The 48922-nt window shown below is 64.4% G+C and carries 56 protein-coding genes, 1 tRNA gene and 1 pseudogene (2 of these 58 only partly in view); 25 read left to right on the top strand and 33 right to left on the bottom strand.

Annotation, left to right across the window (positions count from 1 at the left end; genetic code table 11):
• Positions 1 to 96 precede the first annotated feature (96 nt).
• Complete coding sequence (locus CH305_RS11880) at positions 97 to 1467, bottom strand: MFS transporter (protein ID WP_032380039.1); 1371 nt, start codon at positions 1465 to 1467, stop codon at positions 97 to 99.
• Between the two features lie 244 nt (positions 1468 to 1711).
• Between CH305_RS11880 and CH305_RS11875 the strand changes: the two genes are divergently transcribed.
• Both CH305_RS11875 and CH305_RS11870 read left to right on the top strand, forming a co-directional pair.
• On the top strand, positions 1712 to 2206 hold the full coding sequence (locus tag CH305_RS11875) for a phage holin family protein (RefSeq protein WP_094703804.1): 495 nt from the start codon (positions 1712 to 1714) through the stop codon (positions 2204 to 2206).
• Between the two features lie 24 nt (positions 2207 to 2230).
• Entirely contained in the window at positions 2231 to 3163 is a 933-nt protein-coding gene (locus CH305_RS11870) for an alpha/beta fold hydrolase (RefSeq protein WP_094703803.1), read from the top strand.
• 9 nt (positions 3164 to 3172) lie between these two features.
• Here CH305_RS11870 and marP read toward each other — a convergent pair whose 3' ends face one another.
• From marP to nth, 4 genes are read right to left on the bottom strand one after another with little or no spacing between them, the layout of a single operon-like run.
• Entirely contained in the window at positions 3173 to 4363 is a 1191-nt protein-coding gene (marP, locus tag CH305_RS11865) for an acid resistance serine protease MarP (RefSeq protein WP_032380036.1), read from the bottom strand.
• The gene (locus tag CH305_RS11860) at positions 4360 to 5046 is read right to left on the bottom strand and encodes a CoA pyrophosphatase (RefSeq protein ID WP_094703811.1); all 687 of its coding nucleotides are present in this window, start codon (positions 5044 to 5046) and stop codon (positions 4360 to 4362) included. The genes marP and CH305_RS11860 overlap by 4 nt, the downstream gene beginning before the upstream one ends.
• 23 nt (positions 5047 to 5069) lie before the next feature.
• Positions 5070 to 5678, bottom strand: coding sequence for a TlpA disulfide reductase family protein (locus CH305_RS11855; RefSeq protein WP_052077874.1), 609 nt, complete (start codon positions 5676 to 5678; stop codon positions 5070 to 5072).
• 50 nt (positions 5679 to 5728) lie between these two features.
• On the bottom strand, positions 5729 to 6415 hold the full coding sequence (gene nth / locus CH305_RS11850) for an endonuclease III (RefSeq protein WP_256983701.1): 687 nt from the start codon (positions 6413 to 6415) through the stop codon (positions 5729 to 5731).
• 173 nt (positions 6416 to 6588) lie between these two features.
• Between nth and CH305_RS11845 the strand changes: the two genes are divergently transcribed.
• Together CH305_RS11845 and CH305_RS11840 are read left to right on the top strand one after the other, a co-directional pair.
• Positions 6589 to 6858: a hypothetical protein gene (locus CH305_RS11845; protein ID WP_032404586.1), complete on the top strand. Its 270-nt coding sequence runs from the start codon at positions 6589 to 6591 to the stop codon at positions 6856 to 6858.
• 268 nt (positions 6859 to 7126) lie between these two features.
• On the top strand, positions 7127 to 7801 hold the full coding sequence (locus CH305_RS11840) for a Crp/Fnr family transcriptional regulator (protein WP_027494494.1): 675 nt from the start codon (positions 7127 to 7129) through the stop codon (positions 7799 to 7801).
• A gap of 32 nt (positions 7802 to 7833) precedes the next feature.
• On the opposite strand, the gene CH305_RS11835 is transcribed toward CH305_RS11840, so the two are convergent.
• Positions 7834 to 8628: an MBL fold metallo-hydrolase gene (locus CH305_RS11835; RefSeq protein WP_094703801.1), complete on the bottom strand. Its 795-nt coding sequence runs from the start codon at positions 8626 to 8628 to the stop codon at positions 7834 to 7836.
• A gap of 90 nt (positions 8629 to 8718) precedes the next feature.
• On the opposite strand from CH305_RS11835, the gene CH305_RS11830 reads away from it, so the two are divergent.
• Both CH305_RS11830 and CH305_RS11825 read left to right on the top strand, forming a co-directional pair.
• On the top strand, positions 8719 to 9579 hold the full coding sequence (locus CH305_RS11830) for a Gfo/Idh/MocA family protein (RefSeq protein ID WP_032404584.1): 861 nt from the start codon (positions 8719 to 8721) through the stop codon (positions 9577 to 9579).
• Between the two features lie 4 nt (positions 9580 to 9583).
• Positions 9584 to 10978 (top strand): wax ester/triacylglycerol synthase domain-containing protein, encoded by a 1395-nt coding sequence (locus CH305_RS11825; protein WP_094703800.1) that lies wholly within the window; start codon positions 9584 to 9586, stop codon positions 10976 to 10978.
• Here the strand turns inward: CH305_RS11825 and CH305_RS11820 are convergent.
• Together CH305_RS11820 and CH305_RS11815 are read right to left on the bottom strand one after the other, a co-directional pair.
• Positions 10959 to 11417: a RidA family protein gene (locus tag CH305_RS11820; RefSeq protein ID WP_094703799.1), complete on the bottom strand. Its 459-nt coding sequence runs from the start codon at positions 11415 to 11417 to the stop codon at positions 10959 to 10961. The two genes, CH305_RS11825 and CH305_RS11820, sit on opposite strands and share 20 nt — an antisense overlap.
• 6 nt (positions 11418 to 11423) lie before the next feature.
• Entirely contained in the window at positions 11424 to 11591 is a 168-nt protein-coding gene (locus CH305_RS11815; protein WP_094609297.1) for a DUF4177 domain-containing protein, read from the bottom strand.
• Positions 11592 to 11697: 106 nt separating this feature from the next.
• On the opposite strand from CH305_RS11815, the gene CH305_RS11810 reads away from it, so the two are divergent.
• Both CH305_RS11810 and CH305_RS11805 read left to right on the top strand, forming a co-directional pair.
• The gene (locus CH305_RS11810; protein WP_032380028.1) at positions 11698 to 12705 is read left to right on the top strand and encodes an ArsA-related P-loop ATPase; all 1008 of its coding nucleotides are present in this window, start codon (positions 11698 to 11700) and stop codon (positions 12703 to 12705) included.
• Complete coding sequence (locus CH305_RS11805) at positions 12702 to 13832, top strand: ArsA-related P-loop ATPase (protein ID WP_094609296.1); 1131 nt, start codon at positions 12702 to 12704, stop codon at positions 13830 to 13832. Before CH305_RS11810 ends, CH305_RS11805 begins: the two co-directional genes overlap by 4 nt.
• Positions 13833 to 13878: 46 nt before the next feature.
• On the opposite strand, the gene CH305_RS11800 is transcribed toward CH305_RS11805, so the two are convergent.
• Complete coding sequence (locus tag CH305_RS11800; RefSeq protein ID WP_008712729.1) at positions 13879 to 14202, bottom strand: WhiB family transcriptional regulator; 324 nt, start codon at positions 14200 to 14202, stop codon at positions 13879 to 13881.
• Between the two features lie 295 nt (positions 14203 to 14497).
• Between CH305_RS11800 and CH305_RS11795 the strand changes: the two genes are divergently transcribed.
• Positions 14498 to 16846, top strand: a complete 2349-nt coding sequence (locus tag CH305_RS11795) for a penicillin-binding protein (protein WP_032380683.1) — start codon at positions 14498 to 14500, stop codon at positions 16844 to 16846.
• 66 nt (positions 16847 to 16912) lie between these two features.
• Here CH305_RS11795 and CH305_RS11790 read toward each other — a convergent pair whose 3' ends face one another.
• Positions 16913 to 17377: a GatB/YqeY domain-containing protein gene (locus tag CH305_RS11790; RefSeq protein WP_032380026.1), complete on the bottom strand. Its 465-nt coding sequence runs from the start codon at positions 17375 to 17377 to the stop codon at positions 16913 to 16915.
• A gap of 185 nt (positions 17378 to 17562) precedes the next feature.
• On the opposite strand from CH305_RS11790, the gene CH305_RS11785 reads away from it, so the two are divergent.
• The 11 genes from CH305_RS11785 (at position 17563) to CH305_RS11735 (ending at position 25967) form a co-directional block, all read left to right on the top strand.
• Complete coding sequence (locus tag CH305_RS11785; RefSeq protein WP_032380682.1) at positions 17563 to 18501, top strand: metallophosphoesterase; 939 nt, start codon at positions 17563 to 17565, stop codon at positions 18499 to 18501.
• 17 nt (positions 18502 to 18518) lie between these two features.
• Positions 18519 to 18592, top strand: a tRNA-Pro gene (locus CH305_RS11780).
• A 115-nt stretch (positions 18593 to 18707) separates the two neighbouring features.
• Positions 18708 to 19133 (top strand): SRPBCC family protein, encoded by a 426-nt coding sequence (locus CH305_RS11775; RefSeq protein WP_032404581.1) that lies wholly within the window; start codon positions 18708 to 18710, stop codon positions 19131 to 19133.
• A gap of 150 nt (positions 19134 to 19283) precedes the next feature.
• Positions 19284 to 20426, top strand: coding sequence for a sensor histidine kinase (locus tag CH305_RS11770; RefSeq protein ID WP_094703798.1), 1143 nt, complete (start codon positions 19284 to 19286; stop codon positions 20424 to 20426).
• Entirely contained in the window at positions 20423 to 21097 is a 675-nt protein-coding gene (locus CH305_RS11765; RefSeq protein WP_032404579.1) for a response regulator transcription factor, read from the top strand. The genes CH305_RS11770 and CH305_RS11765 overlap by 4 nt, the downstream gene beginning before the upstream one ends.
• An 82-nt stretch (positions 21098 to 21179) precedes the next feature.
• Positions 21180 to 22082 carry an ABC transporter ATP-binding protein gene (locus CH305_RS11760; protein WP_094609294.1) on the top strand — a complete coding sequence of 301 codons (903 nt, stop codon included), beginning with the start codon at positions 21180 to 21182 and terminating at the stop codon, positions 22080 to 22082.
• Entirely contained in the window at positions 22079 to 22825 is a 747-nt protein-coding gene (locus CH305_RS11755) for an ABC transporter permease (RefSeq protein ID WP_094703797.1), read from the top strand. The genes CH305_RS11760 and CH305_RS11755 overlap by 4 nt, the downstream gene beginning before the upstream one ends.
• Complete coding sequence (locus CH305_RS11750; protein WP_094703796.1) at positions 22822 to 23577, top strand: ABC transporter permease; 756 nt, start codon at positions 22822 to 22824, stop codon at positions 23575 to 23577. The genes CH305_RS11755 and CH305_RS11750 overlap by 4 nt, the downstream gene beginning before the upstream one ends.
• A 25-nt stretch (positions 23578 to 23602) precedes the next feature.
• On the top strand, positions 23603 to 23971 hold the full coding sequence (locus CH305_RS11745) for a hypothetical protein (protein ID WP_037149972.1): 369 nt from the start codon (positions 23603 to 23605) through the stop codon (positions 23969 to 23971).
• Between the two features lie 75 nt (positions 23972 to 24046).
• A complete protein-coding gene (locus CH305_RS11740; protein ID WP_052077813.1) occupies positions 24047 to 25267 on the top strand; it encodes a sensor histidine kinase in 1221 nt (406 codons plus the stop codon).
• Positions 25268 to 25301: 34 nt separating this feature from the next.
• Positions 25302 to 25967 (top strand): response regulator transcription factor, encoded by a 666-nt coding sequence (locus CH305_RS11735; protein WP_032380018.1) that lies wholly within the window; start codon positions 25302 to 25304, stop codon positions 25965 to 25967.
• A gap of 10 nt (positions 25968 to 25977) precedes the next feature.
• Here CH305_RS11735 and CH305_RS11730 read toward each other — a convergent pair whose 3' ends face one another.
• The 21 genes and pseudogenes from CH305_RS11730 to CH305_RS29445 form a co-directional block, all read right to left on the bottom strand.
• The gene (locus CH305_RS11730) at positions 25978 to 26805 is read right to left on the bottom strand and encodes an ABC transporter permease (protein ID WP_032380017.1); all 828 of its coding nucleotides are present in this window, start codon (positions 26803 to 26805) and stop codon (positions 25978 to 25980) included.
• On the bottom strand, positions 26795 to 27790 hold the full coding sequence (locus CH305_RS11725; protein ID WP_241257124.1) for an ABC transporter ATP-binding protein: 996 nt from the start codon (positions 27788 to 27790) through the stop codon (positions 26795 to 26797). Before CH305_RS11725 ends, CH305_RS11730 begins: the two co-directional genes overlap by 11 nt.
• A gap of 109 nt (positions 27791 to 27899) precedes the next feature.
• Positions 27900 to 28022, bottom strand: a complete 123-nt coding sequence (locus tag CH305_RS29460) for a hypothetical protein (RefSeq protein WP_254925625.1) — start codon at positions 28020 to 28022, stop codon at positions 27900 to 27902.
• Between the two features lie 59 nt (positions 28023 to 28081).
• A complete protein-coding gene (locus tag CH305_RS29455; protein WP_254925626.1) occupies positions 28082 to 28204 on the bottom strand; it encodes a hypothetical protein in 123 nt (40 codons plus the stop codon).
• Between the two features lie 57 nt (positions 28205 to 28261).
• A complete protein-coding gene (locus CH305_RS28740) occupies positions 28262 to 28381 on the bottom strand; it encodes a lasso RiPP family leader peptide-containing protein (protein ID WP_121872028.1) in 120 nt (39 codons plus the stop codon).
• A 49-nt stretch (positions 28382 to 28430) separates the two neighbouring features.
• Positions 28431 to 28550 carry a keywimysin-related RiPP gene (locus tag CH305_RS28735; RefSeq protein WP_141216059.1) on the bottom strand — a complete coding sequence of 40 codons (120 nt, stop codon included), beginning with the start codon at positions 28548 to 28550 and terminating at the stop codon, positions 28431 to 28433.
• Positions 28551 to 28696: 146 nt separating this feature from the next.
• Positions 28697 to 29134: a lasso peptide biosynthesis B2 protein gene (locus CH305_RS11720; RefSeq protein ID WP_032404574.1), complete on the bottom strand. Its 438-nt coding sequence runs from the start codon at positions 29132 to 29134 to the stop codon at positions 28697 to 28699.
• Positions 29131 to 29424 carry a lasso peptide biosynthesis PqqD family chaperone gene (locus CH305_RS11715; RefSeq protein WP_080730710.1) on the bottom strand — a complete coding sequence of 98 codons (294 nt, stop codon included), beginning with the start codon at positions 29422 to 29424 and terminating at the stop codon, positions 29131 to 29133. Before CH305_RS11715 ends, CH305_RS11720 begins: the two co-directional genes overlap by 4 nt.
• Before the next feature lie 37 nt (positions 29425 to 29461).
• Complete coding sequence (locus tag CH305_RS11710; protein WP_094703795.1) at positions 29462 to 31306, bottom strand: asparagine synthase-related protein; 1845 nt, start codon at positions 31304 to 31306, stop codon at positions 29462 to 29464.
• 197 nt (positions 31307 to 31503) lie between these two features.
• The gene (locus CH305_RS11705) at positions 31504 to 32475 is read right to left on the bottom strand and encodes an LLM class F420-dependent oxidoreductase (protein ID WP_094703794.1); all 972 of its coding nucleotides are present in this window, start codon (positions 32473 to 32475) and stop codon (positions 31504 to 31506) included.
• Positions 32476 to 32484: 9 nt separating this feature from the next.
• Positions 32485 to 33285 carry an SDR family NAD(P)-dependent oxidoreductase gene (locus tag CH305_RS11700; protein ID WP_037149977.1) on the bottom strand — a complete coding sequence of 267 codons (801 nt, stop codon included), beginning with the start codon at positions 33283 to 33285 and terminating at the stop codon, positions 32485 to 32487.
• Positions 33286 to 33314: 29 nt separating this feature from the next.
• Positions 33315 to 35114: a glycoside hydrolase family 15 protein gene (locus tag CH305_RS11695; RefSeq protein ID WP_094703793.1), complete on the bottom strand. Its 1800-nt coding sequence runs from the start codon at positions 35112 to 35114 to the stop codon at positions 33315 to 33317.
• Positions 35111 to 35803: an HAD family hydrolase gene (locus CH305_RS11690; RefSeq protein WP_037149984.1), complete on the bottom strand. Its 693-nt coding sequence runs from the start codon at positions 35801 to 35803 to the stop codon at positions 35111 to 35113. The genes CH305_RS11695 and CH305_RS11690 overlap by 4 nt, the downstream gene beginning before the upstream one ends.
• Positions 35804 to 35885: 82 nt before the next feature.
• The gene (locus CH305_RS11685) at positions 35886 to 36359 is read right to left on the bottom strand and encodes a Dps family protein (protein ID WP_032380678.1); all 474 of its coding nucleotides are present in this window, start codon (positions 36357 to 36359) and stop codon (positions 35886 to 35888) included.
• A gap of 144 nt (positions 36360 to 36503) precedes the next feature.
• Positions 36504 to 38033: a catalase gene (locus tag CH305_RS11680; protein ID WP_218828583.1), complete on the bottom strand. Its 1530-nt coding sequence runs from the start codon at positions 38031 to 38033 to the stop codon at positions 36504 to 36506.
• 186 nt (positions 38034 to 38219) lie between these two features.
• Positions 38220 to 38855 carry an acetoacetate decarboxylase family protein gene (locus CH305_RS11675; protein WP_032404568.1) on the bottom strand — a complete coding sequence of 212 codons (636 nt, stop codon included), beginning with the start codon at positions 38853 to 38855 and terminating at the stop codon, positions 38220 to 38222.
• Positions 38855 to 40546, bottom strand: coding sequence for a GMC oxidoreductase (locus CH305_RS11670; RefSeq protein WP_094609286.1), 1692 nt, complete (start codon positions 40544 to 40546; stop codon positions 38855 to 38857). Before CH305_RS11670 ends, CH305_RS11675 begins: the two co-directional genes overlap by 1 nt.
• Positions 40543 to 42060 carry an NAD(P)/FAD-dependent oxidoreductase gene (locus CH305_RS11665; RefSeq protein ID WP_094703792.1) on the bottom strand — a complete coding sequence of 506 codons (1518 nt, stop codon included), beginning with the start codon at positions 42058 to 42060 and terminating at the stop codon, positions 40543 to 40545. The genes CH305_RS11670 and CH305_RS11665 overlap by 4 nt, the downstream gene beginning before the upstream one ends.
• A complete protein-coding gene (locus tag CH305_RS11660; protein ID WP_094703791.1) occupies positions 42057 to 42662 on the bottom strand; it encodes a TetR/AcrR family transcriptional regulator in 606 nt (201 codons plus the stop codon). Before CH305_RS11660 ends, CH305_RS11665 begins: the two co-directional genes overlap by 4 nt.
• 55 nt (positions 42663 to 42717) lie before the next feature.
• Entirely contained in the window at positions 42718 to 43935 is a 1218-nt protein-coding gene (locus CH305_RS29745) for a neutral zinc metallopeptidase (protein ID WP_373454555.1), read from the bottom strand.
• Between the two features lie 45 nt (positions 43936 to 43980).
• A pseudogene (locus tag CH305_RS29445) lies at positions 43981 to 44169 on the bottom strand (hypothetical protein); the annotation flags it as partial.
• Positions 44170 to 44232: 63 nt separating this feature from the next.
• On the opposite strand from CH305_RS29445, the gene CH305_RS11650 reads away from it, so the two are divergent.
• A complete protein-coding gene (locus CH305_RS11650) occupies positions 44233 to 44958 on the top strand; it encodes an LpqN/LpqT family lipoprotein (protein WP_032380005.1) in 726 nt (241 codons plus the stop codon).
• 62 nt (positions 44959 to 45020) lie between these two features.
• Positions 45021 to 45332 carry a hypothetical protein gene (locus CH305_RS11645; protein ID WP_052077812.1) on the top strand — a complete coding sequence of 104 codons (312 nt, stop codon included), beginning with the start codon at positions 45021 to 45023 and terminating at the stop codon, positions 45330 to 45332.
• Between the two features lie 42 nt (positions 45333 to 45374).
• Here the strand turns inward: CH305_RS11645 and CH305_RS11640 are convergent, their stop codons facing one another.
• Positions 45375 to 46547, bottom strand: coding sequence for an epoxide hydrolase family protein (locus tag CH305_RS11640; protein ID WP_094703789.1), 1173 nt, complete (start codon positions 46545 to 46547; stop codon positions 45375 to 45377).
• A gap of 79 nt (positions 46548 to 46626) precedes the next feature.
• Between CH305_RS11640 and CH305_RS11635 the strand changes: the two genes are divergently transcribed.
• The 3 genes from CH305_RS11635 to CH305_RS11620 all read left to right on the top strand — a co-directional run.
• Entirely contained in the window at positions 46627 to 47208 is a 582-nt protein-coding gene (locus CH305_RS11635; protein ID WP_094703788.1) for an ABATE domain-containing protein, read from the top strand.
• Positions 47205 to 47483 (top strand): hypothetical protein, encoded by a 279-nt coding sequence (locus CH305_RS11630; protein ID WP_094703787.1) that lies wholly within the window; start codon positions 47205 to 47207, stop codon positions 47481 to 47483. Before CH305_RS11635 ends, CH305_RS11630 begins: the two co-directional genes overlap by 4 nt.
• A gap of 546 nt (positions 47484 to 48029) precedes the next feature.
• Positions 48030 to 48922, top strand: partial view of a polysaccharide deacetylase family protein gene (locus tag CH305_RS11620; protein ID WP_094703786.1) — the 5' portion only. 16 nt of this gene lie beyond the right edge of the window; only the first 893 of its 909 coding nucleotides appear in the window; the start codon lies at positions 48030 to 48032; its stop codon lies off the right edge, out of view.
• Positions 48887 to 48922, bottom strand: the 3' end of a protein-coding gene (locus CH305_RS11615; RefSeq protein ID WP_373454554.1) for a family 16 glycosylhydrolase. The gene runs 777 nt beyond the window's last position; 36 of the gene's 813 nt are visible here — the last part of the coding sequence; the start codon falls outside the window, past its right edge; it ends in the stop codon at positions 48887 to 48889. The genes CH305_RS11620 and CH305_RS11615 overlap by 52 nt on opposite strands.

Raw genomic sequence — 48922 nt, 5'->3', positions numbered from 1 at the left:
GGCCTCCCACATCTGTGGCTCTACCGGCCAGGACCCACTCCTGTCGGCAACCCACGCTTACATGCGGAGAGGCCCCAGCCAAGACCTCCATACCGTCTACACGCTGTCGAGCGACTGGTCTCGTGTTTCCTTCATGATGATCAGCGAGATCAGTGTCAGTGCCGCAGCGATGGCCAGGTAGACGCCGACCCAGCCGACGCCGTAGCTGCTCACCAGCCAGGTGGCGATGAACGGGGCCACTGCGGCACCGAGGATCGACGCGGTGTTGTACGAGATTCCCGAACCCGTGTAGCGCACGTTGGTCGGAAACAGCTCGGGCAGAACGGCACTCATGGGTCCGAACGTCAAGCCCATCAGTCCGAGGCCGACGCACATGAACACCAGCATCTTGCCTGCCGACGCGGACGACGGGTCGGCGAACCAGTGGAACGACAGACCGAACAGCACGATCGCGGCGGTGATGACGATGAGCGTCGGACGTCGGCCGTACTTGTCGGCGAGCAGCCCGGCGACCGGGATCAGGGCCGCGAAGAACAGCACCGCGATGAGCTGGAGCTCCAGGAAGTCCGTGTACGGGATGGCCAGCTTGGGACCGTTGACGTCGGCCACCTTGCCCGTTCCGTAGCTGACCACCCACGTGGTCATGATGTAGAACAGCGTGTAGGTGGCGAGCATGACGAAGGTACCGATGATCAGCTGACGCCAGCTGGTCTTGAACACCTGAGCCAACGGGGTCTTGACCTTCTGGCCGCGCTCGACGGCCAGCTTGAACACCGGCGTCTCCTCGAGCTTGAGTCGGACGTACAGGCCGATGATCACCATGATCGCGCTGAGCAGGAACGGGATACGCCAGCCCCACGTGAGGAACGCGTGGTCGGTGCCGGAGTTCGCGGAGTCGTAGCCGGTCGCGATGACGATGAGCAAGAAGATGCCGTTGGCGAAGAAGAAGCCGATCGGCGCGCCCAGCTGCGGGTACATCGCCGCCCAGGCCCGCTTGCCCGGCTTGGCGGTTTCGGTGGCCAGCAACGCCGCACCGCTCCACTCACCGCCGAGGCCGACGCCCTGGGTGAAGCGCATGATCGCCAGCAGAGCCGGTGCCCACAGACCCACCGCGGCGTACGTCGGCAGGAGTCCGATCGCGAATGTCGCGACACCCATCGTCAGCAGGGACCCGACGAGGGTCGCCTTGCGTCCGATGCGATCGCCGAAGTGGCCGAACAGAATCGAGCCGATGGGTCGCGCCACGAACGCCAAACCGAACGTCGCGAACGACGCGAGCAGCGCGGTCGTGTCGTTGCCCGCGGGGAAGAACAGGCGGGGGAAGACGAGCACGGCGGCGGTGGCATAGATGTAGAAGTCGAAGAACTCGATCGACGTGCCGACCATCGAGGCGATCACGATGCGCGACCGAGGCACCTGAGGTGCGGGAATTGCGCCGTCGTCAGTGACGGCGTGTGGTGAACTCACGAATTGCTCCTGAAGAGGGAAGTTCCCTGGAAATTACCTGATGAACACCTGAGAATTTCACGCCCCCGGTCTGTTCGTTGCCGATTGGTGCAACATTTCCGTGTTTGTCTCGACGGGCGGGGAGGTAACCATCGGCGGGCCGAGCATCGCTCGGCTGCCGCGTAGCGGTTAACCTGCTACCTAGGCACTACTGTCGATACGATCTTCCGCAACACCGAGCAGAGCGATTACAAGGGGTCGAGAGTTGAGCGTCAGCAATGACAAGGGATACGGAAACGGCGTCCCGAATACGATTTCGTCGATACCTCTGACCGATGTCGATGCCCGCACCCCTGGTAGCGCCAGCATCGGAAATCTCGTCAAGGACGCCACCACTCAGGTCTCGACGCTCGTGCGCGCCGAAGTCGCTCTCGCCAAAGCCGAGGTCACCGGCGAGGTCAAGAAGGGTCTGCAGGGCAGCGTCTTCTTCATCATCGCGTTGACGGTGTTGCTGTTCAGCTCGTTCTTCTTCTTCTTCTTCGCCGCGGAGCTGCTCGACGTGTGGCTCTACCGCTGGGCGGCCTTCCTCATCGTGTTCGCCGTCATGGTGTTGGCCGCGGCGCTGTTCGGTTTCCTGGGCTATCGCAGAGTCAAGAAGCTGCGCAAGCCCGAGAAGACCATCGACTCGCTCAAGCAGGCGTCGACGGTACTGCCGAACCAGCACGAGTCCATCCCCGGAGTTCCCGGCTACAAGAAGTAGTCGACGCCCGGCGAGTCGAGCAGTATGAATCAACCCGATCCGTCCACGGTCCGCTACCCGGGACAGTGGATCCATCGCGATATCCATGCCAACGGAATCCGGTTCCACATCGTCGAAGTCGGCGAACACGAACCGAACGCGCCGCTGGTGGTCCTACTGCACGGCTTCGCCGATTTCTGGTACTCGTGGCGACACCAACTCGACGCACTCGCTCGGTCCGGTGTGCGCGCCGTCGCCGTCGACCTGCGCGGGTACGGCGACTCCGACAAACCCCCACGCGGATACGACGGGTGGACCCTCGCCGGCGACATCGTCGGCCTGATTCGAGCCCTCGGCTACCCGAACGCCACGTTCGTCGGCCACGCCGACGGCGGACTGGTCTGCTGGGCCAGCTCGGCTCTGCATCCACGTCTGGTGCGCTCGATGGTGCTGATCAACGCCCCACACCCCATCTCCCTGCGCCGCTCCGTGTTGAAGGATTCTGCACAACGCGCGGCTCTGCTGCCGCACTTCGTTCGCTACCAGGTTCCGCTGCGGCCCGAGAGGCTGCTCACGCGTCGAGGCGGCGGCGCGGTGGAAGAGCTGATGCGTAGTCGAGCCGGGTCCGCCTGGAAGAGCACCGAGGATTTTGCGGACACCGCAGCCAAGATGAGCTCTGCCATCCGCATTCCCGGTGCCGCACATTGTGCGCTCGAATATCAGCGCTGGGCGTTCCGCAGCCAGTTCCGTTCCGACGGCCGCCGCTTCATGGATGCCGTCGACGTGCGCACCTCGATTCCCGTCGCGCAGATCATCGGCGACCTCGACCCGTACGTGCTGCCCACCACCCTCGATCGGGATCGGCACTGGGCCCCGGGCCTGACGCGTCGAACAGTGCGGGACGTGGGGCACTACGTGCACCAGGAAGCACCGGACGTGGTGTCCGAGGAGATCCTGCGCATCGTGCGCGACGGCTAGACGACAGGGTCAGACGATGCAGTCGCCGGTACCCACGCTGACCGGCGCATCGAAGCTCCTCGCCAGCTCGTCCGCGATCTCCGACGCGGTCAGCACGAATCCGGTGTCGGGGTCGTCGACAGCGGCACCGAACACGACACCGAGAACCTCACCGGACGAGTTGACCAGCGGTCCACCGGAATTGCCCTGCCGCACCGATCCGCGCACCGTGTAGACCTCGCGTTGGACGGTTCCGGTGCGGTAGATGTCGGGGCCGCTGAGGTTGATGATCTCGCGGATCCGGGCCGGGCTCGCCGTGTAGGGACCGCCGCCGGGGTAACCGAGCACGATGGCGTCGGATCCGGATTCGGCCGGCGTCGGCGCGAAGTTCAGCACCGGTGCCTGCAGCTCCGAAACACGAAGCACGGCAACGTCTTCTTCGGGGTCGAACAGTACGACGTCGGCGTCGAGTGGGCCGTTGGGAGAATCGACGGTCACCTCGGACGTGCCGGCCACGACGTGCGCGTTGGTCATCACCAGGTCGGAGCCGACGACGAAGCCGGAGCCCTCCAGTGCTTTCTGGCAGCTCGGCGCGATGCCGTTGATCTTGATGACGCTCGACTGCAGCGCCACCGGAATCGGACCCGCGGCGATGCCGGAATCCGGAGCTGCGACGTCGGCAACCGGCGTGCGACCGAACGGTCCGATGACGTCCGGCAATCCGGAGGTATCGAGCAGCGCCGAGAATTCCTTGGGCACCTGACGCAACCAGTCGGGTGCCACCTCGTCGACCTTGCCCAGGACCGTCGAGCCGCGAACCGCACTGGCGACCTCGGGCTGCGACGACGACGTCAGCGGAATGGCGAGCAACCACGCGGCAGCGAGAACGGCCGCGGCCTGCAGACCGGCCCCGATGGTGCTGTCGACGGATCTGGCTGCGCGCGAATGTATTCCGCTGCGCAACGCGCGCCCCAGAACCATGCCGGCCACCTCACCGACGATCACCAACACCACGATCAACGCGATGCCGACGAAGACCCGCATTCGCGAACCGTCGACGTGCTCGAGCACGTGCGGTGCCACCAGAATGCCGGCAACGGCCCCGAGCACGACGCCGAGAAACGCCAGCGCCGACGCCACCGCACCCTGCCGCCATCCCGATGTTGCTGCCAACAGTGCGATGGCGACCACCGCGATATCGACCCACCCTGAACCCGTCACCGATCGAGCCTCGCTCCTACCGCAGTCAAGCTGGCCTCCAGATCGCGTATGTCCCCCGTGTCCCACTCGGACTCCCAGCCCGACACAGCGAGCAGGCCCGCCAGAATACCGCCCGTGAATCCCCACACCAGCATTCCCTGTACCGAAAAGGCCGGGCCCTGGTAGCCGGCGGGATGGCGCACCTGGAATCTGTTGTCCGGATCGAGCAACTCTCGCAACGGAACTCGCACCACCCGCTCGGTTTCGCCCGCGTCGACCACCCGAACCGGACTCGGGGCCTGCCAGTACGAAAGCACCGGAACCACATCGAAGCGCGACGGGGGCACGTAGATCCCGGGCATCGTCGCCAGCGGGACGACGCCGGCGGGGTCGAGACCGGTTTCCTCCTGCGCCTCCCGCAGCGCCGTACCGATGGGACCGTCGTCGCCGGGATCGGTGGCACCACCGGGGAAGGCGATCTGTCCACTGTGGTCACGCAGCGTCGACGCGCGCTGGGTCAGCAGTACGTCGGCGTCGGCGGGTAGCCCGCCGGGAGTTGTCGGATCAGCGGCGGCCGGCCCGCCGAACAGCACCAACACCGCCGCGGAACGAGTTCGGTCGGCCGGCTGCGCGTGCCGCTGCAGCACCGGGTTGATGCCGGTGGTGTCGGTCAGTCCGTTCGCGCTGCCGGCGACGTCGAGCATGCGCCCGAGCCACTCGGGTGCGCTCACGACGCGACTCCGAGGTTCTCGCGCACCGCGTCGGCGATGTCGTCGACGCCTGTGAAGGGTTGAGGTAGCACCTTGGCGACAGTGCCATCCGCAGATATCAAAACGGATACGGGCAGGACGTTCGGTGCTCCCACCGCGGCCGCGACGCGGCCGGCACCGTCCTGAACTCCGGGCAGAGTGACCCCGTAATCGGTGAGCCGAGTGAGGCCGTTCGCCTCGTTGGCGTCGTTGTGCACCGTGAGGACAGTGATGGCATCACCCGCCCGCTCCGCGTATTGCTGCAGGTACGGCAGTTCCTCCGCGCAGGGTCCGCACCAGTAGGCCCAGATGTTCAGCAACGCGGGGCGGCCGGCCAGGGCTTGGCCCAGGTCGACGTACGAGCCGTCGCCGATGCATTCGAGTGTGATGCCCGTCAACGGGCCCGTTGACGTGCCGGACGGCGTCGGGCATGCGGCAAGACCGGCGTTCTGTCGCAACGGTGCGAGAGCTTCGGGTGTGTCGGCGGCGCGGCGTTCGGCCGTCGACGGTCCTGCCTGACCGAGGCCGGGGCCGTCCGAGCGCTGCGCGCCGGGAGATTCACTGCGGGGCCACAGCGCGTAGACCATCCCGACGACGAGAATGAGCGCAACCAGAGACCAGCGAAGAGCGGCCTTGTTCACGACACGATTCCGGCAAGGGCGAGAAGATGTTCGGTTTCGGGACCCTTCACCAGGGCTGCAGCGGCGGCCGGATCGGTCGGACCGAGGCCGAACGACGGGCAGTCCTTGGCGAGGACGCACACTCCGCACGCCGGAGTACGGGAGTGGCAGACGCGTCGACCGTGGAAGATGACGCGATGCGAGAGCACGGTCCACTCTTTGCGCTCTATCAGTGCACCGACCGCGTGCTCGACCTTGACCGGGTCCTCTTCCTCCGTCCACTGCCAGCGCCGCACCAGCCGACCGAAGTGGGTGTCGACCGTGATGCCGGGTACGTCGAACGCGTTGCCGAGAACGACGTTGGCCGTCTTGCGGCCGATACCCGGAAGGGTGACGAGGTCTTTCAGCGTCGCCGGCACGTCGCCGTCGAAGTTCTCCAGCAGCTTCTGGCCGAGACCGATCAACGAGTTGGCCTTGTTCCGATAGAACCCCGTGGTGCGGATGAACTCCTCGAGTTCGGTGCGGTCCGCTTCGGCGTAGTCGCGGGCTGTGCGGTATCTCACGAACAGTGCCGGGGTGACCATGTTGACGCGCTTGTCGGTGCACTGTGCGGACAGGATGGTCGCCACGGCCAGTTCGAGGGGCGTCGTGAAGTCGAGTTCGCAGTACACGTGCGGAAAGGCGACCCCGAGCGTCCGATTCATTCGCCGAGCTCGACGCACGAGCCCGAGGTGCGTCTCCTCGCGTTTGCGCACGTCGGGGCGTTTCGGAGCTGTCGAATCCACTCCACAACTGTACGGACAAGAATGCGTAACGAACTACGCGACCGCACCGAGCTGTGTTTGTATCGAGACCTTTTCGGTGTTAACTGGCCGGTATGCAAGGACTCGCCGTGGTGCTCTTTCCGGTACTACTCATGCTCTTCGCACTCGCGATGGAGCGCGTCGAGTTCCGGCTCAGCAAGCTCGGCGTCCGAGAGCACGAAGTAGAGGAATTTCTCGATCAGGCGAGCAAGTCCGAGGTCGCCACACTGGCCAACGAAGGCTTCCCGCACGCGCTGGCTCGCTTCAACACCCGCAAGCGTCGGCAGGCCCCACCGCGGACCATCGACACGCGCGACGGCATGGTCGACCAGCGCGCCAGCTGAGCAACCATTTTGTCCGATAGGCCGCGATTTCGATGAATTTTCGGTGAACGGGAACACACACTCAATAGCTCTGGCAACCTGTGGTGGCGTCGATCACTCGGTTTCGACCGAGTCGAAGTAGACTCCCCTGAGGTAATTGTTGTGTTTGAACATTGCACCGGCTTCGACGCCTGAACTGCCCACGCAGTTCGGTGGGTGGCACGACTGTGTACAAACGCCTTCGGTGGTGCGGGTTTGCCGCATCGTCGACATCCCTAAAGGAGCGCAAGTGGACGACGTCCTGGCACGGGCCGGCATCTTCCAAGGAGTCGAACCCTCTGCGGTTGCGGCCCTGACGAAGCAGCTGCAGCCTGTCGATTTCCCCCGCGGACACGTCGTGTTCAACGAGGGTGAGCCCGGAGACCGGCTCTACATCATCGTTTCCGGCAAGATCAAGCTCGGACGACGCTCTCCCGACGGCCGCGAGAACCTGCTGACGATCATGGGACCGTCGGACATGTTCGGCGAGCTCTCCATCTTCGATCCCGGCCCGCGTACGTCCTCGGCCACCACGGTCACCGAGGTGCGCGCGGTCAGCATGGACCGCGCCGCGCTCAAGGACTGGATCGACCAGCGCCCCGAGATCGCCGAGCAGTTGCTGCGCGTGCTGGCTCGCCGGTTGCGTCGCACCAACAACAACCTGGCCGACCTCATCTTCACCGACGTCCCCGGACGTGTCGCGAAGGCACTGCTGCAGCTCGCGCAGCGCTTCGGCACACAGGAAGCGGGATCGCTTCGCGTGACCCACGACCTGACGCAGGAAGAGATCGCTCAGCTCGTCGGTGCCTCTCGCGAGACCGTGAACAAGGCACTCGCCGACTTCGCACACCGCGGATGGTTGCGCCTCGAGGGCAAGTCCGTGCTGATCTCGGACTCCGAGCGTTTGGCCCGAAGAGCTCGCTAGGCCGAGTTCCGTCGGGGAAAGCAGCTCGCTAGCTAGCTGCTTTCACGTAGGTAGGCCAGCTGCGTCTTGACCGACATCCGCGCAGCCGGCCACAGCTTCTTGTCCACGTCCGAATAGACGTGGCGTACCACCTGCATCGGTTTCGCGTTCTCGCCGATCTCGACCAGCGCCGCGCGAACCTGATCCAACCGCTGCTGACGGTGGGCGCGATACGCTCGCGCCACCTCGGCGGCGTCCGGTAGTTCGGGTCCGTGCCCGGGCAGCACCGTCTTTCCGGCACCTGCTGATTCCAGTCGGTCCAACGACTCGAGGTAATCCGCGAGGGAGCCGTCCTTCGGGTCGAGCACTGTGGTGCCGCGGCCGAGGATCGTGTCTCCCGTCAGAATTGCGTCGTCGAGCACGAAGCTCACCGAATCCGCCGTGTGCCCGGGTGTGTGCAGTACTTCGATGCGCAATCCGGCCGCCTCGATGACCTCGCCGTGGGCCAACGTCACGCCGTCCCCGTGTAGAAACTTCTCCCCCAGAGCGCGCACCGGAGCGGATGTCTTGCGGTGGAACCGCTTCACTCCGCCGGTGTGGTCGGCGTGGCGATGGGTCACGAGCGTCAGAACCACCGTGCCCGACGCGGCGACGGCGTCGAGATGGGCTCGGTCCTTCGGACCCGGATCGACGACGATGCACTCCTCGGCACCCGGTGCACGCAGGATCCAGGTGTTCGTTCCGTCGAGAGTCATCTTGCCCGGGTTGTCGGCGAGCAGAACCGACGCGGTCGGCGTCACCTGCCGAAGAAGTCCGTACGCGGGATGCTGGGGGTTCGAGTCGGCCATTGAAACACTGTAGGTCGCCGGCCCAGGCGGGGCAGGAGCGGAGCCTGCAGAAGCGACCCATGTTGCAGACGAGGACTACCGTCGACTCTCATGAAGATCGGACTCGTCGGAGCGGGCCCCTGGGCTCGCAAGACTCAAGCCCCCTCGCTGCTCGCTCACCCGGGTGTGGACTTCACCGGCGTGTGGGCACGCAGACCGGACGCCGCGGCCGAACTGGGAGCGCCGGTCTTCGACTCGTTCGATGCATTGTTGGGCGCAGTCGACGCGGTGGCGTTCGCAGTACCGCCCGCCGTGCAGGCCGGGTACGCATTGCGCGCAGTTCAGGCAGGCAAACATGTGTTGCTGGACAAGCCGATTGCGGCAACCGTGGCCGAGGCCGAGGAACTTGCCGCGGCCGTCACGGCGGCCGGAGTGCGGTCGATGGTGACCTTGACTCTCCGATTCGCTCCGGAGACAAGACAATTCCTCGACGCGACGGCCGGACGTACCTGGGCAGCAGGATCGGGAACCTGGTTCTCCGGGGCGATTCTCGGCGGGGCATACGCCAATTCGCAGTGGCGACACGACGACGGGGCGATACTCGACATCGGGCCACACGTGTTCGACCTGCTCGACGCTGCGCTGGGAACCATTGCACGCGTTGCCTATTCGCACCGCGAGGTGGCATCGGACAGTTGGACGGTGCTGCTCGAACACGAGGGCGGTGCCCGCAGCACGGTGCAATTGTCGCTGCGGACGCCGATCATGCCGTCGCTCATGCGCATCGAGCTGAGCGGTACCGACGGAGTCGAGACCCTCACCGATCGATCGACCTCGTCGACCGATTGCTTCGCCGTGTTGCTGGACGAATTTCTCGAGTCGGTCGAGTCGGGTGTCGATCACGAATGCTCGGTGCACCGAGGCCTGCATCTGCAGAAGGTGATTGATCGGGCGCGGGAGTGGGCACCCTGAATCCATGACCATGTTGGACGTCAAGGACGCGATGTTTCATTTCGCCTCGGCTCCTCACCGTTCGATGGATCAGTACACGGCGATCGTTTTCGACTCCGGAGACGCCGATCCACCGAGTTTTCACCAGGTGGCGGCGCATGTCGAACATCGCGCTCGGCTCGTTCCGAGGTTGGGGATTCGCATTTGCGAAGCACCGGGGCACTGGGAATTTCCTCGATGGATCCGTGATCCGCACCCTGTTCGCGACCATCTGGTGGATCACGACCTGTCCGATGGCCGGCACACGGTCGAGTCGTTCCTGGCAGAGCTGTCGAGCGTTCCGATCGACGCGACGGATCGGGCGTGGAAAATTCATGTCGGCCGAGGACTTTCGAAAGTCGACGGAGTTCGGGGATCGGCCACTGTCGTCGTCGTCCAGATCAGTCATGCGATGTCCGACGGATCGGTGGGCACCCACATCGCCCGCGCCCTGTTCGGTCGCGGCGAGAACACCGAGAACACGGCTCTCCCGGACCCGGTGGCGTCGCGTGCGCGCCCTCGGTACGACGCTGCGAAAGGTGCCGTGCTGCTGCCGCTCCGTTGGGCGCGGTCGCAGATCCCGATGGTGCGCGCCCAGAAGAAGTACTTGGCTGCGGTGCGAGACGGGGAGCTGGTGGTACCCGCGCCGGTCGAGGCCGCGAGATTCAATGCCCATCCCGACGAGACCAGGGCCGTGCACGTGCTGCAGTTCCCGAAGTCGCAGTGGACGGGTGGGCCGGCGACCGTGACGGTCACCGCACTCACCGCCGTCGGGGCTGCGCTGGCCGAGTACTGCGCGGCCCACGGAGAACCGGACCGAGACGACCTCCGAGCGCTCGTCCCCACCGCCCTCTCGGCGTCGGTACCGTGGCCTGCCGTCAATCGCACCCTGCCCGCGGCCGTGACTCTGCACCCGCAGCTTGCCGATGCGACCCGACGAGCGTCGGCCATCGGGGAATCACTGGCACTCCAGCGCGAACACGTGACCGATCACCGCCACCTCGATGCAACTCGATCGGCCGAGGTCTATCCAGCGGCTCTGATGCTCGGCTTCGGCCGCCACGGTCGGCGCACGGCCCCTCGCACCGGGACACCTGATCGGGTCACCACTCATACGGTCGTGACCAGCGTCAACCGCACGAGCCTCGACCTCACACTGGGCTCGGCCCGAGCGCAGTCGTGTTCGGGCGTCGCCGCGCTCGGGCCCGGCTGCAGCGTCAGCCACGCCGTCTACGGGTACGGCGATCTGGTCACCGTCTGCGTGGCGGCATGCCCGACGACCGTCCCCGACCACGCCGACTACGCGAACATGCTGCGTTCGGCGATCGACGAGACCTGCGCCGCTCTCCACGGAACGGCGACTACCGCAGTTCGACGATGAGCTCCACTTCCACCGAAGCACCGAGGGGCAATTCGGCTACACCCACAGCCGAGCGGGCATGCTTGCCTGCGTCACCGAAGATCTCACCGATGACGTTCGACGCCCCGTTGATCACCCCGGGCTGACCGGTGAACCCATGGGCGGACGCCACGAAGCCGACGGCCTTGACCACGCGTGCGATCGAGTCGATTCCGACGAGCGCATGTACCGCGGCGAGCGCGTTCAACGCACAGATGCGCGCCGCTGCGGTGGCGTCCTCCGCCGAGACGTCGGAGCCGACCTTGCCCGCGGACGTCAGATTCCCGTCCACGATGGGCAGCTGACCCGAGGTGTAGACGAGGGAACCCACCTGTACCGCCGGGACGTACGCCGCCAACGGCGGAACCACGTCCGGCAGCTCGATGCCCAGCTCGGAGAGCCGTTCGCTCCAGTCGGTCATCTGCGCTCAGGCCTTCGGACGCTTGAAGTACGCGACCAGCGTGTCGCCGCCGTTCGGTCCCGCCATGATCGTGACGAGTTCCCAGCCCTCGGAACCGTAGTTGTCGAGAATCTGCTTGGTGGCGTGAATCAGCACCGGCGCGGTGAAGTACTCCCAGATGATCTTTTCGCTCATGACTGTTGACCCTATCGTTCGGCCGAACACGAGGGGCGCGTCACTGCGAAGACGGGATTGCCGGTTCCGTCGGACGACCGGCATCGAGTCTCTATATGGTCGAGACGTGGGTACATCGAACGAAGAGGGATGGCCGGCGAAGGCAGATGCCGCGCGGCTGCATTTCGTGTCCGGTAAGGGCGGCACCGGCAAGTCGACGGTCGCCGCCGCGTTGGCGCTGGCGCTCGCCGCCGGCGGCCGACGGGTACTGCTGGTGGAGGTCGAAGGACGGCAGGGCATCGCGCAGCTGTTCGACGTGCCGCAGCTGCCACCCGTGGAGACGCGCGTCGCCTCGGCGGACGGCGGAGGCGAGGTCTACGCGCTGGCCATCGACATCGAGACCGCGTTCCTCGAATACCTCGACATGTTCTACAACCTCGGTTTCGCCGGCCGCGCGATGCGCAAGATCGGTGCCATCGAGTTCGCGACGACCATCGCACCAGGTCTGCGCGATGTCCTCCTGACCGGAAAGGTCAAGGAATGTGTGGTGCGGACCGACAAGAAGGGAAACCGCGCGTACGACGAGGTCGTAGTGGACTCGCCGCCGACCGGTCGGATCGGGAACTTCCTCGACGTCACCAAGGCCATGGCCGATCTGGCCAAGGGCGGCCCGGTGCGTTCGCAGAGTGAGGGCGTGGTTCGGTTGCTGCACTCGGCGGACACCGTCGTGCATCTCGTCACACTGCTCGAAGCCCTGCCGGTTCAGGAGACCGCCGACGCGGTACGTGAACTCGAGGCGGCAGATCTGCAGCTGGGCACGGTCATCGTCAACCGCACCGAACCGACGTTCCTGCCCGACGACTCGCTCGAAGCCATCGCCGAGGGTGACATCGACGCCGCTGCCATCCAGGACGGCCTCGCCAAAACCGGAATCACGCTCTCCGAGGCCGACTTCGCGGGTCTGCTCACCGAATCGATCGAGCACGCATCGACGCTCTCGGCTCAGGTGGAGAGCGCAACTCAACTCGACGAACTCGACGTCGCACGCATGTCGTTGCCGATGTTGGCCGACGGTGTCGATCTCGGCGGCTTGTACGAGCTCGCCGCCAAGCTGGCAGAACAGGGTGTCCGATGACTCGACCAGTAGCAACCGAGCTCGACGTCGATCGCATTCTGACCGATCCCACGTCGAGGATCGTCGTGGTCTGCGGGGCAGGCGGGGTCGGTAAGACGACGACGGCCGCCGCGATGGCGTTACGTGCCGCCGAGCAGGGCAGGCGCGTGGTGGTGTTGACGATCGATCCGGCCCGCCGCCTGGCTCAGGCTCTCGGTCTCGGCGATCTCGACAACAGCCCGCAGCCGGTGAAATTGGGTGCGGGCGCCAAGGGCGAGCTGCACGCGATGATGCTGAACATGCGGCGCACGTTCGACGAGATGGTCATCGAACATTCGACGCCGGAGAAGGCGGAGCAGGTCCTGGCCAACCCGTTCTATCAGACTGTGGCGTCGTCTTTCTCGGGCACGCAGGAGTACATGGCGATGGAGAAGCTGGGGCAGTTGTCCCTGGATTCGTCGTGGGATCTGATCGTGGTGGACACTCCCCCGTCGCGCAATGCACTGGATTTCCTCGATGCACCGCAGCGGCTCGGCTCGTTCCTCGACGGCCGGTTCATCCGGCTTCTCACCGCTCCCGGCCGTGGCATCACCCGGGTGGTCACCAGCGCGATGAGTTTGGCGATGCGCGGTGTCTCCACCGTCATCGGAAGCCAAATGCTTTCGGACGCATCGTCTTTCGTGCAATCGCTGGATTCGATGTTCGGCGGATTCCGCGAGCGTGCGACGCGCACCTACCAGTTGCTACGCGAGGACGGCACCAGCTTCCTCGTCGTTGCTGCCGCGGAGCCCGACGCATTGCGGGAGGCGGCGTTCTTCGTCGAACGCCTCTCGGCGGAGAAGATGCCGTTGGCCGGGCTAGTGGTGAACCGGACGCACCCGACTCTGTCTTCGGTGCAGGCCGATCATGCTGCCACTGCCGCAGACCTGCTCGATCGGATCGACGACCCGGGCTCGACGCTGACCGCTGCGGTTCTCCGCATTCACGCGCAACGTGCTGTGACGGCGGCGCGGGAGGTGCGGCTGCTTCGACGCTTCACCGGTGCGCACCCCCGCGTGCCGATCGTCGGTGTTCCCTCCCTGCCCTTCGAGGTCTCCGACCTTGCCGCGCTACGTGCGGTGGCCGATCAGCTGACCCGCAAGGGTTAGATCGGCCGCGCTCGGCAGGCTGTGGACCTGCCGGGCCCGGCGGGGGCTAGATAGCCGCTTGCTGCTGGCGCTGGGTCTCGAAGAATTCGGACCAGGAGTCGACCTCGGGGTGCTGCTTGAGCAGCGCCCGACGCTGGCGTTCCGTCATGCCGCCCCACACGCCGAACTCCACTCGGTTGTCGAGTGCATCCGCACCGCACTGCATCAGCACCGGGCAGTGCCGGCAGATCGTCGCGGCCTTGCGCTGCGCCGCGCCCCGGACGAAGAGCTGATCCGGGTCCGTGCCCTTGCAGCGGGCGTGCGACACCCAGGCGATGCGTGCTTCTGCTTCTTCTACATCGAGTCGCGTCGGCGCGGTTGTCGTATGCATGCGGATACCCCTTTGCGTGTCGGTCGTCCTCGCTGGACGTCCCGGAGGCTCCAAGAAAGTTTGTACCTCGCTGGCGAAGCACAAATTCTAAGAGCTGCCCCACAATCATTATCAAGTGTTACGTGAATCACACCGTGCTCATAATTTAGGTAAAGCGAGCCGCGAATGCAAGACGGCGAGGTCACATTTCTGGTACGGCCGTCCCGAGCAGGGGCGCAGCACACAGCGCATGCGGGCCTGATGCCGGTCCGAGCAGTACCCACGTACGCTGTGCTCTGTGTCAGTCGGAAAAACCGTGGCGAAGCTCGCCGGATGTTCAGCACTCGCCGGTGCGTTGCTCGCCGGCGTGATGTTCCCCATGGCCGGAGGATTCGGGTACGCCTCGAACCGAGCCGCCGATACCGTCGACAACGTGTCGGCCGAGCTGGTCGAGGGAGCAGTACCTGCCGTCTCGACGATGACGGACGTCAACGGCACACCCATCGCCTGGCTGTACGAGCAGCGCCGTTTCGAGGTACCGAGCGACAAGATCTCCAACGAGATGAAGCTCGCCATCGTCTCGATCGAGGACCGCCGCTTCGCCGAACACCGAGGTGTGGACTGGCAGGGCACGCTGCGCGCGTTCCTGACCAACACCACCAGTGGCCAGGTGGAGCAGGGCGCGTCCACCATCGATCAGCAGTACGTGAAGAACTACCAACTGCTGGTGGTGGCCAAGACCGACGCCGAGCGTCGTGCCGCGATCGAGACGACACCCGCCCGCAAGATCCGCGAGATCCGGATGGCGCTGACGCTCGACAAAGAGCTCACCAAGGACGAGATCCTCACCCGGTATCTCAACCTGGTGCCGTTCGGTAACGCGTCCTTCGGCATCCAGGACGCGGCCCAGACCTACTTCGGCATCGACGCCAGCCAGCTCAGCGCCGTCCAGGCCGCGATGCTCGCCGGAATGGTGCAGTCCAGCTCGGCCCTCAACCCGTACACCAACGAGGAGGGCGTGCTCGAGCGCCGGAACACCGTGCTCGACACGATGATTCAGAACCTGCCCGAGCGTGCTGCAGAACTGACGGCCCTCAAGTCCGAGCCGCTCGGTGTGCTGCCGGTCCCCCAGACCCTGCCCCGCGGATGCATCGCGGCAGGCGACCGCGGATTCTTCTGCGACTACGCATTGCAGTACCTCGCCCAGGCCGGAATCAGCCAGGAACAGATCGACAAGGGCGGGTACCTCATCCGCACGACGCTCGACCCCGCAGTGCAGAACTCCACCAAGGCCGCGCTGGTCGAGAACACCAGCCCGAACCTCGACGGTGTCGCCACTGTCATGAACGTCGTCGCCCCCGGGCAGGACCAGCACCGAGTTCTCGCGATGGGCAGCAGCCGTACCTACGGCCTCAACGCCGACGACGACGAGACCGTGCAGCCGCAACCGCACTCCCTCGTCGGAAACGGAGCGGGCTCGATCTTCAAGATCTTCACCACGGCCGCAGCCATGGAGCGTGGACTGGGCACCAGCGCAACGCTGCAGGTTCCCAAGCGCGTGGAGGTCAAGGGCGTCGGCGACGGCGGTGCCAGAAACTGCCCCGCTTCCACGTACTGCGTGGAGAACGCGGGCAACTACCCACCCGCGCTGTCCATCACCGACGCGCTGGCTCAGTCCCCCAACACCGCGTTCGTCAAGCTGATCGAGTCGGTAGGCGTCACGCCGACGGTCGATATGGCCGTTCGCCTCGGCCTGCGCTCGTACACCGACCCGGGTTCGTCGGGCACCGACCAGTCGATGGCCGATTTCCAGAAGAGTCAGAACCTGGGCTCGTTCACCCTCGGACCGACCTGGGTCAACCCGCTGGAACTGTCCAACGTGGCTGCCACCCTCGCCTCCGGCGGCAAATGGTGCCCGCCCACCCCGATCGATTCGATCTTCGACCGAGACGGGAAGCCCGTTCCGGTCGCGCACCAGGCCTGCGAGCAGGTCGTCGAGCCTGGCCTGGCGAACACCCTCGCCAACGCGATGAGCAAGGACGACCAGGCAGGCGGCACATCAGCGTCCGCCGCCGCATCCGCCGGCTGGAACCTGCCGATGTCCGGTAAGACCGGTACCACCGAGTCGAACCGATCCTCGGGCTTCCTCGGGTTCACCAACAACTACGCCGCCGCCGTGTACACCTACGGTGATTCGCCGACGCCCAGCGAGATCTGCTCGTTCCCGCTGCGGCCATGCGGCTCGGGCAATCTGTACGGCGGTAACGAGCCGGCGCGGACGTGGTTCGACGCCATGACCCCGATCGCCAACAACTACGGTCCCGTCGCGTTGCCACCCGTCGACCAGAAGTACGTCCGTGGTTCCGCCAACGGTCAGGTTCCCGATGTGACCGGGCAGAGCCAGTCGTCTGCGACGTCCACGCTGCAGGGTGCGGGCTTCCAGGTGACGGCGGTGACGACGGCCGACCAGGCTGCACGCGGCACCGTGGTGTCGACCTCACCGTCGGGTTCGGCCGTACCGGGGTCGAACATCACGATCTACGTCAGCGACGGCTCGGTTCGACCGGCCCCGGCTCCGGCCCCTGCGCTGCCGAACATCCAGATACCGGAACTACCGCCGGGCATCCAGATTCCGGCGATCCCCGGTCTGACGGCTCCTCGCTAGTGCCTGCGGCAGTGGTGCGGTTGTGTGCCCCAGAGGGGACATAACCGCACCACTGCGCGTAGCGCACTACAGGCGGTCTTTGACTGCCTTCGAAAGTCGCGATCCGTCGGCCTTACCCGCTGCGAGTCCCGACGCGATCTTCATGACCTGACCCATCTGCTTCATCGCCGGTCGCTCACCGAGGTCCTCGGCCACCTGCGCGATGGCGGTGTCGACGATGGTGGCCAGCTCCTCGTCGGTGAGCGGGGTGGGCAGGTATTCGTTGATGATCTGCGCCTCGGCATGCTCGTTCGCCGCAAGTTCGCCGCGGCCGTTCTGGGTGTAGATCTCGGCCGATTCGCCGCGCTTCTTCGCTTCCTTGGCAAGCACTTTCAGCACGTCGTCGTCGGTCAACTCGTGGGCCTCCTTACCGGAGACCTCCTCGGTCTGGATGGCGGCGAGAATCATGCGCAGCGTAGCCAGGCGGAGTTTGTCCTTCGCCTTCATCGCTGCGGTGAGGTCGGTACGGAGACGGGCCTTGAGTTCGGACATGGCGGAAACGCTACGCGGCGCAGTCGTCGGCTCGCACGTCCATATCCGGTTGCTGCCGTATCGTGGATGAGGTGTCCGCACAATTCAGTCCCTCGTTTCTCCGTACCTCGGCGCAACTGCGCAGCGCCTCCACGCAACTGCGCACTGCTGCAGAACAGGCTCGCGATGCAGTCCGAGCAGCTCCGCTGAAGAGTTCCGTGATCGGGACTGCAGGCGCGGCGGCGTTGGGGCTCGGATACGCCACCCTCATCGAGCGCAATGCCTTCACTCTGCGCGAGACGTCCATGGCCGTGTTGGAGCCGGGTTCGGCGACCCTGCGGGTGCTGCACATCAGCGACCTGCACATGATGCCGGGCCAGCGGATGAAGCAGAACTGGCTGCGTGAACTGGACCGGCTCGAGCCCGATCTGGTCGTCAATACCGGCGACAACCTCTCCCACCAGCGCGCCGTCCCCAGCGTCGTGCAGGCGTTGGGGCCGATGCTCGCCCGGCCGGGCCTGTTCGTGTTCGGCAGCAACGACTACTTCGCACCCAAGCCGAAGAACCCGTTCAAGTATTTCGACAAGAACCACAAGCGCACGACCGGTGAATCGCTGCCGTGGCGCGATCTGCGGGCGGCGTTCTCCGAGCGCGGCTGGCTCGACGTCACTCACGTGCGTCGTGAGCTCGAGGTCGCCGGGGTACGCATCGCGGCGGCGGGCGTCGACGATCCCCACCTGAAGCGCGATCGATACGACACCATCGCCGGTCAGCCCAATCCGCTGGCCGACCTGCGCCTGGGCATCACGCATTCGCCGGAGCCGCGGGTGTTGGACAAGTTCGCCCAGGACGGTTACGACCTCGTCCTCGCCGGTCACACGCACGGTGGGCAGCTGTGTCTGCCGTTCTATGGCGCACTGGTGACCAACTGCGAGATCGACCGTTCGCGGGTCAAAGGCCCGTCCAAGTGGGGCGCGCACACCCAGCTGCACGTCTCCGCGGGAATCGGAACCTCGCCGTACGCGCCCGCACGCTTCTGCTGCCGGCCCGAGGCCACCCTGATCACGCTGACTCCGGCCCCAAGAATGGGTCCGAAAAACGTCTCCGACGAGGGCGTTTCGCGTTCCGAGGCAGTCGTGAGTTAGACTTCTCCAGCGGTACACGGGGTGTGGCGCAGCTTGGTAGCGCGCTTCGTTCGGGACGAAGAGGTCGTGGGTTCGAATCCCGCCACCCCGACAGTTGGACCACCGAAAGGGACCCACTCGATTCGATCGAGTGGGTCCCTTTTTTTGCTCTGTCGACGCTACTGTGAGTCGACTCTGCCGACCCCGAGCGAACGGACTTCACGACCATGCCGACCCCGACCCGCGTCCACGTCACCCACCGGTTCGTTTCCCCACCCGAGGTCGTGTTCGCGGCGCTGTCCGAACACGAGAACCTCGGGCCGCTGTTCATGGCGAAGATCGACCGCGTGCGCGACGGCGATACATCGCGCAACGGAGTCGGCTCCACCCGCAGCCTCAAGCTCGGGCCGATGCCCGCGTTCGAGGAAACCACCATCGTCTCCGAGCCGAACTCTCTGATCGAGTACCGCATCACCAAGGGTGGTCCACTACGCGGCCACTGGGGCGTGCAGAGGTTCACCCCCACCACCGACGGCGGCACCGAACTCGATTACACGATCGGATTCGACGCGCCCGTCCCCGGGCTCGCCGCGATCGTCGGTAAGGCATTGACGTCGAGCATCTCGAAGAACCTGTCGCGCCTGGCTCCGTAGCCAGTTCCGCGCCCTGCCCGAACAGCACGGCCCGTCAGTGGCGGGAAAGGCAGCGAAGGGGCTCGTAAAGAGCCGCGTCGACGGAAGGTGTCGTAGTTTCCGACGGTAGCGACGTGACCCGAATGCGCCTGTCCAGTACGGTATCGGGCGATGACGGTGATCGATGATGCCCGGTCGAGCCGGCGCAATCACAGGTTTCTGGACTGCGCTGTCGCAGCTGCGGTCTTTGCCTACAACCTGCCCGTGCAGGGATTCGCGGTCCCTGACAGTGCGGTCTCTTGGATTGCATATGCCCTGCCGGTCGGACTGTGTCTGCCGTACGTCTTCCATCGCCGTCGCCCCTTGTCGATGTTCTCGGTGATTGTGGCGACCGCCTATCTGCAACTCGCGCTCGGGGTGGAGCTGCTGGTCGCAGATGTGATGCTCGTTCCCGCTCTGCACGCCGTCGCTCGGAGTCGGCCGCCGTCGAACTCGGTTCCTGCGGCCGTCGCGGTGGCGGTGTGGACGATCACGATGACGATGCCGTCGATGGAGCGGTACAGCATGTCCTTCGGTGACGTGGGGCTGCTGGTGCTGATCGTGGCGATCGCGTGGCTGACCGGAATGCTGGCGCGCGTCCGCAACGAGTACGTCCACAGCCTGCAGCTCCGCGCCGAGCAGGTGGAGCGGGACGCTGCCGCGGCTGAACGAACCCGGATCGCCCGCGAGATACACGACATCGTGTCCCACAGCCTGAGCGCGATCGTGTTGTTGTCGGAGGGTGCCGCAGGCACCGTCCGGCAGGATCCCGATGCGGCCGCCGCGGCAATGAAGACCGTTCGAGACACCGGGCGAGAAGCAATGACCGAGATGCGGTCGATGCTCACCGTTCTGCACTCCGACGATCCGGTCGACCGGGTACCTGCACCGGGTGTCGCCCAGCTCGACGGGCTCGTCGAGCGATCGCGGGCGGTGGGCATTCCGGTCGACTATCGCGTGACGGGCGAGCCCGTCGAGTTGCCGCCCGGTCTGCAGCTGGTGATCTACCGTGTGATTCAGGAGTCGTTGACCAACGTAGGCAAACACGCGGGACCGGAGGTTCGAGCCGTGCGAGTGCATCTGAACTACGGACCGGCGACGATCGAGTTGACCGTCGCGGACGACGGACGCGGAACCGATTCGTCGTCCGCGACCGGGTGGGGGCTGATGGGTATGCGGGAGCGGGTTCTCGCGCAGGGCGGCACCTTCGACGCAGGCCCGACCGCGGACGGATTCCACGTCGCGGTCTCACTACCCGCCGAGGCGGTACGGTGACGATATCGGTTGTGCTGGTGGATGATCAGAACCTCGTGCGAGCCGGACTGAAATTGGTGCTCGGCTCGCGCGCCGAGGTGCGGATAGTCGGCGAAGCTGCCGACGGACGCGAAGGCGTCGACGTGGTTCGGGCGACCAACCCCGACGTCGTTCTCATGGACGTCAGAATGCCGGTGATGGACGGCATCGAAGCAACCCGTGCAATCGTGCAAGCCACGAACTCGAAAGTACTGATACTGACCACCTTCGACCTCGACGAGTACGTGTTCGACGCCCTTCGAGCCGGTGCCGGTGGCTTTCTCGTCAAGGACGCTCCGATCGACGAGCTGATATCGGCGATTCAGCATGTGCACGAGGGAGATTCGGTGGTCGCCCCGAGCACCACGCGGCGCTTGATCGAGCATTTCACTTCCGCTCCCGCACCCCGAGCGCGGCAGGTGCGCACCTCCGCCGAACAACTCGCCGATTTGACTCCACGTGAACGTGAAGTCCTGGTCCACCTCTCGAGCGGGCTGTCCAATGCGGAGATCGCCATTGCGATCGCGGTGTCGGAAGTAACCGTGAAAGCCCACGTGGGACGCATATTGTCCAAGCTGGGGGTACGTGATCGCACCCAGGCAGTGATCGCCGCTTACGAGTCGGGACTGGTCGGTCCGGGTACCGGCGGCTGAAGGGAGGGTATACCTGGGTATACCCTCCGAAATACTCCTGCAGGCGGACGATTCTCCAGGCCGAATGCGGAACAGTCGGGGTATGGACATCGTCAGAACTCACAGCCTCGGCAAGCGCTACGACACGCATACCGTCGTCGACGACGTGAACCTTCGCATTCCTGAGGGCTGCGTCTACGGCTTTCTCGGTCCGAACGGATCGGGCAAATCGACGACCATGAAAATGCTGCTGTCCCTGATTCGACCGACCTCGGGTGAGGTGGAGATCCTGGGTAGGCCGATGAATCACGGCACCCGCCGCGAATTGCTCTCACACATCGGATCACTCATCGAATCTCCACCCGGATACGGACATCTCACGGGAGCGGAGAACCTTCGTATCGTGCAGCGCTCGCTCGGGCTGCACGCCGAACAGATCGAGCGGGCAGTAGCCACCGTCCGTCTGCAGGAACACCTCGACAAGAAGGTGAAGAACTACTCGCTGGGAATGAAACAGCGCCTCGGCATTGCGATGGCACTCGCGCGCGAGCCACAACTTCTGATCCTGGACGAGCCCACCAACGGCTTGGACCCGGCCGGAATCGAAGAGATCCGCGGCTTGCTCCGTCACCTCGCCGAACACGGTGTGACAGTGATGGTCTCGAGCCATTTGCTCGGCGAGATCGACAAGACGGCGAACATGCTCGGAATCCTGAGCCAGGGCCGCCTGATTTTCCAAGGCACCCGCGACGAGCTGTTCGCCGCCTCCACTCCGGACGTGCTCATCGACGCGATCGATCCCGGACGCGCGAGTTCGGTTCTGCAACAGAAGATCCCGGTGCAGGTCGACGACCACACGTTGAGGCTGTCCGGCATCGACGATCGAAGTACCGCACAGGTGGTGGCGGAACTCGTCGGCGCAAACGCAGGCGTCTACGGCGTTCGGCGCGACGATCAGTCGCTCGAAGACGTATTCATGAATCTGACGAAGGGTGGCCGATTGTGACGACCGTACGCAACGAATTCGCCAAACTCAGGCACCTGCACATCGGCGCGATCGCCGCATTGTTGGTCGCCGCGATCGTAGGGTTGACCTTCGTCGGCGCTCTCACCGCGGCGACGTCGAACGATTCGACCGCGGTCTCCTGGGCACTGCCACTGGCCGGTCTGTCCCTTGCCGTCCCCATCACGTCGCCACTGCTGATCGCAGTGATGGCAAGCCGCACAGTGGAAGTCGAGCACCAGTCCAACGGCTGGCTGCTGAACCAGACCAATGGAGCCGACCGCGGAGCCCTCGTGCGGGCGAAGCTCGTCTCGACGGGCCTCGTTGTCGGTGGCGCGACGGTGGCGGCCAGCGCTGCAGGTGTATTTCTGGGAACCGCCATCGGGGTGACCCAACCGATGCCTGCCGGTCTGTGGTTGGGCTACACGGCGGCAGCGGTGACGGCCAACCTGGTGATACTCGGTCTGCACCTGGTGATCTCAGCGCGAGTGGACAACCAACCGGTCGCCCTGGGAATCGGCATCGTGGGTACCGTCATCGCGATCTGCGCCTCCGGATTCCCCTCCTGGGCAGCACACCTGACGCCGTGGGGGTATTACTCCTTGACGTCGGCCGCCGACTACCGAGGCGAGCAGGTGGTGACACTGAACCCGTCCTACGCCAGCATCGTCGCCCTCGGAGTTGTCGGGGCAGTGTTGTTCTGGCTCATGACCGTTCGACTCGATCGACAGGAGGTACGAGCATGAATGCGTTTTCAGCGGAAATGATCAAGCTCAGGCGCTCGCAGGCATGGGCGGTCGTCGTTCTCCTCCCTCTGATCATCGCGGGGGTCGGAACGTTCAACACGATCGCGTCGGGCGCAGAGTTGGCAGAGGGATGGCGCACATTGTGGTTGCGCACAGTCGTGTTCTACGGCCTGTTCCCACTCGCACTCGGCGTTGCCGTACTGGCCTCGCTGGCGTGGAAATCCGAACACCGAGGAGGGAACTGGAATGCCCTGATGAGTGGGCCGGTTCCGTCGACGCGCATCGTGGTCGCCAAGACGGCCGTGGTGGCAACGCTGACCGCGGTCATGAACATCGTCATGCTGGCAGCCGTCGTCGTTCTCGGCAAGGTGGTCTTCTCGCTCGACGGCATGCTTCCTTCCGAGCTCTTCGCGACCAGTGCACTCGTCGTGGTGGGGTCGCTACCGGTGGCGGCTCTGCAATCCGGTCTGTCGATGACGATCAGGTCGTTTGCGGTGCCGATTGCCATCGCTCTCGCCGGGGCCGGTATATCGGTGTTCCTCCTCACCGCCGAGGTGACCGAGGCAATCTTCGTGTTGCCCTATGCCCTGGCAACTCGCGCAACCCAACTGGCCTCCGGAACTTTCGGTGACTCGGGTTCGCTGACCACCGGAGCCGCACTGTCGGTCCTGACGGCCACGGCACTGCTCACTGCCGTAGTCGTCGCACTGACCGGCAGGGCACTCGACCGCAAGGACATTCACGTTCAGTGATATCGCAGCGAAAGGAGAATCGACCATGACCGACAATCGAACTATCACTCGCACGGAGTACACCGAACCGGGGCGTACGCATCAGCGCCCCGACGGGCGCGGTGCCGCTTCGCTCACCGCAGCACTGCTCGCCTTCGTTCTCACACCCGTGCTGGTGATCTTTCCGTTCGCCGGCTTCGTCCCGGTCGCGCTCGCCGCAACCGGCGTCGTTCTGGGGTGGCGGGCGACGCGGCGCACTGCAACAGGGGTGGCGCGCACGGGATTCGTCCTGTCGATGATCGTGTTGTGCGTATCCGTGGCGGCGGCCGCCCTGTGGATCTTCTTCGTGGTGAATCCGTCGATCGCTCAGTACGGTGAGCTGCACGACGCGGTGAGCAACATCTTCTCCAGTTGATCCGACAACGTCTCGGCGATTCGCGGGGCCTGCTCGAAAACACTACGGACCACCTGGTCCCGTTATCATCGCCGCATGATGCTCACCACTGGATCCGAGCAACACCGCGTCCGAGCCATCGGACGCGGTGTTCTCTGCTTCGGCATCCTTTCCTATACGGGAGCGGTCTCGGTAGGCGTGTACTGGCGCGGTACGACGACAGTTCTCTTGATGGCCATTGCACTGGGCCTGTGTCTGCCATGGTTGTTCGCGCATCGCTATCCGCTGCGGTCCTTCGCCGTGATGTCGGCTGCCGGCACCGTCCAGTTGATCGAAGGTTTCGGCCCGATCCCGGCGAATCTCATGTTGCTGGCCGGGGTGTACGCGGTGGCAGCACACGCCCCACGCCGTGCGGCACTGCTGTGTGCGGCAGCCGTCGTGGCGGGCGCGGTGATTGCCGCGATCCGGTGGGGTGAGACGTTCGCGGCATCTGCAGTGCCACTCTCGGCCATCGGGACGACGACCGTCGCGGTATGGCTGTGGGGCACCCATACCGCCCTACGTCGTGTGCACGACGAAACTCTGCGTACCCGTGCCGACCAACTCGAACGCGAGCAGGACCATTTGGCGCAGATAGCCGCAGCAGAAGAACGTGCCCGCATCGCGCGCGACCTTCATGACGTGATCTCACACAGTCTGGCCGGCATCCTCACCATGTCCGAGGGAACGTTGCGGTCATCCCCCGAACTGGCGGAAGAACACAAGAATTCGCTCCGCATGATCAACACCCATTGTCGTGATTCGCTTTCCGAGTTCCGAAAGTTGCTCAAGCTGCTCCGAGACGAACCAGCGGACATGACGCGCACCTCGCCCGTCGTGTCGAATCTCGAGTTCCTGGTCGAATCGGCCGCGTCCGATACCGTCGCCACGGATTTGACTGTGGAGGGCCGTCATTGCGAGCTGCCACCGACGGTGCAGGAAGCCGTTTACAGAATCGTGCAGGAGTCGTTGACCAACGTTCGCAAACATGCCGGTACCTCGGTGACCAAGGTGACTGCATCGGTCGACGTCACCGCGGAGAACGTGAAAGTCGAAGTCAGTGACGACGGTGACGGGTCGGCTGCCGAAGTGGGTGCCGCAGAGTGCACTACGGACGGCTTCGGGCTACTCGGTATGCGCGAGCGCGTCGATTCCCTGCGCGGAACACTGTTCGCCGGGTCGCCGCCCGACGGCGGATTCGTCGTTCGGGCCACGATTCCTCTCAGCTCCGACGATCGCAGCTCGAACAACCGGTATGTTCGCACCAGAAACAACTGATCGCCATCAGCTGACTCGATCTTTCGGGGGCACAATGATTCGCACTGTCATCGTCGACGACAGTGAACTGTTCCGAGCTGGGCTGCGAATGATCGTCGAGTCCGGCAGCGGAACCACCGTCGTCGGCGAAGCAACCAACGGGATCGACGCAGTTTCCCTGGTCGAGAGCTTGCCGGGTGAGATCGACGTGGTCTTGATGGACATCGACATGCCTGGACTGAACGGAGTGGACGCCACTGCGCGGATCCTCGACCTCGACGCGCCTCCCAAGATCCTCATTGTCACGACATACGCGGTGGACAACCTGGCGTACAACGCCATCATGGCGGGGGCGAGCGGATTCTTGCTCAAGGACACTCCGCCCGACGCACTTCTGTCCGCCATCGAGGCCACTCACCGCGGCACTGCGGTCGTCTCGCCGCAAATGACTCGGCAACTGCTGTGCTCGGTATCCCCGCAACGTGCCGGTATTCCCGCCGACGATTCCGTTCGGCGTCGCTGGGAGTCGCTGACGGACCGCGAACGTGACGTACTCGAGGCAATCGCACAGGGACTGAACAATTCTGAAATCGCGGACAAGCTGTTCATCGCGGAGGTTACCGTCAAGACACACGTGGGGCGGGTACTGCGCAAACTCGATGTTCGCGACCGAATTCAATGCGTGGTGTTCGCCCACACTGCGGGTTTGGTCTCGGACTGACGGAGTGTGATCACTCGGCACGCGAGGAGACGGCTCCGGATATCTTGGCACCCGCATCGCGCCGTGCCGCGCGCCGGAGCACGAACACCGCCGCGATGCATCCGACGACGCTCCAAGCACCGAGAACCAATGCGGTCTCGGCCAGGTGCCACCGTCCACCGATCTCCGAAGCGGCTGCGGCATCACCGAGGAGAGCAGCGCGCAGGGCCTGGCCCAGCCAGTAGAGCGGAGTCGCCTGTCCGATCGCCTGCATCCAGGACGCCTGGTTCGCCAGCGGGTACAACACGCCGGACACGCTCACCAGCGCCATGAGCAGAAGCGATACGAAACTCAGGTTCCGCGGGTTCTTGACGAGCGAACCCAGGATCGCTCCGAACGGCAGAGTAGCCGTCATGCCGAGGGGCAGAATCCACACAAGGTTTGCGAGTTCGATCGGATCGGCCGAGACGAACTGCCCGAACAGCACACTCGCTCCGATCAGTACGACGCAGAAGGTGATGAACGTGAGGGCCACCTGGCTGCTGATCTTGCCGACGAGATAGGTGTGAATACCGTAGGGCAAAGATTTCACGCGCAGCAGACTTCCGTCCTCCCGCTCGGCGATGAGGTTGGTGGCCAACCCCATCAGTCCGCTGAACAGCACGTTGATCGCGAGCACTCCGGGGATGGCGAAACTACCGAGCGAGGTTCCGGAGCCCGACACCTCCACTCCTCGAAGGAAATACATGACGATCAGAGCGATGCACGGAAAGAAGATGTAGTTGAGGACGAGGGTAAGGCTCTGTCTGAATTCGATCAGCCCGCGGCCGAGACCGAGACGGACGGTATCAATGAGCATGGAAGAGCACCTTTCCTTCATCTGGACTCGGATCGAGCTCCGCGGCAACGGGATCGGCACTTCGAATCATGTGCAGGTAGGCGTCCTGCAAATTCAGTGGCCGGACGACGAGATCGGTCACCTGGGAGCCCCCCGAGGCCAACAGTTCACGCACGAACTCGGTGGCGTTGTCGACCGTCGCCGTCTGCGAACGTCCACGGAGCCGGTACGACACCGCGGTACCCCAGGCGTACCGGCGGGCGAGCTGCTCGGTGGTTCCACGCGCGACGACACGTCCATCTACCAGAATCGCCACCGAATCTGCGAGAAGCTCGGCCTCGACCAGATCGTGGGTGGTCAGTACGACGGCCGTTCGCCGCGTGCGGGTGATCGACCCGATGAGTTCGTGAAAGTCCTGGCGCGCTTCGGGATCGAACCCGACTGTCGGTTCGTCCAAGAACAACAGTTCGGGATTTCCGACGAGTCCGATCGCGACGTCGAGACGACGCCGTTGGCCTCCGGAGAGTCGACCGACCTTGGTCTGTGCTCGGTCGGTCAGACCGACAGCATCCAGTAACTCGTCCGTATCGTATGGCAGTCGGCCACCCGACGGCCCGAGTACCCGATAATGCTGTGCGAAGTGCAGCAACAACTCTCGAACTTTCCATCGACGATGATCACGCCATGACTGCAACACGACACCGATGCGCGACTGCCATTCTTCGTCGCCGTGGGCGGGATCGACTCCCAACACACGCACGTACCCACTCGACCGGCGGCGAATTCCCTCGAGAATCTCGATGGTGGTCGTCTTACCCGCGCCGTTCGGCCCGAGCAATGCAACCACTTCGCCCGCCTCGACACGAAGATCGACCCCGGTCAACACATCGATCGACCCGTAGCGCATCCGAACGTCCCTGGCCTCGAGGGCCGGTACGTCGGATCGGTTCGGGTAGACGGATGTGCCAACGGAGTCGCTCGACTGCCCGTGCAGTGCCATCGTCATCGACGCTCCTTCTACGTTGTTGCCACAACAGTTGGGTACGACTCGGTATCGGATCCCGGACCGGCGACCCGGCACATGATCGTGCCGGGTCGCCGTACCGGGTGCAGTGTCACTCCTTGGAGTGATCCTCGAACGGCAGGATCGCTTCGGTGTGCGGACCGATGAACTCTCCGGTCTCGTCCTGGAAACGGCCCAGATCCGCAACGGCAGGTGTTTCGTATGCCTTGTTCACGATGGAACTCCTCGCTGAATTGTAGAGATGTTTCGAATTGTTCTATGTGACTGACGGATTCACTCCTTGGAGTGATCCTCGAACGGCAGGATCGCTTCGGTGTGCGGACCGATGAACTCTCCGGTCTCGTCCTGGAAACGGCCCAGATCCGCAACAGCAGGTGTTTCGTATGGCTTCGACATGCGCGTTACACCTCCTTTCCGAGGTTGATCAGGCCGCGATGTTCGCGGCGTCGACGATCAGTTCTTGCGATCCGCGATCGGGTTCCAGCCCTCGGCCTGGCCACCGATGCCGAAACCGGTCTCGTCCTGGAAGCTACCCAGGTCGACGACAGCGGGAGATTCGTAATCCTTGATCATGGCGGTATTTCCTTTCGATTCTGTCCGGTCGAGCTTCTGTGATCCGGTGTCAGTTCTTGCGATCGGCGATCGGGTTCCAGCCCTCTGCCTGGCCACCGATGCCGAAACCTGTCTCGTCCTGGAAGCTACCCAGGTCGACGATGGTCGGGGCTTGGTAATCCTCGGTCATGTGTCACACCTCCTTTCGCATACTCAGGGGATCGGTCGATTCACTCCGGGGCCCGTATCGAGTCCTCCGGTACGGGATCGACGGCGGTCGACGGCGCGGTCGACGTCCGACGTCCCGAGTTCGTGGGGCGCAGCCTGGAGTCCAGCTCACACAGACTGCGGCAGCATCGATTTCGAGGAGACGGAGAAGAATGTCGAGAAGTCGGACTTGGCCATCGGTTCATCGACTATCACTCCGTCGACCTCGATCCACGCATGGGCGGTGAACGGCGGCGACGAGAGCACGCCCACGCACCATTGTGGCCACGTGCCTCGTGCACGGCACACCAACACCGTCGCAAGGGAGCGAGGCAGACAAGCCGATCCACCTCTGCTGTAGGGGCTGGCGGTCAGGACTGCATCGCGAGCCAGACGAGCCTCCTCGTAGGTCGCCGGCCGAGCGCCGGTTGCGATCCGTTCGAGGAACGAACGCAGGACATTCGGAGGCATTCGACTCAGGCCCTTGGCGATTCCGACGCTCGCCTTGATGCCGAGAGTGGGGAGCGGACCGAGGGTCGAAGGAATGTGTGGCAGTACGTCACTCACAGCAGACCGACCCCTTCGAGTTGACGGTAGGCAGCGTCGACGTCGCGTCTCGCCAGTGCCGGGTCGATGGCGAACGTGTCGACCAACGCCGCGGCCGCGTCCTCGCGACTGCCACCCTCACGCAGGCAACGTGACACGATCAGCGCACTGTCGTTGAGGTGCCAGTACCGGCCGGCTGCCCCGTCGAGAACGACGTGACCGTACTCGGTTGCCACCGTGTCGAGGTGCCTCGTCCTGCTGGAACGACCCGAGTTTCGCTGCGCAGCAGTGTCCTTGGTCCTCCAGAACATAGGTTTCTCCTTTGTCGATAGAGCCGGGATGGATCGATCACACTGTTACGTCGGTCCGATTTCGCTGAGCCGCAAGGAATACCGAGGCATTGATGGCCTGGTGAACATGTCCGACCGGTACCTCACGAGCTCGAGGCGACGTCGATGCAACAAATTCTGTTCGGTCGACCAGTCCGGTATCGAACAGTCGTGCGTCGTCCATCAGCTCCAGCAGTCGTCCGTAGTGGCGGGCGTACCCGCGTACGGACTGCGGTCCGCCGCCGATCTTGTTCGTTCGCATCAGATAGTCGTTCGGTAGCAATCCGCGCATCGCGTCCTTCATGAGGGGCTTCCATTCGAGTGGGGTATCGCGTTCGTCGCGTCGAACCGCAAGGGCAGCTTCCACCACTCGATCGTCGAGCAGAGGCGAGTCGTAGGAGACTCCGAACGGCTGTCCCAGTTGTGCTGTGCCGCGGATCAGTCGGGCAGCATCGCGAGCGAAATACAGATCGATGTGCCCGGCAACGGTTCGGTCCAGTGGCTCTGCTGCCTCGAGCACGGAATCGATCTTGCTCCGAAGCAATTCGCGAGCATGCGGCGTAAGCCAGGGTGGCACAGCGGGCGGACTGGACCAATCGTTCATCCGTGGTACCTCGGGGTGAGGAACTCCGGCCAGTGCTGCACGCATCGTGTCGGCGAACCATTGTCGGTACGTGCGCCGATCGGCCAACTCTCGCAAGGTCGTCAGCACTCCGATTCCCGCTGGAATGTGCTGCGCCCTGGCTCTGTTCCACCCGACCCACGGACGTGCCCGTACGATCGTGTGCTCCCACGCATTGACGCCGCGCAAAATGTGGTCCCCTCCGAGACCGGTGATGTGCGTCCTGAATCCCTTGCGGCGATCGTCGGCCAACATTCGTACGATCCGCGGCCCGGCGGTCGCGGCCTGCGTCGGCTCGTCGAGTCGAACATCCAGGCTGTCGACACCCTCGTAGAAATCCTGCATGTCGTCCGTGGAGGTGACCTCATGGGTGTGCACTCCGGGCATGCTCTTGATCGCCCGGCGAGCCCAGTGGAGATCCTCGCGTCCACCCGGGTCGTCGTTGAAGAGAGTGCGAGCGAGCACACCCTGCTGCGCTTGTGCTGCGAAATAGCACAGCGGAGTGGAATCCAGCCCCCCGGAAAGGTCGCAGGCCACCGGATCTCCGGGCGCGGTGCGAGCTCGAACCGAACCCTCCACCGCCGATCTGAACAGAACGGCACCATCGGACCTCGAGGTGTCGGCCTGCGGCGCGTACCACCACGTTCCGGTCCGGCTTCGCTCGCCGTTTCTGTCGACGGTGATGTATCGATCTCCGGCAAGTGGTTCGACCTCCGTCCACAACGGGACGCGATCGAGTGGGTGCGGCATGGTGCCGAGTAGTCGTATGGTGACGGCCGCTGGGTCGACGTCGAACTCGCCCAGATCGGCCAGAACATCGGCGCGGTCGCTCAGTACCAGCACACCGTCGATGCGCGCAGACCAGATTCTGCGGGTCTCCATTGCCGCGGCGCTGGCATAGATCTGTCCATCTACCGACACGATCGTCGTGTAACTCCCGTTGAAGTTCGACGCTGCCGTTGCCGCCTGTGCCGGTACCGAAATGTCCTCGGCAAGTCTCCGCAGCCGGGACTCCGTCGCATCTGACCTGCCGACGATTGCGACCGTCGTACGTCCAACCTGTGCGGTGACGAGTCGGTCGGTTGTGAGATGCCCGAGAAGCCATGGACGCCCCGAGTCGTGAGTGATCCGAGTGGTCGACACCTGCGCCAACCGGGCCGCCAACGCGCCTGCGCGGGCCGTATCGGGTAGCGCCACGAAAAATGAGCGGCCACCCGCCTCGACAGCATCTCGCGTGTTCATCGTCCGCCTCCCTGCGGTGAGTGTTCGGCTCGTTCGATGTGAACCACTCTGCCGCGTGGGAACTTTCGTGGCGTCCTGCCTGCCGACGATTTCAGTCCTGCGACGGACGGACGCGGAGTCATACCGTGGGAGGACCGCCCGACGCGAACAACCCCGGCCGATTGAATCGGTCGGGGTTGTTCAGCTACCGGAGCAGCTCAGCTGGACGCAGCGCGCAGTTTCTCCAACAACGGGCCTGCAGCCTCGGCGAGGAACCGTTCTTGGGTTTCGTCGCCCACCTGCACGAGGGCGATGTCGGTGTACCCGGCCTCCCAGTACGGCTTCACGGCCTCGACGATGGCGTCCAGGTCGGGTCCACACGGAATCGTGTCGGCCACATCTTCTTTCCGCACGAACTTGGTGGCTCCAGCGAATCCCGCCGTCGTCGGCAGATCGGCGTTGACGGCCCAGCCGCCGGCGAACCAGCGGAATCGGTCGTGTGCGCGATCGATGGCGGCGTCCTTGTCCGGATCCCAGGAGATGGGGATCTGTCCGATGGAGCGCGCCGGTCCTTCGTGGTTGTCCGACCACGCCTTGACGAGGTCGGCGTCCGGCTCGGTGGCGATGAGGTGATCGCCGTACTCGGCGAACCGCGCCACTGCCTTCTCGCCACCGGCGGCGATGCCGATCGGCACGCCACCCTCGGGCAGGTCCCAGATCCGAGCCGAGTCGACGCGAAAGTGCCTGCCCTCGTAGGTGACCAAGCCGCCGGCGTGCAGGGCACGGATGATCTCGAGTGCCTCGACGAACATGTCCTGACGCTTGTCGATGGACGGCCATCCCTCACCCACGACGTGCTCGTTGAGGTTCTCACCGCTGCCCAGGCCGAGAGTGAAGCGTCCGTCGGCCAAGATCTGCAGCGTGGCGGCCTTCTGCGCGACGACGGCCGGGTGGTACCTGATGATCGGGCACGTCACGTACGTCATGAGCTCGACGCGCTCGGTGGCCTGAGCCACCGCACCCAGCGTCGTCCAGGCGTAGGGCGAGTGACCCATGGACGAGAGCCACGGTGAGTAGTGATCGCTGCTGACCTCGAAGTCGAAGCCGACCTTCTCGGCTCCGACGGCGTACTTCACCAGCTCCTTCGGGCCGCTCTGCTCGGTCATCAACGTGTATCCGAAATTGGTCATGATGTTCTCCTAAATTGTTGCGACGGAACCGGCGTCGACTCGGTAGTTCGATCCGTTGACGAAGGACGCGCGATCCGAGCACAGGAACGTGATCACCGCGGCGACTTCCTCGGGCTCACCTCGACGTCCCAGCTCCATGTACGGACGCTCCTCGTCGAGGAAGCTCTCGATGGCACCGTCGCGGTCGGTGCCCTTCTCCTCAGCGCGCTTGTCCATCATCGCGTCGGTCATCGGGGTGTGGATGAACGCGGGAGAGACTGCATTGACCAGCAATCCCTCCGACGCATAACTGCGCGAGAGCCCCTTGGCGAGGGCCAATACGCCAGCTTTGGCTGCGCAGTAGGGCAATTCGTCGTCGTACGGCTGAACGGCGTCCTCGGAGGTCAGCAGCACGACGCGTCCCCAACCACCACGTCGTAGCGCCGGCAGAAATGCCCGCAGTAGACGGACGGGACCCATCAGGTCGATGTCGAGAGTGGACCGCCACCCCTCCTCGTCGATCTCGTGAAACAGCCCTTGCGCGCCCGTCACTCCCGACGACTGGACGAAGATGTCGATGTCGCCCACGGCCCGCTGTGTCTGCGCCGCCAAGTTTTCGACGGCCTGAGTGTCGGTCACGTCCGCAGCGAACGCGAACAACTGCCCATCGGGCGCTTCGAGCTGCGCTGCTGCGTCGTCGAGCGAGGTCTGATCCTTGTCGCTGATCACAACCCGAACGCCCTCGGCCAGCAGCATTTTCGCGGTGTGCCAGCCGATACCGGAGTCTGCTCCAGTCACCAGTGCTGTCCTACCGTCGATTCCCAAATCCATGAAATCCCACCTTGCGTTCGAGGTCGTTGTCAGGCTGTGGCGTCGTGCGAGCGCGCAATGGTCAGCGCCGCATTCACCAGGGCCAGGTGGCTCAAGCCCTGCGGGAAGTTACCCAGAAACGACCCATCCGAAGCATCGATCATTTCGCTGTACAACCCGACGTCGTTGGACAGCTCCACCAGCTCGTCCATCAGAGCTGTGGCCTCGTCGTCTCGGCCGACGCACGACAATGCCGACACCCGCCAGAAGGCGCAGGCCACGAACGTCGCTTCTTCCTGTGCGACTCCGCTGTAGCGATACATCAGCGGCCCGGCACCGAGCTCGTCGACGAGAGCATCGATGGTCGACGAGAGTCGTTCTCCACGATCGAAATCCATCTCGGCGGCCAACAGCACGGATGCGTCGAGTCCGTCGGCGCCCGGGTATGCGAGGTAGGCCTGCCGCTCGTCGGACCAGCACTCGGTTTCGATGTAGCGCCGAATGCATTCTTTCTCGGCTTTCCATCTATCCGGTATGCCCGGGATCTCCCCGGCTTCCGCCAGGTGCACGGCGCAGTCCAGCGCCTGCCAGCAACCGAGCTTGGAGCTGGTGTAGTGCTGCTCGTCCTCTAGCTCCCAGATTCCGGCGTCTTTGCGCTGCCACGAATCGCATGCCTCGTCCGCGATGGTGGCCAGCAGTCGACCGGTCTGCGCGTCGAGGATGTTCCCCGCGTCCACGTACTGCCGAATGATCGAGAACAGATCCCCGAAGATCATCAACTGCAGTTGATCTGCCGCGGCGTTACCGTTCACCACCGGCCCGATGCCTCGCCAGCCGGGCACGTCGGGCTGCTCGGTCCCGCCGGGCAATTCACCGCCGAGGGTGTAGAAGACGTTGACCAAGGGATCGTTGGATCGGATGACTTTCAGCAGCCACGCCACCGCCGCGTGGATTTCCTCACGAAGACCGAACCGCTGCAGGGCGCGAATCGTGTACGCGGCATCACGAACCCACGCGTAGCGGTAGTCCCAGTTCTTGCCACCGGTGCGGTTCTCGGGTAGTGAGGTCGTTGCGGCGGCTGCTATCGCGCCGGACGGGCTGTGCAGCAACAACTTCAGTGCCAGCGCACTGCGAGCGACATGCTCCGACCACGGGCCCTGGTACGAGAACTCGTCCGACCACACACGCCAATTGGCGATGGTCCGGTCGATTCCCTCGTCGAGGTGCTGCGGATCCGGCAGCGGCAGCGGTTCGTTCTCGGTTCCCACCACACCGAGTACGTGCCGTGAGCCCGGGTGGGTGGTGAAGACACCGCTGATGTCGCGGTCCGCGAGCTGCACGTCCTCTATGCCCAATGTCCTTACCGCCAAGGTCAATCCGTCGACGCGCAGGACGGTTCCGTGCTCGGTGTCGTACGCCCACGGCGAGGCGATCCCGAGCATGGTCCCCGGCGCGACCGCCCACGTCAGCTCGACACTGCCGTCGAGACCCTCGACGCGACGTGCCAACTCCACCCAGGGCAACCGTCCGGCCACGCCGGTGTTGAGCGAGTCGGTGATGCGCACGGTGCCGGAGTCGGTACGGAATGTGGAACTCAATACGTTGGTGCCAGGGACGAATTCACGCTCGACGGTGAATTCGTCCCGCGGCGCGAGTTCGATGTAACCGCCGTGTGGCGCGTCGAGCAGCGCCGCGAACGGAGGCGGTGAATCGAGATTCGGAACCGGAAACCAGTCGATGCGGCCGTCGTCGGCGATCATCGCCACGGTCCGGCCGTCGCCGATCGCACCGTAGCTCTCGATGGGGACGTAGCCGTCGACCCTGGGGTGCGGCTTACGGAACTCGCTCAAGCACTTGCCTTTTCGTCGGAGTAGATGGGGCTGGTCTCGATGTTGGCGAGCAGATCGGCGGGGTCGTCGAACACGGCTACCGCTCCCGCGTCGAGCAGTTCGCTGCGCGAGATGCCACCGCTCAGCACACCGATGGCGCGTACTCCCGCACGTCCGGCCGCTTCGATGTCCCACACACTGTCGCCGACCATCACCGCACGCTCCGCCTGAACACCGGCACGCTCCAGCGCAACCGCGACGATGTCGGGCTCGGGCTTGGCTACCTCGGCGTCCTCACCGGACGTCACAACCGCAACCGAGTCCTCGACGTCGAGCAGATCACGCAGAGTCGAGAGCTCGCTCTCGGGGGCGGATGTGGCCAGCACAACGGTGAGTCCACGGGTATTCAAGTCCGCCAACAATTCACGGGCATCCGGGAGCACTTCGAGATCGGACGAGGCATCGGCGTAGTACTCGCCGTGCAGCTTCTTCGCTTCCTGCGCCACCGCACTGTCGGACGAGCCGACCAGTGCCTCCAGCAACTTCGACCCGTCCATCCCGATGCTGCGATGAATACGCCACGACGGCACTTCGTGCCCGGCTTCACGAAACGCTCGCGACCAGGCGTCGACGTGCACATAATTGGAATCGACGAGGGTTCCGTCGATGTCGAACAGAACAGCCCCGACGGTGGGGTTCGAAACACGCATGGTTCTCGGATACCCGGGGGTGGTGCACGCAAACAACAGGCCCCCCGCTGTGTGCGAGGGGCCTGTCGGGTGGAGAGAAACGTCAGCTGGCCTGCGCCTGCCACATCCAGTGCAACTGCTCGAGGCGCGCGGTGATGCCGATGAGCAAGTCCTGCGTCACCGGATCGGCTTCGCCGGTGTCGGCGATGCGTCCGCGGAGACGCTCCACCACGGCAGCGATGTTGTCGACAACGGCGGGCACGACCTCACTGTCCTGAGTCCACCCGGCACCGAAGCCCTTGGTGCCTGCGGTCGACGAGACGGTAGCTGCGCGGCCGTCTGGGCTGACGCCGATGGCAGTGGCGCGCTCGGCCGCCTGATCGGTGAACTCACGTGCAGCAGTGACCAATTCGTCGAGCTCGAGGTGAACGGAACGGAAGTTCTTGCCGATCACGTTCCAGTGCGCCTGCTTCGCGATGAGCGAGAGGTCGATGAGATCGACCACGGTGCCCTGAAGCGCGTCGCCCGCAATCTTCTGCTGGCCTGCGTCGAGAGTGCTGGTGATGGGGTTCGTCATGATGTGGCCTCCCTGCCGTTGGACGACGGTATGCATCGCACACCATTATTGTTCTTTCGTCTGTACTACACAACGGCACGTGAGCCCACGTTGTTCCGGATCGACGCCATCATCGCTGTGACGCCGATCCCAGGGTCGGTCGGATCAGACCTTGGCGGCCTCGTCGGACGGATCGTCGATTGCGCCGGCACCGGTGGTCGGTGCGGTCTCGTCCTGCTGCGACCGAACACCTTCTTCGACCTTCTTGCCGAGCTCGGGGTCGACGTTGGTCCAGTACTCGAACACTCGGCTCAGGACGGGCTCGCTGACGCCGTTGAGAACGTGTCCGACGATGTTCCCGACGAGACGCTCACGCTGGGCGTCGTCCATGACCTCGCGGACCAAGGCTCCCGCTTGCACGAAGTCGCCGTCCTCGGGGTGCTCGATGTACCCGGTGCGTACGAAACGAGGCTCGAAGTCCCACGCTCCGTCGTCGCCGTACTTGTTCGTGTCCGCCGATGGGCCGCCGAACGAGTTCGGGGCGTAGACGGGCGTCTCCGGGGAGTTGAACGAGTACCGCATGTTGCCGTCCTTGGAGTACGAGTTGACCTCGGACTTCGGGGCGTTGACCGGCAGCTGCGCGTAGTTCGCTCCGATGCGGTACCGGTGCGCGTCGGCGTAGGAGAAGACGCGGCCGAGCAGCATCTTGTCGGGGCTGAAGCCGATGCCGGGCACGGTGTTCGACGGCTCGAACGAGCTCTGCTCGATCTGGGCGAAGAAGTTCTCCGGGTTACGGTTCAAGGTCATCTTGCCGACCTCGATCAGCGGGTAGTCCTTCTGCGACCAGACCTTGGTGAGGTCGAACGGGTTGTACTTGTAGTTCTCCGCATCGTCGTACGGCATGAGCTGCACCTTGAGGGTCCAGCTGGGAAAGTCGCCGTTCTTGATGGATCCGAAGAGATCCTGACGGTGGTGGTCGGGGGACGTACCCGCAACCTCGTCCGCCTTGTCCTGCGTCAGGAAATCGATACCCTGATCGGTCTTGAAGTGGAACTTCACCCAGGTCTTCGTGCCGTCCTCGGCAATCAGCTGGTATGTGTGCGAGCCGAATCCGTCCATGTGGCGGAACGACTTCGGAATGCCGCGGTCACCCATGAGCCAGGTCACCTGGTGTGCCGACTCGGGCGAGAGGGTCCAGAAGTCCCACTGCATGTTGTTGTCGCGCAGGCCGGAATCGGGCATGCGCTTCTGGCTGCGGATGAAGTCCTGGAACTTGATCGGGTCCTTGACGAAGAAGATCGGGGTGTTGTTGCCGACCAGATCCCAGTTGCCTTCCTCGGTGTAGAACTTCAGCGAGAAGCCACGCGGATCGCGCCAGGTGTCGGGGCTGCCCTGCTCGCCCGCGACCGTGGAAAAGCGTGCCAGCATCTCGGTCTTGGCACCGGGCTGCAGAGCCTTCGCCTTGGTGTACTTGCTGATGTCTCCGGTGATCTCGAGTTCCCCGAACGCGCCTGCGCCCTTGGCGTGCACGACGCGCTCCGGGACCCGCTCACGGTTGAACTGGGCCATCTTCTCGATCAGGTAGTGATCGTGCAGGAGGATCGGACCCTGCGTCCCGGCGGTGAGCGACTGGTCGTCGCTGGGTACTGGAATTCCCGAGTTGCTGGTGGTGGGCTTATTGATCGGCTTGGTCATACGAAGCCTCCTGATGGCTGGAGTAAAACCGGGAGGGCTGTCCCGGGGACGCACTGAACGGCCGGACGCTGGACCGCTTCGTGGAGAGAATGCCTCGCGGGGCTGCGACATAAACCCCTGACGCGGCGACGTCTCCGGCTTTCAGCATGCCATCAATCTGGACTAAGTCAAGAAAAGAGCGGGCTTTCAGGGCACCAACTGCGCTTCACCGGTTCGCATCGACCCCGACACGATCTGCAGTCCGAAATAGGTGCCCGACGGCATCCAGCGGCTCAACGTCGGTCCCGTCGCTTCCACCCGGACCCGGGCCAACCTGGCCTTACCCTTCAGACGAGCGATACCGACGGCCGAGCCGCCGTCGACCGGTTGCGCGAATCCGATGGACCCGAGCATCGGAAACTGCGGTCCGTAGCCGCGAGAATCGGTGTGCACCGACCACTCGCCGCTGCTCACTCCGGCCTTTCCCAAGACTTCGCCGTCGAACTCGGCCAGCACCTTGGGTAAGTGCCAGTTGGTCCTACCGCCGTGTACGGACGTGGCGGAATCGACGGCGATGAACGGAACCGCCATCCGAGGAGTGCGACCGACGTCTCGGCGCAGAACTGGGCTCGCCAGAATCTCGCGGTACGGACCGACGGGTGATGTCACGTAATCGACCACCATGGCCATCGTGATCGGCAGGGTTGTAGCTCCGGACGGACCGAACTCCGACGACCGTGCTCGATGCCACCAGATCGTGGCCCGGACGTTGGCAGGCCATGGCGCTGCAGGGCTGACCGGCCAATCGGTGCGCTCGGTCTCGGACTCGGGCACGCTCCACATCAGGAGTCCCTCCCCACCACGGTCAACGGAAGCCGCAGCGCACCCGGCGCGGACACCGGCACCACCGGGCGGACCGGCTGTGTGGGTGTAACTTCCCGGTACTCGCTACCCGCCGCGGGGCGCTTGTCGGTCTCACCCTTGTTGGGCCACAACGCCATTGCACGCTCGGCCTGCGCGGTGATGGTCAGCGACGGATTGACCCCGAGGTTGGCGCTGACGGCCGAGCCGTCGAGCACATGCAATCCGTCGTAGCCGTACACACGCTGGTAGCCGTCGATCACACCGGTCTTCGGTGAGTCACCGATGGCGCAGCCACCGAGGAAGTGCGCGGTCATCGGAATGTTGACGATCTCCGCGATCGACCCGCCCGGGTCGCCGCCGATCTTGTCGGCGAGCAACCTGATGGCTGTGTGCCCCTGCGGAATCCACTGCGGCGGTGGATCGCCCGCACCGGGCCTACTGGTGAGCCGGCGACCGAACGGGCCCTTCTTCGAGCCGAGTTCGAGCGAGTTGTCGTCGGTCTGCATCACCAACGCGATGACGGTTCGCTCCGACCACCGGTGCACCGACAGGCTCCGCACCGCAGCGCCGGGATGGCGGAGAGCGACCCCAAGGGTCTTGAGCACGCGGGGCATCTTGCCGCCGCCGTCGCTCAGCACGGTCTGCAACAGTCCGATCGCGTTGCTGCCCTTGCCGTATCGCACCGGCTCGATGTGAGTGTGATCGTCGGGATGGAACGACGACGTGATCGCCACACCCTCGTGGTAGTCGACCTCACGGCCGCGGGCGGTCGCGGCGAGGACCGCCTCGGAATTGGTGCGCACCAACGAGCCGATCCTGTCCGACAATCGCGGCAGCGAACCCTTCTCCTTGGCTGCGAGCATCAGCTTCTGCGTGCCGTAGGTGCCGGCCGAGAAAATGACCTGATCGGCGGTGATGGTCTTCTCCTTGCGGCGCAGCTTCCCACCGGTCCGACGCGTCACCACGTCGTAGCCTGCGCCGTTGGGCCGCACGTCGACGACCGTCGTCAACGGAAGAACATGCGCGCCTGCATGTTCGGCCAGATAGAGGTAGTTCTTGACGAGTGTGTTCTTCGCACCGACGCGGCAGCCCGTCATGCACGATCCGCATTCGGTGCAGCCGGTGCGTTCGGGACCGGCACCACCGAAGAACGGGTCGGGTGCCGTCTTGCCGCGGTCACCGAAGTACACGCCCACCGGCGTCGAGGTGAACGTGTCCCCCACTCCCATGTCCTCGGCCACTTCCTTCATCACCTTGTCCGAGGCGGTGATCGTGGGATTGGTCTCGACGCCGAGCATTCGGCGCGCCTGGTCGTAGTACGGATTCAACTCGCGCTGCCAGTCGGTGATCGAACCCCACTGCGGGTCCTCGAAGAACTTCGCCGGTGGCTGGTACAGCGTGTTCGCATAGTTGAGCGAGCCGCCGCCCACGCCGGCTCCCGCCATCACCAGCACATCGGGCAGCAGGTGGATACGTTGCACGCCATAGCAACCCAGCGCCGGAGCCCATAGGTACTTGCGTAGCCGCCAGCTGGTCTTGGGCAGCTCGTCGTCCTCGAATCGGCGACCGGATTCCAGAACTGCCACCCGGTAGCCCTTCTCGACGGCCCGCAGCGCGGCAACGCTGCCGCCGAAACCGGAGCCGATGATCAATACGTCGTAGTCGCTCATGCGGATACCACCTCGTTGTCTGATTCGAGAGTGTCTTGTTCGGGAGTACCGGGGACGATTCGATAGTTCGAGACGTCGAACTCTCGCGTCTTGTTGCGGAACCGGAATGTGTAGGTGGGCCACATCGTGGAGTTGCGACCGTTGGCGTCGAGGTACCAGCTCGAGCAGCCGCCGGCATTCCACACGGTGCCGTCGAGCGCGGAGTCGACCCATGAATTGTGCTGCCGCTGAGCCGATTCGTTGACCTCGACGGCCGCAATCCTGCGATCCTTCATTTCCTTCAGCGCGGAGACCACGTAGTTGGCCTGCGACTCGAGCATGTACACGATGGAGCTGTGCCCGAGGTTGGTGTTGGGGCCGTACATCAGGAACAGGTTCGGGAACCCGGCGACGGTGGTACCGAGGTGCGCCTGCGGGCTACCGCCCCAACGTTCTGCGAGGGTGCGACCGTCGTTGCCGCGCAACAGATGCGACACCGGCGGCTCGGTGGGAGTGAACCCCGTCGCGAAGATGATCGTATCCACCTCGTGATTGCGACCCGAGGCGTCGACCACGCCGTTCTCGGTCACCGACGTCAGGCCCGACGTCACGAGATCGACGTCCGGACGGTCGAGCGTCCGGAGCCAATCGTTGGACAGCAGAAGCCTTTTGCAGCCGGGTGCGTAGTCGGGGGTCAGAGCGGCCCGCGTCGCGGGGTTCTTGACCTGCCGCTTCAGGTTCGCCTTCGCGAAAACCTTCACCGCGGGCAGCATCCACGGATTGTCGGCCAGAACCGTCACGTAAGCCTCGCGATAGCCGTAGATGATGCCGCGCACCGCACGATGGGCCGCAGGAATCTTCTCGTACAGCGTTCTTTCGAGCCGGCCGATGGTGCGATCGAGTCGCGGGATGACCCAGGCGGGGGTGCGCTGGAAGACGGTGAGCCGCTGCGCGCGGTCGACGATCTCGGGGACGAACTGCACCGCAGACGCTCCGGTGCCGATGACGGCGACGCGTTCACCGGTGAGGTCGTGCTCGTGATTCCACGTGGCGGAGTGGAACACGGTGCCGGAAAACGTGTCGATACCGGGCACGTCCGGAATCTTCGGGGTCGACAGCGCTCCGGTGGCGGCAACCAGAACCCGCGCGCTCGTTGCGCCCTTCGACGTCTGCACCGACCACCGCGAGGTGCTCGAATCCCAGGTGGCGCTCTGCAATTCGCAGTCGGTGACGATCCTGCGCTGCAGTCCCAGCCGCTCCACCACCGATTTCAGGTAGGAGAACAGTTCCGGCTGACGCGCGAAGGTATGACTCCACTCGGGGCTGGGAGCGAACGAGAACGAGTAGAGCGAGGTAGGCACATCGCACGCGCACCCCGGGTATGTGTTGTCTCGCCACGTGCCGCCCACATCGGACGCACGCTCGATGACCGTGACGTCGGCGGCCGGATCTGCGGCGAGGATCTTCGCCACCGCCGCCAGACCGGCGAACCCGGCTCCCACGACGAGGATGTCCACGCGCTGCTCGAGACTCATGACGTCATCACCTTTTCGGACCAGATCGGAAGGAGCCGCTCACGCAGTTGCGCGTCGGCCTCGGGAGTACGGAACAGCGCCGAGACGGCCAGGCCGCGGGCGAGTTCGACACTGAGCTCGATGGATTCGGGCGACATCTTGCTTCCCATGACGATCTGGGCACCACCCTGAATTGCCTCGGCGACGCGTCGTTCGAGGGGGATCATCGCCTCGTGCAGCGCCGGATCGGTACGGGCCGCTACCCAGAGTTCGAGGGCGGCGTAGAACAGGGGCCCGGAAAACGCGTCGGCGAGAATCTCGGGTCCTCGCGCCGGATCGGGTTCGGCTTCGAGGATCTCCGAGAGCCTGCGGTCGACCAGGTGCTCGACGGCCGCGATCACCAACGACTCCTTGGACGGAAAGTGGTGCAGTTGCGCTCCCCGAGACACACCGGCGCGCCGCGCTATTTCCTGCGTGCTGGTCTTGGCGAAGCCCAGTTCGACGAGGCAGTCGATCGCGGCGTCGAGCAACTTCGCGCGGGTGCCCGCGGTGCGCTCGGCCTGCGTACGCCGCCCGGTCGGCTCGGCGTCGTTCAATCCTGTGTCGGTAGTCACACTTCGCACAGTAGCGCTAAAACAACAAACAGTCCAGCCTGACTTTAAGTTTTGGTTCGGACCGTCAGATGCAGGCCTGGGCCCCGTCCATCACTCCGTGCCGGAACGCCTCGACGCGCAGGAACCCGCTCCCCTGACGGGACTCGTCACCGTCGCCGCGAAAGAGCAGCAGCGACGCGATCGCCTCGTCCAGGTCCCCGGGCGAGAGGGTGTATCCGCTGGTGGGACGGTTCTGCAGCAACACGCTGGCCGCCCAACTCCCGGCAAAGCAATCGCCCTGCAAGGACGTGTCCTGGGTGTCGGCGTCGATCCCGGCGTGTGCCATCCCCGCCAAGCCGTACTGGGTTGCGATGAGCGCCGCGACGGCAAAGTCCCCACCCTGCTCGTAGAACCGCGGCATCGCATCGACGGCATCGAACCCCACATAGTCGTCGGGCACGCAGTAGAACAGCACATAGCCGGAAGCAGACTGGCCACCACAGTCGGGAGCATCGGACGGGTCGAACGCAACGACCGGCTTCAGTGGCTCCCACGGCCGGCCCGTCAACTCCGGAAAGAGCACGCTCCAGTAGTCCTCGAGATCTTTCGGAACGCCGTCGATGATCTGCTCGAGCGGAGCGTCGCCGCCCCGATCGGCGTCGGACTGGCTGGTGAACGGCAGCTGCAGGACGGGAGGGGAGCCGTCGACGTACGGTTTGCAGTCCATCGGGCCGCCGTCGAACCCGGTCTGAAACGAACTGACGCGGTCGAAGCCGCTGCCGTGCGCCGAATCGCTCTCGGCCGAACTACCCGGCTCGTCACGCAGATACAGGAAACCGGCCAGAGCACTGTCGAGTTCGGCCTGCGACGGATCGAAGGCGGTGGCGTCGGTTACCGCATGAGCCGCCCACGCTCCCGCGAAGCAGTCGGCCTGAATTTCACTGGTGACGGTCATGCCCTCGAAGTTGGCCCTGGCCTGGATCGCGTGCCCCCACTCGTGGGCCATCACGACGGGAATCACGAAGTCGCCGAACCGTTGCTGGAGATCGGGGAGTAATCCCTCGCTGTCCCACGCCACTACGTCGGCGCTGGGGCAGTAGAAGGCGTTGCCCGCGATATCGTCGGCCGAGGACGCGCACGGCGGCACATCGCCGGAAGACGGGACGACGGCATAGAAGCCACCGCTGACGGGTGTGTAGTCGCTGCCGTACACAGCGGGGAATTGCTCGGCCCAATACGCCTGCAGATCATCGATCGCGGCCGCGACGATCTCGTTCACCGGATCGGACGCATCGCCCACCATTCCGGCGGTTGCGGGCGCGTCGCCTGCCACCGCCTGGGGTGTCGATTCTGTTGTGCTGGAATCGGATTGCGCCGAGCCACCGCACGCGGACAAGGCCAGCGCCACTACCCCGACCACCGCGAACGTCTTCACTACTGACCTCATAGCTGCAGACGCTAACCAGCGAGGATTGGAAATCGATTGGAAGGTGCACCCGATCTTCCAATCCATTTCCAATGTCACGGTTCTACGATCCGGTCGGTTCGATCCCTGCTGTAGCGACTTGAATGCTGTATCCGAACGAACGAAAGAGGACCGATGACACTCTCTACTATTGGCGTTCGTGGGGCCGCATGTGCTGCCGTGGTGATACTCGGGCTCACCGCCGCCGGATGCAGCAGTAGCTCCGACACGGCAACGGCCACGACCTCGGCAGCCGCAACCACGACAACAGAGGCAGCCGCGACCACGACGGTCAAGAAGCTGGCACCCGCCACCACCACCGAAGCCCCCGCCGGCCCCAACCCCACCATCGCCGACTACATCGTCGACGCGGGCCTGACCGAAATCCCCGTCACCCGTGACGATCCCACCGCGCCCACCATCAACCTCGCCATCCCGGAAGGCTGGGTGGACGCGGCCGAACAGACCCCCGAGTGGGCCTATGGTGCGATCATCTACCCGGAGGTCGCCGCCGACGAACGCACCCCGAGCATGATCGCCATCGTTTCCAAGCTCGAAGGCGACGTCGATCCTCAGGCCATCATCGACTATGCCCCAGGCGAATTGATGAACCTTCCCCAGTTCACTCCATCCGGGGAAGGTGCCGTGTCGACTCTGTCGGGCTTCCCGGCGTACCAGATCGCCGGAACCTACGTCGACGAGACGGGGGCCGAACTGGTGTCGGCGCAGAAGACCGCGATCATCACCGGGCAGGACGGCTACTACATCCTGCAGATCAACGTCGACGGCAGCGTCGATCAGTTCGACCTACTGGTCGACGCCACCACCCAGGTGGACGACCAGACTGTCATCACCCCGTAATTCGTTGCCGGGCACGGTGATCGGAGCTGGGATGCTCCGATCACCGTGAGACAGGTTTGCCAATGTCCACAGCACCGCCGAGCACTGTCTCGCCATTGAGCATCGGACCCGACGAGCCGTATTCGGAGCCCAAACGCTTTCTCCGCAAGCTGAATCCACTGCGCTGGCTGGCGCTGGCGAACGGCACACCCGTGGTGTTGAAACAGATACTTCAGCTGGGGCTGCTCATCGTGTGGCCGGTGTGGTTCGTGTGGGTGATCATCCGCGCAGTCTGCTTCTTCGCCTTCTGGCTGCTGCTCTACCCCGTCCGAGCGAATCAGAAGAAGAACCACCCCGAGGACTACGCCCGAGCACAAGCGCGCCGACTGCCCTGACGCGATCGGCTACTGCCGAATATCATTGCTCGGTAACTTGTTTCATCGAATACCCGCGGCCGAAAGTACGGCCGCGAAGCCCTCTTGCAGATCCCTGACGAAGTAGGTGGGATCTTCCAGCGAAGGAAAGTGGCCCCCACTCTCGGGAGCCTTCCATCGAACGATCTGCCGGAAGCGGTGCTGAGCCCACGGCCGAGGATTCTTCTCGATGTCGTGGGGGTACGTCGTGATCGCCGCAGGAACGTCGACCCGCAGGTCCGGATCGAGCGAGTTGTGGCTCTCGTAGTAGATCCGAGCCGACGATGCACCGGTGCGCGTGAGCCAGTACAGGGTGACGTTGTCGAGGATGGTGTCCCTGGAGATCGTCTCGAACGGACTGTCTTCGGTATCCGTCCATTCGGCGAACTTGTCGAGAATCCAGGCGAGTAGCCCCACCGGGGAATCGACGAGTGAGTACCCGATCGTTTGCGGCCGGGTCGCCTGCTGCTTCGCGTACGCACAGTGGTGCCGCCGGAAATTTTCGGAGTCCTCGGTCCAGCGGCGCTCGTTGGGAGTGAGCGGTTCAGTCGTCATCCCCGGTGGCGGTTGCGCGAGAGTTGTGTGGGTTCCGATGACATGCGCAGGGAATCTGCCCCCGAGGATCGTGGTGATCACGCCTCCCCAGTCACCGCCGTGGGCCAGAAACCGGTCGTAACCCAGCCTGTGCATCAACTCGACCCACGCGGCCGCGATCTTCTCGGTTCCCCATCCGGTCGCACTCGGCTTGTCGCTGAAGCCGAACCCCGGCAGCGAGGGAACGACGACGTGGAACGCCGGTGCCTCGGCATCTCGGGGATCCGCCAACTCGTCCACGATGTCGACAAATTCGACGCAACTGCCCGGCCAGCCATGGGTCATGATCAGCGGGGTGGCGTCTGCGCGTGCGGATCGTCGGTGCAGAAAGTGAATGCCGACGCCGTCGATCGTTGTGCGCCACTGGCCTACTCGACCGAGTCGTTCCTCGAACGATCGCCAGTCGTACTCGGTGTGCCAATAGTCGACGGTCTCGACGAGGTCGGCCAGAGGGACGCCTTGTTCCCATCGGCCCGTGCCGAACGACACCGTCTCCGCTTCCGGAAGGCGTGCAGCCTTCAATCGCGCACGTAGATCGTCGAGGTCCGCGTCGGACGCCCGGAACTCGAATGCGTGCACCTGCGTGGAGTTGAGTGTCGTCATGGGGTCTCCTTGATTGGAACCGGCTAAGCCAGTTCTACATCTCGAGGTGATCTCTGCGCAACCGGCTAAGCTGGTTCCCATGGCCGCCGAGTTCCCCGAGTTCCGCCCCGGCAGCGTGCTGTCCACCGCGTTCACCGGGACACTGACCGAGCGACGCGGCGACCCGCTGGAACGAATCCCGGTGCCGCACCGGTTCGTCGACTGGTTGGCACTGAATGGACTCCCCGTGGACAACTGCACCGTGGCCCAACTGGACCTGGCCCTGGAACTGCGAGAAGCGATACACCTCGCCGCGACGGCAGCAGCAGTCCATGAGGCTCTGCCCACGTCGGCCATTCAGATCGTCAACGACCACAGCGTTCGGGGCAACGCGTCGTTGGTCCTGACGCCCGAGGGCAACAGGCAATGGAAGTTGAACTCGGACTCAGCCGTCGAAGACGCCCTGGGAGTCATCGCTGCCGACGCCATCAGCATCATCGCCGGCGATCGGGACGGAAAGTTGGAACTGTGCGCATCACCCACCTGCCGAGCCGCGTTCTTCGACACCAGCCAGAGCCGTAGCCGGAAATGGTGCGACATGAACACGTGCGGAAACCGGCAGAAGAAGGCGCGGTTCGTTGCCAATCAGCGGCGCGAACATGAAAGGAGCCGAGAACAGTGAGCAGCCATTCGGTACGTCCCGAGGACGTTCTGCCCGACGGGGCAGAGAGAGCGTCGTTCGATGGACTCGAGATTCGCAAAGGCACCGTCGCGGCGTTCGTGGCCAACGCGCGAGCCCTCGACGACGCCGAACCGGGCACCGAGGCCCACCGAGAACTGTTGGCAACGCTGGAAGATCTTGCACCCCAGCTAGCTGCAATCGGACTGTTCGAGGTGTTCGAGCCGCGGAATCCGCAGATTGCGCAGTTGGTCGAAGCCGCGATTCGCAGGAGCTGACCCCCAAACGACTGCGGACCTACGGTGACCGCGCTAGATCTTTGGAGGCGTGTACTGGCCGTACAGACCCTCAACGTCCCCTCTGGAATACGCCTCGTGCTCCGCCTGTGCACGCGCCGCAAGCGCTGACTGAGTTGCTCGCTGCTTCTTCACTGTCTTGACACCTATATAGCAACCGCCACCCAGGGCGACGGCGGGCAGCGCGATATACCAAAAATTCACAATGAATCCGAGAGCCAGAAAAACCCCGATCACCGCGACCAGTGCACCTACGAAAGGGTGCTGACGCCACACAGACCGGGTGTCCACGGGACGTTGGGACGGAGTCGCGTGGCCTTGCGCGTGATAGTGATGGTGGACGTGGTTGCCACCGTAGAACTGGTTCGACATGCGCCAAATTTAGCCGCTCATCTGCGTCTACATCCGCAGAACAGCAGAAGCATCCGCCGAATCCGAAAGATTGCGTAACTGTTCGCACCCGCAGTCGATGGGATGGATCGACCGTGCAGCAGTTTGCGCCGATGAGCCACGGGCAATTCTGCCGGTATGCCTCTCGCCTCCCACGGACGCTTCGACTACTCCCCCATCGTCGATCGGCCACAGTTCGACTGGCCGGGTGACGCGCGCCTCGCGGTGTACGTCGCCGTCAACTGCGAACACTTTCCCTACGACGACGGCGAACCCGGGCTCGGATACACGCCCGCGATGGAGCAGCCCAATACCTACAACTGGGGCTGGCGCGAATACGGGAACCGCGTGGGTGGTTTTCGGATCGCAGAGACGTTGCAGCAGAGCGGAGTTCGTCCGACTCTGCTCGTGAACACCGAGGTGTACGAGCATGCCCCACGGCTGGTCGACGCTTTCCGTGGGCTCGATGCCGAGATCGTCGCGCACGGCCGAACCAATGCCGTCCAACCGAACGATCTGGACCAGGACGCCGAGCGCCGCTCGATCGACGAGGTGACGACAGCTATCGAACATCACGAAGGCTCGCCGCCTCGCGGGTGGATGAGTCCCGGCGCCAACCCCAGCCGCGTGACCGAAGATCTGCTCGCCGAACGCGGTTACGAGTACACCTTGGATTGGCCGATCGACGATCAACCCGTGTGGCTAGAGACCCGGGGCGGCCCATTGCTGAGCGTCCCGTATCCCCACGAGGTCAACGATCTCCCGGTGTTCATTCACCACCACCAGACAGCAGAAGCGTTCGAGCACAACATCATCGACAGCTTCGACGAGCTGAAGGAGAACTCGTCGCACCAACCCGTGGTGCTGGCGATCTCCCTGCACACTTTCCTGACTGGACAGCCCTACAGACTTCGACGGTTCCGTTCGGCGCTGAAGCACATGACCGACAACAGCGACGGCGTCTGGTTCACCACCCCGGGCGCCATCACATCGCACTATCGCGCAGTGGTACCCGCGGAAGCGTCGATGCC

Source organism: Rhodococcus sp. 15-649-2-2, from assembly GCF_002258645.1.
Taxonomy (GTDB): Bacteria; Actinomycetota; Actinomycetes; order Mycobacteriales; family Mycobacteriaceae; genus Rhodococcoides.
Note: the sequence above shows the minus strand (reverse complement) of the source record. Positions and strands in the feature narration are given on the sequence as shown.

What these genes read in the sequence shown, in the direction of transcription:
- CH305_RS11870 (WP_094703803.1), top strand. Translation starts at nt 2,231, where the DNA reads ATGAATCAACCCGATCCGTCCACGGTCCGCTACCCGGGACAGTGGATC.
- CH305_RS11860 (WP_094703811.1), bottom strand. Translation starts at nt 5,046, where the DNA reads ATGCTCGACGTCGCCGGCAGCGCGAACGGACTGACCGACACCACCGGC.
- CH305_RS11855 (WP_052077874.1), bottom strand. Translation starts at nt 5,678, where the DNA reads ATGGTCTACGCGCTGTGGCCCCGCAGTGAATCTCCCGGCGCGCAGCGC.
- nth (WP_256983701.1), bottom strand. Translation starts at nt 6,415, where the DNA reads ATGAATCGGACGCTCGGGGTCGCCTTTCCGCACGTGTACTGCGAACTC.
- CH305_RS11845 (WP_032404586.1), top strand. Translation starts at nt 6,589, where the DNA reads ATGCAAGGACTCGCCGTGGTGCTCTTTCCGGTACTACTCATGCTCTTC.
- CH305_RS11835 (WP_094703801.1), bottom strand. Translation starts at nt 8,628, where the DNA reads ATGGCCGACTCGAACCCCCAGCATCCCGCGTACGGACTTCTTCGGCAG.
- CH305_RS11830 (WP_032404584.1), top strand. Translation starts at nt 8,719, where the DNA reads ATGAAGATCGGACTCGTCGGAGCGGGCCCCTGGGCTCGCAAGACTCAA.
- CH305_RS11825 (WP_094703800.1), top strand. Translation starts at nt 9,584, where the DNA reads ATGACCATGTTGGACGTCAAGGACGCGATGTTTCATTTCGCCTCGGCT.
- CH305_RS11820 (WP_094703799.1), bottom strand. Translation starts at nt 11,417, where the DNA reads ATGACCGACTGGAGCGAACGGCTCTCCGAGCTGGGCATCGAGCTGCCG.
- CH305_RS11815 (WP_094609297.1), bottom strand. Translation starts at nt 11,591, where the DNA reads ATGAGCGAAAAGATCATCTGGGAGTACTTCACCGCGCCGGTGCTGATT.
- CH305_RS11805 (WP_094609296.1), top strand. Translation starts at nt 12,702, where the DNA reads ATGACTCGACCAGTAGCAACCGAGCTCGACGTCGATCGCATTCTGACC.
- CH305_RS11800 (WP_008712729.1), bottom strand. Translation starts at nt 14,202, where the DNA reads ATGCATACGACAACCGCGCCGACGCGACTCGATGTAGAAGAAGCAGAA.
- CH305_RS11790 (WP_032380026.1), bottom strand. Translation starts at nt 17,377, where the DNA reads ATGTCCGAACTCAAGGCCCGTCTCCGTACCGACCTCACCGCAGCGATG.
- CH305_RS11775 (WP_032404581.1), top strand. Translation starts at nt 18,708, where the DNA reads ATGCCGACCCCGACCCGCGTCCACGTCACCCACCGGTTCGTTTCCCCA.
- CH305_RS11770 (WP_094703798.1), top strand. Translation starts at nt 19,284, where the DNA reads ATGACGGTGATCGATGATGCCCGGTCGAGCCGGCGCAATCACAGGTTT.
- CH305_RS11760 (WP_094609294.1), top strand. Translation starts at nt 21,180, where the DNA reads ATGGACATCGTCAGAACTCACAGCCTCGGCAAGCGCTACGACACGCAT.
- CH305_RS11750 (WP_094703796.1), top strand. Translation starts at nt 22,822, where the DNA reads ATGAATGCGTTTTCAGCGGAAATGATCAAGCTCAGGCGCTCGCAGGCA.
- CH305_RS11745 (WP_037149972.1), top strand. Translation starts at nt 23,603, where the DNA reads ATGACCGACAATCGAACTATCACTCGCACGGAGTACACCGAACCGGGG.
- CH305_RS11740 (WP_052077813.1), top strand. Translation starts at nt 24,047, where the DNA reads ATGATGCTCACCACTGGATCCGAGCAACACCGCGTCCGAGCCATCGGA.
- CH305_RS11735 (WP_032380018.1), top strand. Translation starts at nt 25,302, where the DNA reads ATGATTCGCACTGTCATCGTCGACGACAGTGAACTGTTCCGAGCTGGG.
- CH305_RS11730 (WP_032380017.1), bottom strand. Translation starts at nt 26,805, where the DNA reads ATGCTCATTGATACCGTCCGTCTCGGTCTCGGCCGCGGGCTGATCGAA.
- CH305_RS11725 (WP_241257124.1), bottom strand. Translation starts at nt 27,790, where the DNA reads ATGACGATGGCACTGCACGGGCAGTCGAGCGACTCCGTTGGCACATCC.
- CH305_RS29455 (WP_254925626.1), bottom strand. Translation starts at nt 28,204, where the DNA reads ATGTCGAAGCCATACGAAACACCTGCTGTTGCGGATCTGGGCCGTTTC.
- CH305_RS28740 (WP_121872028.1), bottom strand. Translation starts at nt 28,381, where the DNA reads ATGATCAAGGATTACGAATCTCCCGCTGTCGTCGACCTGGGTAGCTTC.
- CH305_RS28735 (WP_141216059.1), bottom strand. Translation starts at nt 28,550, where the DNA reads ATGACCGAGGATTACCAAGCCCCGACCATCGTCGACCTGGGTAGCTTC.
- CH305_RS11715 (WP_080730710.1), bottom strand. Translation starts at nt 29,424, where the DNA reads ATGTTCTGGAGGACCAAGGACACTGCTGCGCAGCGAAACTCGGGTCGT.
- CH305_RS11710 (WP_094703795.1), bottom strand. Translation starts at nt 31,306, where the DNA reads ATGAACACGCGAGATGCTGTCGAGGCGGGTGGCCGCTCATTTTTCGTG.
- CH305_RS11705 (WP_094703794.1), bottom strand. Translation starts at nt 32,475, where the DNA reads ATGACCAATTTCGGATACACGTTGATGACCGAGCAGAGCGGCCCGAAG.
- CH305_RS11700 (WP_037149977.1), bottom strand. Translation starts at nt 33,285, where the DNA reads ATGGATTTGGGAATCGACGGTAGGACAGCACTGGTGACTGGAGCAGAC.
- CH305_RS11690 (WP_037149984.1), bottom strand. Translation starts at nt 35,803, where the DNA reads ATGCGTGTTTCGAACCCCACCGTCGGGGCTGTTCTGTTCGACATCGAC.
- CH305_RS11685 (WP_032380678.1), bottom strand. Translation starts at nt 36,359, where the DNA reads ATGACGAACCCCATCACCAGCACTCTCGACGCAGGCCAGCAGAAGATT.
- CH305_RS11680 (WP_218828583.1), bottom strand. Translation starts at nt 38,033, where the DNA reads ATGACCAAGCCGATCAATAAGCCCACCACCAGCAACTCGGGAATTCCA.
- CH305_RS11675 (WP_032404568.1), bottom strand. Translation starts at nt 38,855, where the DNA reads ATGTGGAGCGTGCCCGAGTCCGAGACCGAGCGCACCGATTGGCCGGTC.
- CH305_RS11670 (WP_094609286.1), bottom strand. Translation starts at nt 40,546, where the DNA reads ATGAGCGACTACGACGTATTGATCATCGGCTCCGGTTTCGGCGGCAGC.
- CH305_RS11665 (WP_094703792.1), bottom strand. Translation starts at nt 42,060, where the DNA reads ATGAGTCTCGAGCAGCGCGTGGACATCCTCGTCGTGGGAGCCGGGTTC.
- CH305_RS29745 (WP_373454555.1), bottom strand. Translation starts at nt 43,935, where the DNA reads ATGGTGGGCGATGCGTCCGATCCGGTGAACGAGATCGTCGCGGCCGCG.
- CH305_RS11650 (WP_032380005.1), top strand. Translation starts at nt 44,233, where the DNA reads ATGACACTCTCTACTATTGGCGTTCGTGGGGCCGCATGTGCTGCCGTG.
- CH305_RS11645 (WP_052077812.1), top strand. Translation starts at nt 45,021, where the DNA reads ATGTCCACAGCACCGCCGAGCACTGTCTCGCCATTGAGCATCGGACCC.
- CH305_RS11640 (WP_094703789.1), bottom strand. Translation starts at nt 46,547, where the DNA reads ATGACGACACTCAACTCCACGCAGGTGCACGCATTCGAGTTCCGGGCG.
- CH305_RS11635 (WP_094703788.1), top strand. Translation starts at nt 46,627, where the DNA reads ATGGCCGCCGAGTTCCCCGAGTTCCGCCCCGGCAGCGTGCTGTCCACC.